The 55163-nt window shown below is 70.3% G+C and carries 57 protein-coding genes (2 of these 57 only partly in view); 26 read left to right on the top strand and 31 right to left on the bottom strand.

Going from position 1 to position 55163, the window contains the following annotated elements; all coding sequences use genetic code 11:
• Together BUE42_RS10870 and BUE42_RS10875 are read left to right on the top strand one after the other, a co-directional pair.
• Positions 1-1382 carry the 3' portion of an RNA polymerase factor sigma-54 gene (locus BUE42_RS10870; RefSeq protein ID WP_073465117.1) on the top strand. 148 nt of this gene lie to the left of the window's left edge, so 1382 of the gene's 1530 nt are visible here — the last part of the coding sequence; its start codon lies off the left edge, out of view; it ends in the stop codon at positions 1380-1382.
• Positions 1383-1394: 12 nt separating this feature from the next.
• Positions 1395-2639, top strand: a complete 1245-nt coding sequence (locus BUE42_RS10875) for a THUMP domain-containing class I SAM-dependent RNA methyltransferase (RefSeq protein WP_073465118.1) — start codon at positions 1395-1397, stop codon at positions 2637-2639.
• A 10-nt stretch (positions 2640-2649) separates the two neighbouring features.
• On the opposite strand, the gene BUE42_RS10880 is transcribed toward BUE42_RS10875, so the two are convergent.
• The 5 genes from BUE42_RS10880 to BUE42_RS10900 all read right to left on the bottom strand — a co-directional run bounded on the left by BUE42_RS10880 (position 2650) and on the right by BUE42_RS10900 (position 6743).
• Complete coding sequence (locus tag BUE42_RS10880; RefSeq protein WP_369822965.1) at positions 2650-3138, bottom strand: YidB family protein; 489 nt, start codon at positions 3136-3138, stop codon at positions 2650-2652.
• Positions 3139-3154: 16 nt separating this feature from the next.
• Positions 3155-3889, bottom strand: coding sequence for a 16S rRNA (uracil(1498)-N(3))-methyltransferase (locus BUE42_RS10885; protein ID WP_073465120.1), 735 nt, complete (start codon positions 3887-3889; stop codon positions 3155-3157).
• Between the two features lie 26 nt (positions 3890-3915).
• Entirely contained in the window at positions 3916-4449 is a 534-nt protein-coding gene (locus tag BUE42_RS10890; protein WP_235002255.1) for a hypothetical protein, read from the bottom strand.
• Between the two features lie 25 nt (positions 4450-4474).
• Positions 4475-4978 (bottom strand): hypothetical protein, encoded by a 504-nt coding sequence (locus tag BUE42_RS10895; protein ID WP_143171428.1) that lies wholly within the window; start codon positions 4976-4978, stop codon positions 4475-4477.
• A 91-nt stretch (positions 4979-5069) separates the two neighbouring features.
• Positions 5070-6743: a long-chain-fatty-acid--CoA ligase gene (locus BUE42_RS10900; protein WP_073465122.1), complete on the bottom strand. Its 1674-nt coding sequence runs from the start codon at positions 6741-6743 to the stop codon at positions 5070-5072.
• A 186-nt stretch (positions 6744-6929) separates the two neighbouring features.
• Between BUE42_RS10900 and BUE42_RS10905 the strand changes: the two genes are divergently transcribed.
• The 3 genes from BUE42_RS10905 to BUE42_RS10915 are packed head-to-tail and all read left to right on the top strand — an operon-like array spanning position 6930 to position 10111.
• Positions 6930-7697, top strand: coding sequence for an SDR family oxidoreductase (locus BUE42_RS10905; protein WP_073465123.1), 768 nt, complete (start codon positions 6930-6932; stop codon positions 7695-7697).
• Between the two features lie 22 nt (positions 7698-7719).
• Entirely contained in the window at positions 7720-8583 is an 864-nt protein-coding gene (locus tag BUE42_RS10910) for a fumarylacetoacetate hydrolase family protein (RefSeq protein WP_073465124.1), read from the top strand.
• A gap of 7 nt (positions 8584-8590) precedes the next feature.
• On the top strand, positions 8591-10111 hold the full coding sequence (locus BUE42_RS10915; RefSeq protein ID WP_073465125.1) for a UxaA family hydrolase: 1521 nt from the start codon (positions 8591-8593) through the stop codon (positions 10109-10111).
• Positions 10112-10124: 13 nt separating this feature from the next.
• Here BUE42_RS10915 and BUE42_RS10920 read toward each other — a convergent pair whose 3' ends face one another.
• The 3 genes from BUE42_RS10920 to BUE42_RS10930 are packed head-to-tail and all read right to left on the bottom strand — an operon-like array spanning position 10125 to position 13121.
• Positions 10125-11447 (bottom strand): TRAP transporter large permease, encoded by a 1323-nt coding sequence (locus BUE42_RS10920; protein ID WP_073465126.1) that lies wholly within the window; start codon positions 11445-11447, stop codon positions 10125-10127.
• Positions 11444-12088, bottom strand: a complete 645-nt coding sequence (locus BUE42_RS10925) for a TRAP transporter small permease (protein ID WP_073465127.1) — start codon at positions 12086-12088, stop codon at positions 11444-11446. Before BUE42_RS10925 ends, BUE42_RS10920 begins: the two co-directional genes overlap by 4 nt.
• Before the next feature lie 7 nt (positions 12089-12095).
• Positions 12096-13121 carry a TRAP transporter substrate-binding protein gene (locus tag BUE42_RS10930; RefSeq protein WP_073465128.1) on the bottom strand — a complete coding sequence of 342 codons (1026 nt, stop codon included), beginning with the start codon at positions 13119-13121 and terminating at the stop codon, positions 12096-12098.
• 141 nt (positions 13122-13262) lie between these two features.
• On the opposite strand from BUE42_RS10930, the gene BUE42_RS10935 reads away from it, so the two are divergent.
• On the top strand, positions 13263-15191 hold the full coding sequence (locus BUE42_RS10935; RefSeq protein WP_073465129.1) for a sensor histidine kinase: 1929 nt from the start codon (positions 13263-13265) through the stop codon (positions 15189-15191).
• The gene (locus BUE42_RS10940) at positions 15188-15814 is read left to right on the top strand and encodes a response regulator transcription factor (protein WP_073465130.1); all 627 of its coding nucleotides are present in this window, start codon (positions 15188-15190) and stop codon (positions 15812-15814) included. The genes BUE42_RS10935 and BUE42_RS10940 overlap by 4 nt, the downstream gene beginning before the upstream one ends.
• Positions 15815-15842: 28 nt before the next feature.
• Here BUE42_RS10940 and BUE42_RS10945 read toward each other — a convergent pair whose 3' ends face one another.
• Both BUE42_RS10945 and BUE42_RS32985 read right to left on the bottom strand, forming a co-directional pair.
• Positions 15843-16457 carry a Fic family protein gene (locus BUE42_RS10945; RefSeq protein ID WP_159445402.1) on the bottom strand — a complete coding sequence of 205 codons (615 nt, stop codon included), beginning with the start codon at positions 16455-16457 and terminating at the stop codon, positions 15843-15845.
• A gap of 2 nt (positions 16458-16459) precedes the next feature.
• A complete protein-coding gene (locus BUE42_RS32985; protein ID WP_073465132.1) occupies positions 16460-16663 on the bottom strand; it encodes a hypothetical protein in 204 nt (67 codons plus the stop codon).
• Between the two features lie 174 nt (positions 16664-16837).
• Here BUE42_RS32985 and BUE42_RS10955 point away from each other — a divergent pair, with 174 nt between their 5' ends.
• Both BUE42_RS10955 and BUE42_RS10960 read left to right on the top strand, forming a co-directional pair.
• Positions 16838-17035 (top strand): hypothetical protein, encoded by a 198-nt coding sequence (locus tag BUE42_RS10955; protein ID WP_073465133.1) that lies wholly within the window; start codon positions 16838-16840, stop codon positions 17033-17035.
• A complete protein-coding gene (locus tag BUE42_RS10960; RefSeq protein WP_073465134.1) occupies positions 17032-17781 on the top strand; it encodes a hypothetical protein in 750 nt (249 codons plus the stop codon). The genes BUE42_RS10955 and BUE42_RS10960 overlap by 4 nt, the downstream gene beginning before the upstream one ends.
• 272 nt (positions 17782-18053) lie before the next feature.
• On the opposite strand, the gene BUE42_RS10965 is transcribed toward BUE42_RS10960, so the two are convergent.
• The 4 genes from BUE42_RS10965 to BUE42_RS10980 are packed head-to-tail and all read right to left on the bottom strand — an operon-like array spanning position 18054 to position 21621.
• Positions 18054-19478, bottom strand: coding sequence for an NAD(P)(+) transhydrogenase (Re/Si-specific) subunit beta (locus BUE42_RS10965; RefSeq protein WP_073465135.1), 1425 nt, complete (start codon positions 19476-19478; stop codon positions 18054-18056).
• The gene (locus BUE42_RS10970; protein ID WP_073465136.1) at positions 19475-19804 is read right to left on the bottom strand and encodes an NAD(P) transhydrogenase subunit alpha part 2; all 330 of its coding nucleotides are present in this window, start codon (positions 19802-19804) and stop codon (positions 19475-19477) included. Before BUE42_RS10970 ends, BUE42_RS10965 begins: the two co-directional genes overlap by 4 nt.
• Before the next feature lie 10 nt (positions 19805-19814).
• Positions 19815-20513: a hypothetical protein gene (locus tag BUE42_RS10975; protein ID WP_143171429.1), complete on the bottom strand. Its 699-nt coding sequence runs from the start codon at positions 20511-20513 to the stop codon at positions 19815-19817.
• On the bottom strand, positions 20506-21621 hold the full coding sequence (locus BUE42_RS10980) for a Re/Si-specific NAD(P)(+) transhydrogenase subunit alpha (RefSeq protein WP_073465138.1): 1116 nt from the start codon (positions 21619-21621) through the stop codon (positions 20506-20508). Before BUE42_RS10980 ends, BUE42_RS10975 begins: the two co-directional genes overlap by 8 nt.
• 140 nt (positions 21622-21761) lie before the next feature.
• Between BUE42_RS10980 and BUE42_RS10985 the strand changes: the two genes are divergently transcribed.
• Positions 21762-22262 carry an NUDIX hydrolase gene (locus BUE42_RS10985; RefSeq protein WP_073465139.1) on the top strand — a complete coding sequence of 167 codons (501 nt, stop codon included), beginning with the start codon at positions 21762-21764 and terminating at the stop codon, positions 22260-22262.
• Entirely contained in the window at positions 22259-23362 is a 1104-nt protein-coding gene (gene mnmA / locus BUE42_RS10990) for a tRNA 2-thiouridine(34) synthase MnmA (protein ID WP_073465140.1), read from the top strand. The genes BUE42_RS10985 and mnmA overlap by 4 nt, the downstream gene beginning before the upstream one ends.
• 13 nt (positions 23363-23375) lie before the next feature.
• On the opposite strand, the gene BUE42_RS10995 is transcribed toward mnmA, so the two are convergent.
• Positions 23376-23909, bottom strand: a complete 534-nt coding sequence (locus BUE42_RS10995; protein ID WP_235002257.1) for a CAP domain-containing protein — start codon at positions 23907-23909, stop codon at positions 23376-23378.
• A gap of 298 nt (positions 23910-24207) precedes the next feature.
• Between BUE42_RS10995 and BUE42_RS11000 the strand changes: the two genes are divergently transcribed.
• Both BUE42_RS11000 and BUE42_RS11005 read left to right on the top strand, forming a co-directional pair.
• Entirely contained in the window at positions 24208-24837 is a 630-nt protein-coding gene (locus BUE42_RS11000) for a hypothetical protein (protein WP_073465142.1), read from the top strand.
• On the top strand, positions 24834-27326 hold the full coding sequence (locus BUE42_RS11005) for a putative bifunctional diguanylate cyclase/phosphodiesterase (protein WP_073465143.1): 2493 nt from the start codon (positions 24834-24836) through the stop codon (positions 27324-27326). Before BUE42_RS11000 ends, BUE42_RS11005 begins: the two co-directional genes overlap by 4 nt.
• Here BUE42_RS11005 and BUE42_RS11010 read toward each other — a convergent pair.
• Positions 27313-28764, bottom strand: a complete 1452-nt coding sequence (locus BUE42_RS11010) for a MocR-like pyridoxine biosynthesis transcription factor PdxR (protein ID WP_073465144.1) — start codon at positions 28762-28764, stop codon at positions 27313-27315. The two genes, BUE42_RS11005 and BUE42_RS11010, sit on opposite strands and share 14 nt — an antisense overlap.
• Before the next feature lie 76 nt (positions 28765-28840).
• Between BUE42_RS11010 and BUE42_RS32115 the strand changes: the two genes are divergently transcribed.
• Genes BUE42_RS32115 through BUE42_RS11035 form a run of 5 tightly spaced genes read left to right on the top strand, consistent with a single transcriptional unit; the run spans position 28841 to position 32809 of the window.
• Positions 28841-29629 (top strand): isocitrate lyase/PEP mutase family protein, encoded by a 789-nt coding sequence (locus BUE42_RS32115; protein ID WP_073465145.1) that lies wholly within the window; start codon positions 28841-28843, stop codon positions 29627-29629.
• Complete coding sequence (locus BUE42_RS32120; protein ID WP_073465146.1) at positions 29626-30105, top strand: OsmC family protein; 480 nt, start codon at positions 29626-29628, stop codon at positions 30103-30105. The genes BUE42_RS32115 and BUE42_RS32120 overlap by 4 nt, the downstream gene beginning before the upstream one ends.
• 18 nt (positions 30106-30123) lie before the next feature.
• A complete protein-coding gene (locus BUE42_RS11025) occupies positions 30124-30768 on the top strand; it encodes an FMN-binding negative transcriptional regulator (protein ID WP_073465147.1) in 645 nt (214 codons plus the stop codon).
• Positions 30769-30824: 56 nt separating this feature from the next.
• Positions 30825-31544, top strand: a complete 720-nt coding sequence (locus BUE42_RS11030) for a c-type cytochrome (RefSeq protein ID WP_073465148.1) — start codon at positions 30825-30827, stop codon at positions 31542-31544.
• Positions 31541-32809 carry a c-type cytochrome gene (locus BUE42_RS11035; protein ID WP_073465149.1) on the top strand — a complete coding sequence of 423 codons (1269 nt, stop codon included), beginning with the start codon at positions 31541-31543 and terminating at the stop codon, positions 32807-32809. The genes BUE42_RS11030 and BUE42_RS11035 overlap by 4 nt, the downstream gene beginning before the upstream one ends.
• Positions 32810-32824: 15 nt before the next feature.
• On the opposite strand, the gene BUE42_RS11040 is transcribed toward BUE42_RS11035, so the two are convergent.
• Positions 32825-33130 carry a hypothetical protein gene (locus BUE42_RS11040; RefSeq protein WP_073465150.1) on the bottom strand — a complete coding sequence of 102 codons (306 nt, stop codon included), beginning with the start codon at positions 33128-33130 and terminating at the stop codon, positions 32825-32827.
• Positions 33131-33428: 298 nt separating this feature from the next.
• Between BUE42_RS11040 and BUE42_RS11045 the strand changes: the two genes are divergently transcribed.
• Together BUE42_RS11045 and BUE42_RS11050 are read left to right on the top strand one after the other, a co-directional pair.
• The gene (locus tag BUE42_RS11045; protein WP_073465151.1) at positions 33429-33869 is read left to right on the top strand and encodes a hypothetical protein; all 441 of its coding nucleotides are present in this window, start codon (positions 33429-33431) and stop codon (positions 33867-33869) included.
• 8 nt (positions 33870-33877) lie between these two features.
• Complete coding sequence (locus BUE42_RS11050; RefSeq protein WP_073465152.1) at positions 33878-34480, top strand: hypothetical protein; 603 nt, start codon at positions 33878-33880, stop codon at positions 34478-34480.
• Between the two features lie 67 nt (positions 34481-34547).
• Here BUE42_RS11050 and BUE42_RS11055 read toward each other — a convergent pair whose 3' ends face one another.
• From BUE42_RS11055 to ssb, 3 genes are all read right to left on the bottom strand, one after another.
• Positions 34548-34988, bottom strand: a complete 441-nt coding sequence (locus tag BUE42_RS11055; RefSeq protein ID WP_200798940.1) for a hypothetical protein — start codon at positions 34986-34988, stop codon at positions 34548-34550.
• A 97-nt stretch (positions 34989-35085) separates the two neighbouring features.
• The gene (wrbA, locus tag BUE42_RS11060) at positions 35086-35685 is read right to left on the bottom strand and encodes an NAD(P)H:quinone oxidoreductase (protein ID WP_073465153.1); all 600 of its coding nucleotides are present in this window, start codon (positions 35683-35685) and stop codon (positions 35086-35088) included.
• Positions 35686-35850: 165 nt separating this feature from the next.
• Positions 35851-36381, bottom strand: coding sequence for a single-stranded DNA-binding protein (ssb, locus tag BUE42_RS11065; RefSeq protein ID WP_073465154.1), 531 nt, complete (start codon positions 36379-36381; stop codon positions 35851-35853).
• 230 nt (positions 36382-36611) lie between these two features.
• Between ssb and BUE42_RS11070 the strand changes: the two genes are divergently transcribed.
• Positions 36612-37202, top strand: a complete 591-nt coding sequence (locus BUE42_RS11070) for a hypothetical protein (protein ID WP_073465155.1) — start codon at positions 36612-36614, stop codon at positions 37200-37202.
• Here BUE42_RS11070 and BUE42_RS11075 read toward each other — a convergent pair whose 3' ends face one another.
• A complete protein-coding gene (locus tag BUE42_RS11075) occupies positions 37203-37721 on the bottom strand; it encodes a cupin domain-containing protein (protein WP_073465156.1) in 519 nt (172 codons plus the stop codon). It abuts the gene before it with no gap.
• 95 nt (positions 37722-37816) lie between these two features.
• Here BUE42_RS11075 and recQ point away from each other — a divergent pair, with 95 nt between their 5' ends.
• Complete coding sequence (gene recQ / locus BUE42_RS11080) at positions 37817-39691, top strand: DNA helicase RecQ (protein ID WP_073465157.1); 1875 nt, start codon at positions 37817-37819, stop codon at positions 39689-39691.
• Positions 39688-40479 (top strand): CPBP family intramembrane glutamic endopeptidase, encoded by a 792-nt coding sequence (locus tag BUE42_RS11085; RefSeq protein WP_073465158.1) that lies wholly within the window; start codon positions 39688-39690, stop codon positions 40477-40479. The genes recQ and BUE42_RS11085 overlap by 4 nt, the downstream gene beginning before the upstream one ends.
• On the opposite strand, the gene BUE42_RS11090 is transcribed toward BUE42_RS11085, so the two are convergent.
• Positions 40476-44114: an NACHT domain-containing protein gene (locus BUE42_RS11090; protein ID WP_073465159.1), complete on the bottom strand. Its 3639-nt coding sequence runs from the start codon at positions 44112-44114 to the stop codon at positions 40476-40478. The two genes, BUE42_RS11085 and BUE42_RS11090, sit on opposite strands and share 4 nt — an antisense overlap.
• A gap of 276 nt (positions 44115-44390) precedes the next feature.
• On the opposite strand from BUE42_RS11090, the gene BUE42_RS11095 reads away from it, so the two are divergent.
• Entirely contained in the window at positions 44391-44816 is a 426-nt protein-coding gene (locus BUE42_RS11095; protein ID WP_073465160.1) for a hypothetical protein, read from the top strand.
• On the opposite strand, the gene BUE42_RS11100 is transcribed toward BUE42_RS11095, so the two are convergent.
• The 5 genes from BUE42_RS11100 to BUE42_RS11120 are packed head-to-tail and all read right to left on the bottom strand — an operon-like array spanning position 44817 to position 49377.
• Positions 44817-45677, bottom strand: coding sequence for a MipA/OmpV family protein (locus BUE42_RS11100; protein WP_073465161.1), 861 nt, complete (start codon positions 45675-45677; stop codon positions 44817-44819).
• On the bottom strand, positions 45677-46069 hold the full coding sequence (locus BUE42_RS32125) for an Ig-like domain-containing protein (RefSeq protein ID WP_143171430.1): 393 nt from the start codon (positions 46067-46069) through the stop codon (positions 45677-45679). The genes BUE42_RS11100 and BUE42_RS32125 overlap by 1 nt, the downstream gene beginning before the upstream one ends.
• An 18-nt stretch (positions 46070-46087) precedes the next feature.
• The gene (locus BUE42_RS11110; protein ID WP_073465163.1) at positions 46088-47119 is read right to left on the bottom strand and encodes an MBL fold metallo-hydrolase; all 1032 of its coding nucleotides are present in this window, start codon (positions 47117-47119) and stop codon (positions 46088-46090) included.
• Between the two features lie 39 nt (positions 47120-47158).
• Positions 47159-47815 carry a TetR/AcrR family transcriptional regulator gene (locus BUE42_RS11115; protein WP_073465164.1) on the bottom strand — a complete coding sequence of 219 codons (657 nt, stop codon included), beginning with the start codon at positions 47813-47815 and terminating at the stop codon, positions 47159-47161.
• 26 nt (positions 47816-47841) lie between these two features.
• Positions 47842-49377: a vWA domain-containing protein gene (locus BUE42_RS11120; RefSeq protein ID WP_159445403.1), complete on the bottom strand. Its 1536-nt coding sequence runs from the start codon at positions 49375-49377 to the stop codon at positions 47842-47844.
• A 156-nt stretch (positions 49378-49533) separates the two neighbouring features.
• Between BUE42_RS11120 and BUE42_RS11125 the strand changes: the two genes are divergently transcribed.
• Positions 49534-50175, top strand: coding sequence for a sigma-70 family RNA polymerase sigma factor (locus BUE42_RS11125; RefSeq protein ID WP_073465166.1), 642 nt, complete (start codon positions 49534-49536; stop codon positions 50173-50175).
• Positions 50172-51326 carry a hypothetical protein gene (locus tag BUE42_RS11130; protein ID WP_073465167.1) on the top strand — a complete coding sequence of 385 codons (1155 nt, stop codon included), beginning with the start codon at positions 50172-50174 and terminating at the stop codon, positions 51324-51326. Before BUE42_RS11125 ends, BUE42_RS11130 begins: the two co-directional genes overlap by 4 nt.
• Before the next feature lie 168 nt (positions 51327-51494).
• Here BUE42_RS11130 and BUE42_RS11135 read toward each other — a convergent pair whose 3' ends face one another.
• The 4 genes in view from BUE42_RS11135 to BUE42_RS11150 are tightly spaced (at most 10 nt apart) and all read right to left on the bottom strand, a layout consistent with a single transcriptional unit that may run on beyond the window.
• Entirely contained in the window at positions 51495-52448 is a 954-nt protein-coding gene (locus BUE42_RS11135; RefSeq protein ID WP_073465168.1) for a D-2-hydroxyacid dehydrogenase family protein, read from the bottom strand.
• The gene (locus BUE42_RS11140; protein WP_073465169.1) at positions 52445-53815 is read right to left on the bottom strand and encodes an MmgE/PrpD family protein; all 1371 of its coding nucleotides are present in this window, start codon (positions 53813-53815) and stop codon (positions 52445-52447) included. Before BUE42_RS11140 ends, BUE42_RS11135 begins: the two co-directional genes overlap by 4 nt.
• A gap of 10 nt (positions 53816-53825) precedes the next feature.
• On the bottom strand, positions 53826-54794 hold the full coding sequence (locus BUE42_RS11145; RefSeq protein WP_073465170.1) for a Bug family tripartite tricarboxylate transporter substrate binding protein: 969 nt from the start codon (positions 54792-54794) through the stop codon (positions 53826-53828).
• On the bottom strand, positions 54791-55163 hold the 3' portion of the coding sequence (locus tag BUE42_RS11150; protein WP_073465171.1) for a GntR family transcriptional regulator. It continues 335 nt past the right edge of the window; 373 of the gene's 708 nt are visible here — the last part of the coding sequence; its start codon lies off the right edge, out of view — the gene reads right to left on this strand; its stop codon occupies positions 54791-54793. Before BUE42_RS11150 ends, BUE42_RS11145 begins: the two co-directional genes overlap by 4 nt.

Genomic DNA, 55163 nt, shown 5'->3' on the forward strand with positions numbered 1-55163 from the left:
AGCTGGAAGAAGCCAGCGCGGCCGAGCCGATGGTCGAACGACTGACCGTGTCGGAGCGCAATGCCGAGCGCGAGACCGAGAGCAGCAGTGCGAGCGAAAGCTCGGCCGACACCGCACCTGACGAGGCCGCCGGGATCGACAGTGCCGAGTACGGCGCGACCGAGCGCGAGGACTGGGAGAACGGCACCGAGCGCGACGATTTCGACGGCATCCGCGAGACGCCCAGCGCGCCCGGCAGCGGCAGCAGCAATGCCGACGATGACTTCGACGGCCAGGACCGCAACCCGCAGGCCCCGAGCCTGCAGGAGCACCTGCGCGAGCAGCTGCTCGGCATGCGCGTCAGCGCCGAGGACGCTGCCGCGATCACCGTGCTGATCGAATCGCTCGACGACGACGGCTACCTCGCCGATCCGCTGGAAGAGATCGCCGCCGAGCTGGCGAGCGACCCCGAGCAGCAGGAAGAGATCCTCGAGCGCCTGCAGTGCGCGATGAAGTGGCTGCAGAACATGGAGCCGCTGGGCGTCGGCGCCCGCAACCTCGGCGAATGCCTGACGCTGCAGTTGCGCGCGCAGGAGCGCTGCGAGGCGCAGATGATCGCGATCATCATCTGCAAGCAGCACCTGGACCTGCTGGCGCGGCGCGACATGAAGAAACTGATGGCGGCCACCGGTGCCGACGAAGAGCTGATCAAGCAGGCGCAGACGCTGATCGTCGCGCTCGAGCCGAAGCCGGGCCGCCCGTTCGCGCGCGCCGAAGCCAACATCATCGTGCCCGACGTGATCGTGCAGAAGTCCGGCCGCAACTGGAAGGTCGTGCTGAACCCCGACGTGATGCCCAAGCTGCGCATCAACGACCTCTACGCGCAGGCGATCCGCCAGGGCCGCGGGGCCGGCGGCGGCAGCGCGCTGAGCTCGCGGCTGCAGGAGGCGCGCTGGTTCATGAAGAACATCCAGCAGCGCTTCGACACCATCCAGCGCGTCTCGCAGGCCATCGTCGAGCGGCAGAAGAGCTTCTTCACGCACGGCGAGATCGCGATGAAGCCGCTGGTGCTGCGCGAGATCGCCGACGAACTGGGCCTGCACGAATCGACCATCTCGCGGGTGACGACGGCCAAGTACATGGCCACGATGTTCGGCACCTTCGAGCTGAAGTACTTCTTCGGTTCGTCGCTGAACACCGAGGCCGGCGGCAACGCGTCGAGCACCGCTGTGCGGGCGCTGATCAAGCAGCTGGTCCATGCCGAAGACCCGATCAAGCCGCTGTCGGACAGCCAGCTGAGCCACATGCTCGAAGAGCAGGGCATCCAGGTGGCGCGGCGCACGGTCGCGAAGTACCGCGAAGCCTTGAAGATCGCGCCGGCCAATCTTCGCAAATCCCTTTGAACTGAACTCCCGATGTGCGCCCTGCCCTTGTTCCTGCCCTGCGCCGCGGGCGTCGAAGCGTTTCTTGAAGAAGAGGTGCTGCGCATCCTGCCGACCGCGCAGGTGCATTCCGGTCGCGGCGGCGTCGCGCTCGACGGCGACCCGAGCGACGTGATGACGCTGAACCTCGAATGCCGCCTCGCGCAGCGCGTGCTGGCCGAGGTGGCCGAAGGGCCGTACCGCGACGAGCACGACCTGTACGAGCTGGCGCGCGGCGTCGACTGGCAACAATGGATCACGCCGGAGCAGACGCTGCGCGTCGACACCACCGCGCACCGCAGCCCGCTGCGCAGCCTGAACTTCGCCGCGCTGCGCATCAAGGACGCGGTGTGCGACCAGTTGCGCGAGGCCACCGGCACGCGCCCGAGCGTCGACACCCGCCACCCCGACCTGCCGCTGCTGCTGCACGTCGGCGAGGAGCGTGCGTCGCTGTACGTCGACACCTCGGGCGAGCCGCTGTTCAAGCGCGGCTGGCGCGAGGACAAGGGCGACGCGCCGCTGAAGGAGACGCTGGCCGCCGCGATGCTGGCCGCCGCCGGCTGGCGCGGCACGCCCGAGGCGGGCGGTGCGCTGCACGACCCGTGCTGCGGCTCCGGCACGATCGCGATCGAGGCCGCGCAGATCGCCTGCGGCATCGCGCCGGGCCTGAAGCGCCGCTTCGCGTTCGAGCACCTGCTGCCGTTTGCCGATGCCGAGATGCGCGCGCAGTGGCAGCGCCTGAAGAGCCATGCGCAGTCGCGCATCCATGCGAGCGCGGTGCCCATCCATGCGAGCGACGTGTCGTTCCGGATGGTCGATTTCGCGCGCCGCAATGCGCAGCGCGCAGGGGTCGAGCAGGCGATCCAGTTCAACGGCGGCGATGCGCTGGAGCGGCCGGCACCGGCGCTGCCGGCCGGGCTGCCCGGCACCTTGATGATCAACCCGCCGTACGGCGAGCGCATCGAGGTGGCCGGCAAGGCGCGCGCGGCGGCACCGGCGCGCGACGACCAGGATGGCGACAACAAGGCGCTGGTCGACGACTTCTTCCCGCGCCTGTCTGCTCACTGGAAGCGCGCGTACACGCAGCACGAAGGCGGCTGGACGGCCTATGTGCTGAGCCCGGACATGAAGCTGCCCGGCGCGATGCGCCTGAAGGAATCGAAGCGCACGCCGATGTGGAACGGGCCGATCGAGTGCCGGCTGTTCCGCTTCGACCTGGTGGCCGGCTCGGCGCGCTGAGCCCGGCGGCTCAGCGTCTGAGCAAGCTCCCGATCAAGCTGCCGATGTCGCCCATGCTGCCGGCGTCACCGCTCGCAGGCAGCTGCCCGTTCGGCGTCAGGTGATCGACCACCTGCGGCAGCACCTGCGACAACTGCGCGGCAGCCTCGCCATGCGACAGCCCGAGCTGCTCGGCGATCTGCCCGAGCTGGCCTGAGCCGAGCACGCTCTGCAACTGCTCGGCCGAGATCGGCAGGTTGTGCCCGGTCGACACCCACGAGCCGATCACCGAGCCGAGGCCGCCCTGCTCGAAGCGCGCGATCAGGTCATTGAGCCCGCCGCCCGAGCCGTTCGCGTTCAGCATCGACACCACCGCGGCGATCAACGCCGCCTGGTTGCCGCCGCCTTGACCCATCGGGTCGCTCTGGCCGGTCACCATGCCGACCACGGAATCCAGCAGTCCCATGAGGTGCTCCTTGGAGTGGGAGCGGCGATTGTGGGCGCCTCCCGTGTCGACCACAAGACCGCCCGGCGCCTCAGGCGCCCGATGACAGCCCGATGTCTGTGAGCCCAAGATGTGCCAGCACCGCGAGCGGCGCGGTGTCGGCCCGCAGCACGCGCGGGCCGAGGCTCGCCGGCACGAAGCCGCAGGCCGCGGCCGCCGCCTCTTCGGCCTCGCTGAGCCCGCCCTCCGGGCCGCTCAGGAAGGTCAGCGCGCCGCCGGGTTGCGCCTCGAGCGGCTCGGGCGTGCGCAGGCTCAGCACGAAGCGGCGGCCCGCGGCGGGCGGCAGGCCGCGCAGCCAGTCGGCAAGGCTGCGCACCGGCGCGATCACCGGCACGCGCGTGCGCCCGCACTGCTCGCTGGCCGCGGCCGCGACGCCCTGCCAATGCGCCTGCTTCTTGTCGGCCCGCTCGCCGCTCAGGCGCAGCACCGAGCGCTCGGTCATCAGCGGCTGGATGGCGGCGACGCCGAGCTCGGTCGCCTTCTCGACCAGCGCATCCATGCGCTCGTTGGCCGGCATGCCGAGCGCGAGCGTCACCTGGATCGCCAGCTCGCGGTCGATCTCGACATGAGCGTTCAGCCGCACGCCGACCTCGCTGCGGCCCATCCGGACGACCTCGGCCTGCCACTCGCCGCCCTCGCCGTTGAACAGCGTCAGCGGATCGCCGGGCTGCAGGCGCAGCACCTGCACGTGGCGCGCGGCGCCGGGAGGAAGGCTCAATTCAAGACCGGCCTGCATCGGCTCGGCCACATGGAAACGGGGAGGCATGGCCGAAGTGTGCCAGCCCTCGCGCCTCAGACGTCTCGCTCGTCGAGGCCACGCCAGTGCCGGCGCCACGCCCGCCAGCGCGTCTTCAGCCGGCGCGCGGCGCGCCACGCGGCCGAGCGGCGCAGCGCGTCCATCACGCGCTGCTTGGTCGCGCGCCACCAGCCGAGCGCGCGCGCGAACCACGCGAAGCGCATCAGCTGCGACTCGGTCAGGATGAACAGCCGCCCGACGATTGCGGTGCCGAGCAGCTTGGCGACGACGATCACCGTGATGCCGAGCAGCGCATGGCCGCGGTGGATGACCCATAGCGCGAGCAGCTTGATCGGGAACAGCGCGACCGCCGGCAGCAGGAACAGCAGCAGCGCGATGCGCGGCGGTGCCTCGCGCACCCGCGCTTCGAGTCGCGCGAGCGGCGGCCATTTGGCAAGCCGCGCGACGAAGGCCGTCAGCGGGCGCCAGCCCCACTCCTCGATGAACAGCACGGCGGCCGCCAGCACCAGCAGCACGCCGCGCAGCAGCCGCCACGGCAGCCGCAACAAGCTGCGCCACAACGGGCGCACCGGGGGAACCGGGGGTGGCGCCAGCTCAGCCGCCGTACAGCATGCGGCGCGCCTTGTGCGCCGCGGGCTCGCCCTTGCGCGAGCGGATCTGCTCGATCGTGCGGTCGGCCACGTCGCGCAGTTCCTCGATCGTGCTGGCCTTCTCGACCGCGAGCGTCAGCGTGAAGCCGCGCAAGCCGAGTTCGCTGGAGATCATCTGCGTCAGCGTGGAGGTGAACTTCGCGTAGTCGAGTTCGCCCGGGTCGACCGGGGTGCCGACACCGCCTGCCGCCGCGGCCGGCGCGGCAGCAGGAGCCGCTGCCGGCGGGGTGTTCAGCCGCGAACTGCCGCTGCCCGACACCTGGGCGATCAGGCCCATCGCCTCGAGCGCGCGGAAATCCTCGATCGTCACGCCGGTGACGTTGGCCAGCAGCATCTCCTCGGACTTCGCACCGTCGATCAGCAGCAGCAGGTTGCGCTGCGCTCTTTCCTTCACCCGCGTGCGGGCGGTCATCTCGATGCGTCCCGCGTCAGTTTTGGTCCAGATCACCAGAGCTCTCCCAGGGCGCGGCGCGGCCGGTCAGCCGCGGCCCGAATTTATCAGCATGGCGCCCTCGCCGGGGCGCTCATCCACTGCACCGTCAGGTCTTGTCCCTCAACTCGCGCCGCAGGATCTTGCCGACCGGGCTCTTCGGCAGCTCGGTGCGGAACTCCACCACCTTCGGCCGCTTGTAGCCGGTCATGTTGGCCTCGCAGTACGCGCGCACCTCGGCCTCGGTCAGCGCAGGATTCTTGCGCACGATCACGAGCTTCACCGCCTCGCCGGCCTTCGCGTCGGGCACGCCGATCGCGGCGCATTCGAGCACGCCGGGCATTTGCGTGACGACGTCCTCGACCTCGTTCGGGTAGACGTTGAAGCCGCTGACCAGGATCATGTCCTTCTTGCGGTCGACGATCTTGAAGTAGCCGTTGCCGTCGACGGTGCCGATGTCGCCGGTGCGGAAGAAGCCGTCGGCCGTCATCACCTTCGCGGTCTCGTCGGGGCGCTGCCAGTAGCCGGCCATCACCTGCGGGCCGCGGATCGCGATCTCGCCCGGCGTGCCCAGCGGCACCTCGCGGCCGTCGTCGTCGAGCAGCGCCAGCTCGGTCGACGGCAGCGGCAGCCCGATGGTGCCGGTGTAGGCGGTGCTGTCGGTCGGGTTGCAGGTGGCCGACGGCGAGGTCTCCGACAGGCCGTAGCCTTCGCAGATCGGACAGCCCGTCTTCTCGAGCCACAGCTTGGCCGTGGCCTGCTGCACCGCCATGCCGCCGCCCACCGAGATCTTCAGGTGACTCCAGTCGACGGTGTTGAACAGCGCGTGGTTGGCCATCGCGTTGAACAGCGTGTTGACCGCCGGCAGGCTGTGGAAGGGCTGCTTGGCCAGCTCCTTGAACACGCCCGGGATGTCGCGCGGGTTCGGGATCAGCAGGTTGCAGCCGCCGGTGCGCATCGACAGCATCATGTTCGAGGTGAAGCCGAAGATGTGGTACAGCGGCAGCGCGCACACCGACATGATCTGCGTGCCGGCCGGCACCTTGCGCATCGCCGGCTGGTACCAGGCCTCGGCCTGCAGCGTGTTGGCGACCAGGTTGCGGTGCAGCAGCACCGCGCCCTTGCTGACGCCGGTGGTGCCGCCGGTGTACTGCAGCACCGCGATGTCGTCGAGCTTGAGCGCCGGCGGCTTCAGGCTCGCGCGCTTGCCGGACGAGACCGCGTCATTGAACGGCACCGCCCCGGGCAGCTCGAAGGCCGGCACCAGCTTCTTCACGTTGCGCACGACGTAGTTGACGATCAGCCCCTTCGGGAAGCCGAGCATGTCGCCCATCGTCGCGAGGATGATCTTCTTGCTCGGCACCGCGGCCAGGCAGGCCTGCAGCGTCGCGGCGAAGTTCTCGATGATCAGGATCGCCTTCGAGCCGGAGTCCTTCAGCTGGTGCTCCAGCTCGCGCGGCGTGTACAGCGGGTTGACGTTGACCACCACCATGCCGGCGCGCAGGATGCCGGCGACCGCGATCGGGTACTGCGGCACGTTGGGCATCATGATCGCGACGCGGTCGCCCTTCTCGAGCCCGAGCGTCTGCAGGTAGGCCGCGAACGCGCGCGACGCGTCGTCGACCTGGCGGAACGTGAAGACCTTGCCCATGAACTTGTAGGCAGGCAGGTCGGCGTACTTCTTCAGGCTTTCGTCGATCAACGCGGTGAGCGACGTGTACTGCTCGACATCGATCTGCTCCGGCACCCCGCTGGGGTACTGCTTGAGCCAAGTCTTATCCATCTGGGGTCTCCGGAAACGAACGGGCGATTCTGTCCCATGGTCCCTCCCTGCCCCCTAAGGTGTTTCACCTGAAGGGCGGCAGGAGTTGGGGTGCAACACGATTGACGCTCCTGGAGGCTTCCCGTACGCTTTCGGCGAATTGGTCAGACCACCAGACCAATCATTGTGGCCCACGGGAAAACCTCCATGACCCCCTCGACGAACCCACGGCTGGCCGGCAAGGCCGCCCTCGTGACTGCCGCCGGCCAGGGCATCGGCCGCGCCACCGCGGAGGCCTTCGCGCGCGAGGGCGCGCGCGTGATTGCGACCGACATCAACGACGCGGCGCTGGCGGAGCTGTCGCGCATCCCCGGCATCACCGTGCACCACCTCGACGTGCGCGACGGCGCGGCGGTGCAGTCGCTGGTGGCGGGGCTCGGGCCGCTGCAGGTGCTCTTCAACGGGGCCGGCTTCGTGCATGCCGGCACCATCCTCGAGTGCGACGACGCGGCCTGGGATTTCTCGTTCGACCTCAACGTGCGCTCGATGTACCGCACGATCCGCGCGGCGCTGCCGGCGATGCTGGCAGCGGGCGGCGGCTCGATCATCAACATGGCCTCGGTGGCCGGCAGCATCAAGGGCGCGCCGAACCGCTTCGTCTACGGCACGACCAAGGCGGCGGTGATCGGGCTGACGAAGTCGGTCGCCGCGGACTTCGTCGCGAAGGGCATCCGCTGCAACGCGATCTGCCCCGGCACCATCGAATCGCCGTCGCTGCGCCAGCGCATCGAGGCGCAAGCGGCAGCGGGTGGCCAGACGATCGCGCAGGTCGAGGCCGCCTTCGTCGCGCGGCAGCCGATCGGCCGCATCGGCAGCACCGCCGAGATCGCCGCGCTCGCGGTGTATCTTGCGTCCGACGAGTCCGGATTCACCACCGGCACCGCCCAGGTCATCGACGGCGGCTGGTCCAACTGAAGCAGCACTGAAAGAGAAGTCCATGAAACTGATGCGCCATGGCCCGAAGGGCTCCGAGCAACCCGCACTGGTCGATGCCGACGGCAAGGTGCGCGACCTGTCGGGCGTGCTCGCCGACATCAACGCGTCGACCTTGTCGCCGCACGGGCTGAAGCGGCTGCACGAGCTGAACCCGTCGACGCTGCCACTGGTCGAGACGCCGGGCCGCATCGCGCCGCCGTGGGCCGGCCTCGGCAAGTTCATCTGCATCGGCCTGAACTACGCCGACCATGCGGCCGAATCGGGCCAGCCGGTGCCGGCCGAGCCGGTGATCTTCATGAAGGCGAGCAGCGCGCTGATCGGCTGCAACGATGCGGTGGTGCTGCCGAAGAATTCGCTGAAGAGCGACTGGGAGGTCGAGCTGGGGGTCGTGATCGGCAGCACGGCGCGCTACGTGTCGGAAGCCGACGCGCTGGACCATGTGGCCGGCTTCTGCGTCGTCAACGACCTGTCGGAGCGCGAGTACCAGTTGGAGCGCGGCGGCACCTGGGACAAGGGCAAGGGCTGCGACACCTTCGGCCCGGTCGGCCCGTGGCTGGTCACGAAGGACGAGGTGTCCGATCCGCAGAATTTGTCGATGTGGCTCGAGGTCAACGGCAAGCGCTTCCAGAACGGCAACACGAAGACGATGGTGTTCAACGTGGCGCACCTGGTCAGCTACGTGAGCCGCTTCATGACGCTGCACCCGGGCGACCTGATCAGCACCGGCACGCCGCCCGGCGTCGGCATGGGGCAGAAGCCGCAGCTGTACCTGAAGCCGGGCGATTCGATGAAACTGGGCATCCAGGGCCTGGGCGAGCAGCAGCAGAAGGTGCACGCCTGGAACCCGGAGCTGATCGACGGGTGAGTCCCTGATGGAAGCGAGTGCCCCCACCATCCGCATCCATGCGGCCGATGACGTCGTCATCGCGCGGCGCCAACTGGTGTCGGGCACGCGCATCGAATCCGAAGGCGTCACCGTCAGCGGCCTGATCCCGCCCGGCCACAAGCTCGCGGTGCGCGACATCGCGGCCGGTGCCCCGGTGCGGCGCTACAACCAGGTGATCGGCATCGCACGCCAGCCGATCGCGGCCGGCCAGCATGTGCACACGCACAACCTGGAGTTCTCGAGCTTCGAGCGCGACCCGGCCATCGGCGCCGATGCGCACCCGACGGACTTCGTCGCAACCCCGGCCACGTTCCAGGGCATCGTGCGCGCCGACGGCCGCGTCGCGACGCGCAACTACCTCGGCATCCTGACCTCGGTGAACTGCTCGGCGACCGTCGCGCGCGCGATCGCCGACCACTTCCGGCGCGACATCCACCCCGAGGCGCTGGCCGCGTTCCCGAACGTCGACGGCGTGGTCGCGCTGACGCACGGCGCCGGCTGCGCGACCGACAGCGAGGGCGAGCCGCTGCAGGTGCTGCGCCGCACGCTGGCCGGCTATGCGCGGCACCCGAACTTCGCCGCGCTGCTGATGGTGGGCCTCGGCTGCGAGACCAACCAGATCGCCGGCATCGGGCTGGCCGACGGCCCGCGGCTGCACAGCTACAACATTCAGGACGCCGGCGGCACCGCGAAGGCGGTGGCTCGCGGCATCGCATTGATCCACGAGATGCTGCCGGAGGCGAACCGCACCCGGCGCCAGCCGGTCAGCGCGAGCCACCTGTGCGTCGGGCTGCAATGCGGTGGCTCCGACGGCTACTCCGGCATCAGCGCGAACCCGGCGCTCGGCGCGGCGGTCGACCTGCTGGTGCGCCACGGCGGCACCGCGATCCTGTCGGAGACGCCCGAGATCTACGGCGGCGAGCACCTGCTGACGCGGCGCGCGGTGTCGCCCGCGGTCGCCGGCAAGCTGCTCGCGCGGCTGCGCTGGTGGGAAGACCACTGCGCCCGCAACCATGCCGAGATGGACAACAACCCGTCGGCCGGCAACAAGGCCGGCGGGCTGACGACCATCCTCGAGAAATCGCTGGGCGCGATCGCGAAGAGCGGCACCACCAACCTGGTCGACGTGTGCGAGTACGCCGAGCCGGTCACCGCGCACGGCCTCGTCTTCATGGACACGCCCGGCTACGACCCGGTCAGCGCGACCGGCCAGGTCGCCGGCGGCGCGAACCTGATCTGCTTCACGACCGGCCGCGGCTCGGCCTATGGCTGCGCACCCTCACCGTCGCTGAAGCTGTCGACCAACACCGCGCTGTGGCTGCGCCAGCAGGACGACATCGACATCAACTGCGGCAGCGTGGTCGACGGCAGCGCGACCATTGGTGAGTTGGGCGAGGCGATCTTCCAGCAGATGCTGGCGACCGCGTCGGGCGAGCTGACCAAGAGCGAGCGCCACGGCTACGGCCAGAACGAATTCGTGCCGTGGCAGTTCGGTGCGGTGATGTAGATCCGTGACGTGATCAGCGCGCCAGCAGGTGCGGCAGCGTCAGCGACAACGCCGGCCAGTACGTCACCAGGATCAGGAACCCGATCATCGTCAGCAGCCACGGCCACACCGCGATCGTCAGCTCGGTGATGCCCATCTTGCTGATGCCCGACGCGACGTACAGGTTCAGCCCGACCGGCGGGTGGCACATGCCGACCTCCATGTTGACCGCCATCAGGATGCCCAGGTGGATCGGGTTGACGCCCAGCTTGCAGGCCACCGGGTACAGGATCGGCGCCATGATCAGCACGATCGCCGACGGGTCCATGAAATTGCCGGCCACCAGCAGGATGATATTGACCAGCAGCAGGAACACCACCACGCCGAAGCCCTGCCCCGTCATCCACGCCGCCATCGACTGCGGGATCTGCTCGGAGGTCAGCAGGAACGAGAACAGCACCGCGTTCGTGATGATGTACAGCAGCATCGAACTCATCGCGGCCGCGTTGCGCAGCACCTTCGGCACGTCGCGCAGCTTCAGGTCCTTGTAGATGAAGACCGAGATCACGAAGGCATACACCGCCGCGATGGCCGCCGCCTCGGTCGGCGTGAAGATGCCGGAGTAGATGCCGCCGATCACGATCACGATCAGCGCGATGCCCCAGAACGCGTCGCGGAAGGCCTTCCAGCGTTCGCCCCAGCTGGCGCGCGGCAGCCGCGGGTAGTCGAACTTGCGCGCCCGGTACCAGGTGGTCACGCCCAGCAGCAGCGACAGCAGCAGCCCGGGCAGCACGCCGGCGATGAACAGATCGCCGACCGATGCGGTCGCCACCGGCTGGCCGTCCGGCCCGGTCGCGTTCATGCCGTTGGTGGCGATCGAGAAGATCACCAGGTTGATCGACGGCGGGAACAGGATGCCCAACGCGCCCGAGGTGGTGATCACGCCGGCCGAGAAGCGCTTCGGGTAGCCGGCCTTCTGCATCGCCGGCAGCAGGATGGTGCCGACCGCGACCACCGTGGCGACCGACGAGCCCGAGATCGCCGCGAACAGCGCACAGGCCAGCACGCCGGCGAGCCCCAGCCCGCCGTAGAAGTGCCCGACCATCGTCGACGCGAAGTGGATCATCCGCCGCGCCGCCCCCCCGTTGGTCAGGAAGTTGCCGGCCAGGATGAAGAACGGGATCGCCATGATCTCGAACTTCTCGAGCCCCGAGAACAGCTTGAGCCCGATCGACGCGATCGGCTCGTTGGTCATGCCGAAGAAGAAACCCAGCACCGTGAGGCCGAGCGCGATGGAGACCGGCATGCCGGTCAGCATCAGCAGCACCAGCAGGCCGAAGATGATCAAGGCGTTCATGCGGCCACTCCGGCTTCGTCGTCCAGGCCTTCCACGTGCGCGACCTCATGGTGCGGCAGCTCGCCGCGCCGCCAGAAGGCCCACATCACCTGCAGGAAGCGGAAACACATCAGGTACGACGCCAGCGGAATGCAGGCGTACGGGATCCAGGTCGGCACCTCCAGGTCGGGCGAGGTCGGGCCCTCGGGCACGTCGCCCACATCCCAGCCGAAGGTGGTGAACAGCGCGTGGTGGAAGCCGTTGTCCCAGACGAACACCGCGCCCATCGTGCCGACCACGCCGGTGAAGACCACGCCGCCGAGCAGCCCGACCAGCGTCAGCCAGCGTGCCTGCGCCGGCGGCAGCGCGCGCACCAGCGTGTCGACGCCGACGTGCGTGCCGTGGCGCACACCGTAGGCCGCGCCGAATTTCGCCATCCACACGAACATGTAGATGCACAGCTCCTGCGCCCAGCTGAGGTTCAGGCCGAGCAGGAAATCCTGCACCGGCTGCAACACGGGCGGGTAGTGCGCGGCGGCCGCATAGCGGTGCACCACGGCGACGAAGATCAGCAGCGTCGCCGCGCCCATCAGGGTGGCGATCAGCCATTCCTCGAGGTGGTCGAGGAAGCGGTTCACGGACCGCAGCACCGGCGCGACCATGGCGGGCCTACTTCGCCGGCACGAAGCCGGCCGCCTTGTAGACCGCGTCGATGGTCGACTGGCCCACGCGCGACGCCATTTCCTTGTGCACCGGCATCAGCGCCTTCTTCCACTCGTCGAGCTCAGCGGCCGTCGGCGTGTAGATGGTGGTCTTGCCGCTCGCGCGCATCTTCTCGAGGTCGTCGATGTTCTCCTTGGTCGCCATGTCGTTGGCGAACGCGGTCGCCTCTTTCAATGCGCCTTCGAGGATGGTGCGGATGTCGGCCGGCAGCCCGTCCCAGAACTTCTTGTTGACGATCACCGCATAGGCCAGGTGGCCGTGGTTCGAGATCGTCGTGTGCTTCTGCACCTCGTAGGTCTTCTGCGTGTAGAAGTTCGACGGCACGCCCTCGCAGCCGTCGACCACGCCGGACTGCAGCGCCTGGTACAGCTCGCTGAAGGCCATCACCTGCGGCACCGCGCCGAGCGCGCGCATCTCGGCATCGAGCACCTTCGAGCTCTGGATGCGCATCTTCAGGCCCCTGAAGTCGGCCACCTTGTGCAGCGGCTTGTTGGCACTCATGATGTGGAAGCCGTTGTCCCAGTACGCGAGGCCCTTGACGCCCTTGGGCTCCAACTTCCTGAACAGGTCGGCACCCACCTGGCCCTCGGTGACCGCGCGGAACGCCGCCTGGTCCTTGAAGATGAACGGCAGGTCGAAGACCTCGAATTCCTTGACGCCCAGCGGGCCGAACTTGGCGAGCGACGGCGCGAGCATCTGCACCGAGCCGAGCTGCAGCGCCTCCATCTCTTCCTTGTCCTTGTAGAGCTGGCTGTTCGGGTAGACATCCACCTTCACGCGGCCGCCGCTGCGCTGCTCGGCCAGTTCCTTGAAGCGCTGCGCGCCGTTGCCCTTGGGCGTGTCGGGGGCCACGACGTGGCTGAACTTGATGACGATGGGCGCCTGCGCGAAGGTGGTCGGGGCGGCCACGGCCAATGCGGCGGCGGCGAGCGCGCTGCGGCGCGTGATCGACCGCGTTGTGGAATGCGTCATGTCTTGTCTCCGGATGGTCTGTACTGCGGCGGGATTCTGGTCGGCGGCCCGGAGCGCGGGTAGTTGTGGAGTTCCACATTTCGGTGCCGCAGATCACCCGCGATCGGCCCGCCCGCCGCCTGCCAACCTAGACTTCGCGCCATGTCCGCACCGGCCGATCCGCCCCGCCACCCTGCGCTCGCGCTGCCGCCGCGTCCGCCGGCGCGGCGCGGGCTGTGGGCACTGCCGCTGCTGCTGTCGCTGGTCTTCGTGGCCGGCGTGCTGCTGTGGCTGCGCGCCACCGAGCAGGCCGACCTGGAGGAGCAGCGCACCGCGCTGGTCTCCGACGCGCTGTCGCTGGAGACACAGGCCAGCGCCCGCATCGAGCGCGAGTCGCTGCTGCTGAAGGATGTCGCGACGCGGCTCGACCACCGCAGCACCGGCCCGCAGGCGCTCGCGACCTTGCCCGAGGCGCAGCAGGGCCTGCACCGTTTCTGGATCAGCCTGACCTGGCTCGATGCCGCCAACCGGCTGGTCGCGCAGCTGCCCGACGGCCCGGACGGCGCGCGCAGCGGCCCCGGCCTGTCGGCCCACCTGTCGGCGCCGCTCGCGTCCGGCGGCACGCTGGTGGCCCGCTACTCGCCCGGCGAGATGCTGCGCCAGACGGTGCCGTGGTGGCTGGCGCGCAAGTACGACGTGCGCTTGCTGGACGGCTTCGATGCGGTGATCGCATCGACCACCGAAGACCGGCCGCTGGACGGACGGCAGAGCTGGCGCATCAGCATGGCGCCGGCGCTGGCCGACAGCTGGCTCGAGCTGACCGCGCGCGACGTGGTGCCGCCGTGGTACCACGGCCTGCCGGTCGCGATGGTGGCCGGCTTCGTCGCGCTGATCGCCGCGATCACCTGGATGCTGCGCCGGCAGATGCACGGCGTGTCGCGCGCCGAGGCGGCGTGGCGCACCGAGGCCGCATGGCGCCAGGCGATGGAGGATTCATTGACCGTCGGCCTGCGCGCCCGCGACCTCGAAGGCCGGCTCGTCTACGTGAACCGCACGCTCGCCGACATGGTGGGCTACGAGCCGCACGAGCTGGTCGGACTGCTGCCGCCGATGCCGTACTGGCCGGCCGACTCGCACGAGGAGATCATGCAGCGCCACCTGCGCAACATGGCCGGCCAGGCGCCGCGCGAAGGCTACGAGGCGCGCTGGCGGCAGCGCGACGGGCGGCTGTTCGACGTGATGGTGTTCGAGGCGCCGCTGGTCGACGCGCGCGGCGTGCACATCGGCTGGATGGGCTCGATCCTCGACATGACCGAACGGCGCCGGCTCGAGGAGCGCGAGCGCCGCCAAACCGAGACCATGGCCCACCATGCGCGGCTGACGATGCTGGGCGAGGTGGCGTCGACGCTGGCGCACGAGCTGAACCAGCCGCTGACGGCGATCGCGAGCTACAACGCCGGCGTGATGAACTCGATGCAGAAGCTGCCGTCGCCCGACCCGGTGGTGATGCGGGCGCTGAAGCGCTTGGGCGAACAGGCAGCCCATGCCGGCGCGATCGTGCAGCGCATCCGCGAATTCCTGACGCGGCGCGAGCCGCGGCTGGAGCCGTGCGCGCTGAACGCGGTGATCGAGGGCGGCGTCGCGCTGCTGCGGCGCGAGCTGCAGCGCCAGCAGGTGCAGGTGCTGCTGCAGCTCGATGCGGCGCTGCCGGTGATCGTGGCCGATGCGGTGCTGATCGAGCAGGTGGTGATCAACCTGGTGCGCAACGCCGGCGATGCGCTGGCCCACCAGGCGGGCGAGCGCCGCATCGTGGCCGGCAGCTCGCTGAGTGCCGACGGCCGCTTCGTGCGCATCGACGTGCGCGACAACGGCCCGGGGCTCGGCGGGCTCGGCATCGAGGCGCTGTGCGCGCCGTTCTTCTCGACCAAGGCAGAAGGCATGGGCATGGGCCTGGCGATCTGCCGCTCGATCATCGAGGCGCACCACGGCATGTTCGATGCGACCGATGCAGCGGGCGGCGGCGCGGTGTTCGCGCTGACGCTGCCGGTGGACCTGTCGGCTTCGGAACTCTCGGCGGAGGAAGGCACATGAACCCTGGCACGAGCGCTGGCGTGGTCTACCTGGTCGACGACGAGGCGGTGGTGCTGGATGCGCTCGGCTTCCTGCTGTCGTCGCACGGCCTCGACGTGCGGCCGCATGGCAGCGGCCCGGCGCTGCTCGCGACGCTGGACGCCGCGCCGAGGCCGCTGCCCGGCGTGTTCCTGCTCGACATCCGGATGGAGCCGATGTCGGGCCCGCGCTTGCACGACGAGCTGATCGCGCGCGGGCTGCGCAACCCGGTGCTGTTCCTGAGCGGGCATGGCGACATCCCGATGGCGGTCGAGGCGCTGAAGAAGGGTGCGTTCGATTTCCTCGAGAAGCCGTACGTCGACAACGCGCTGGCCGACCGCGTGACGCAGGCGCTGGCGGTCGATGCCGCGATGCAGCGCCAGGGCGCCCAGGTGGCCGAGCGGCAGGCGCGGCTGTCGAGCCTCACCGAGCGCGAGCACGAGGTGATGCTGCGCGTGGCGGCCGGCAAGCTGAACAAGGTGATCGCCGATGAACTGCACGTGTCGGTGCGGACGGTGGAGGTGCACCGGGCGCGGGTGTACGCGAAGCTGGGGGTGCGTTCGGCGGCGGAGGTGGCCACGGTGCTGGCAGCACCAGCGGGCTGACGACCAGCGTCCGACGCAAGACGCGGTGCTATGGCGTGGCTGACGATGCGCCGGCGATCTGCTCTTTCAGCAAGTCGACCAGGAGCTCATGCAACGGGGCCAAGTCAACGGCACCGGTGACCGTGGATTCGTCAGCATGCCGCAGGCCGAATTCGTAGCGCTGGCGCTCCCGGCTGATGAGCTCCGGAAGAATGGTGGCGCCGGACAACCACTGCTGCGCCTTGACGCACAGCACGAAATAGCACGCCGCTCTCGCGGTACGCCCGTTGCCGTTGATGAACGGGTGAACCCAATTCAATCGCCACAGGACGAAAGCGGCGAGACCGACGGGATCTGCCATCTCCCACTCCCGATTGACCGTGTTGACAAAGTCATCCATCAACGCTTGAACCCGATAGTGCGGTGGAGGCTCGTGTTCGCCGACGAGAACCTGGCAGGGCCTGTATTCGCCGGCGTAGGCATGCAGGCAGGCAATCGCCTGGAAATTCAGTGCCTTGAGCACCTGCGACGACAGGAATGGACGGCCAACCGCGAGGCTGGCCTCCACGACAGACTTCAAGAAGCTGTACTGACGATTGCCGTTCTCGACGGTCAGTGTCTTGTAGGTGGGGTGATCCTCGTCGTCCCCCACCAGGTCGAACAAGATCACGTCTTGTCCACGCGTCCGTCGTGTTCGAGGAGGATCTGGCGAACCCTCTCGCGCGTGATGCCACTGCCGGGCTTCAACGACCCGAAGACGAACGAAACCCGTTGTTCCAGGATTTCTGCCGCGGACGATTTGCGCCCCACGGTCTGCTTCAGCTTGCTCAACAATTCGGGGCTGGTCTTCAGCCCCAGAAAGACGTTCATGGCTGCTCTCCTCTGCTGGAGGTTTCGGGTGCACTCGCCAGCACCCCAAGAATGCGGGACATCCCGCCGTGAATCAATGGTTGGAGACCGCCTTGTGTAACGTCCACCGTGTGATGGTTCCACCGACACGGCGGTTTTTCGCGGCATCGCCCGTTTGACCGTACATTTCGGGGCATGCCCAGTGTCAACATCAATCCGGTGGTCCGGGCCTTGTTGAGCGACCCGCAGAAGCGCCAGGAGTACCGGCGCCAGCTGATCGCCAGCCGTCCGCAGAAGGACGAAGGCCGCAGGATCGAGCTTGAAGACGCGACCGGCAAGGTCGTGCACCTGCGGGTGCTTCCCGCGACGCCTCCGGCCGCCCAGAAATCTTGAACTTCGCGTTCCAGGCCTTCCTGCTGTTGCTGATCTACCTGCCGGGCGCGATCTTCGTGCTGGCGGTGACCGGCAAGATCCGCGACAACGGCGAGATCCCGGTGATCTCCGGCTCGATGACCGGCCATGCGATTGCCGCGGTGCTGGTGTCGGCGCTGCTGCACACCGGGTGGCTGCTGGCGATCCATGCGTGGGCGCTGCTCGGCGGCTGTGCCTGCCAGCCGGCGGCGCGCGACTTCTTTGCGCTGCTGACGCTGAACAACGCAACCGCGCCGTATCTCGCGGCCGAAGCGGCGATCGGCGGCGCGCTGTGGTTCAACGCGGTCTACTTCATCAGCATCTTCACGCTGCCGCTGGTGGCGGGCCTGGCCATCAACACGGCGATCGAGCGCCGCGGGCTGGACATCCGCCACCGCTTCCTGCGCTTCAAGCCGCCATGGCACTACATCCTGACCGGCGAGAACCGCTCGAACCGGGACGGGCGCACGGTGGTGGTCGACCTGCTGGTGCAGGTGGGTGAATCACCGGTGCTGTACAGCGGGATCCTGAGCTACTTCTCGTTCGACGAGAAGACCAAGGCGCCCGATGCGCTCGTGCTGGCCTCGGCGTTCCGCGGCGTCGTGCCCGACTTCGCCGGCACGGCCGAGCCGGAGTTCCTGACGCCGATCCCGGGCGACACGTTCGCGGTGAAGTTCAGCGAGATCAAGAACATCAACATCCAGTACGTGGACCTGGTCGACGCTTAGGGTCTCGGGGCGCCATTGGCGCGAGCGAAGGCGCGGGCGGGGGGTGCGGGGCCTGTTGGCAAGGAAACACCGTTCGCCCTGAGCTTGTCGAAGGGCCCGATCATCCTGAGCCTGCCGAAGGACCTGAGCTTGGCGAAGGCCCTGCGCGCGCCGGGCACAACCCTTCGACGGACGGGCCCTCGACAAGCTCGGTCCCTGCTCAGGGCGAACGGAGGCTTGTGTACGCACAGAGCCGTCGTATCGCAAAGGCGCGCCGACCAGCGACCCAGCCGCTACTCGACCGCCTTCACCATGTCCTCGACGACCTTCTTCGCATCCCCAAACACCATCATCGTCTTGTCCATGTAGAACAGCTCGTTGTCGAGCCCGGCATAGCCCGCCGCCATCGAGCGCTTGTTGACGATCACCGTCTTGGCCTTGTAGGCCTCGAGGATCGGCATCCCGTAGATCGGGCTGCCCTTGATGTGCGCCGCAGGGTTCACCACGTCGTTCGCGCCCAGGATGATCGCGACATCGGCCTGGCCGAACTCGCCGTTGATGTCCTCCATCTCGAACACCTGGTCGTACGGCACCTCGGCCTCGGCCAGCAGCACGTTCATGTGCCCCGGCATGCGCCCGGCCACCGGGTGGATCGCGTACTTCACCGTGATGCCCTTGGCCGTCAGCTTGGCCGCCAGTTCCTTCACCGCATGCTGCGCGCGCGCCACCGCCAGCCCGTAGCCCGGCACGATCACCACCGTCTCGGCATTGCCCAGCACGAAGGCCGCGTCGTCGGCGCTGCCGCTCTTCACGCTGCGCTGCGCCTGCGCGCCGGCGGCCACCGTGCCGGCCTCGCCGCCGAAGCCGCCCAGGATCACGTTGAAGAACGAGCGGTTCATCGCCTTGCACATGATGTAGCTCAGGATCGCGCCCGATGACCCCACCAGTGAGCCGGCAATGATCAGCATGCTGTTGTTCAGGCTGAAGCCGATGCCCGCCGCCGCCCAGCCGGAGTAGCTGTTCAGCATCGACACCACCACCGGCATGTCGGCCCCGCCGATCGGGATGATGATCAGCACGCCCATCACGAAGGCCAGTGCCAGCATGCCGAAGAAGGCCGGCCAGCTCTCGGTGAACACGAACACCAGGCCCAGGCCGACGGTCGCGAGGCCCAGCAGCAGGTTCAGCACGTGCTGCCCCGCGAACTGCACCGGCGCGCCCTGGAACAGCCGGAACTTGTACTTGCCCGACAGCTTGCCGAACGCGATCACCGAGCCGCTGAAGGTGACCGCCCCGATCGCCGCGCCGAGGAACAGCTCCAGCCGGTTGCCGGCCGGGATCGGCTCGCCCTTCGCGACGATGCCGAACGCATGCGGCTCGGCCACCGCGGCGACCGCGATGAACACCGCGGCCAGGCCGATCATGCTGTGCATGAAGGCGACCAGCTCCGGCATCTTGGTCATCTCGACCCGCTTGGCCATCACCGTGCCGGCCGTGCCGCCCACCAGCAGGCCGAGCAGCACCCAGCCGAGGCCGAGCGCGTTGCCATCGGCCAGCTTGACGATCAGCGCCGCCGTGGTCAGTGCCGCGATCGCCATGCCGGCCATGCCGAACAGGTTGCCGCGGATCGACGTGGTCGGGTGCGACAAGCCCTTCAAGGCCTGGATGAAGAAGACGCTGGCCACCAGGTACAGCAGCGTCACCAGGTTCATGCTCATTGCGAGCCCTCCTTCGGCACCACGGCGATCGCCTTCTTTTCCTTCTTGCGGAACATCTCCAGCATGCGCCGCGTCACGAGGAAGCCGCCGAACACGTTGACGGCCGCCAGCGCGACCGCCAGCACGCCCATCGTCTTGCCGAGCGTCGTCTCGGTGAGCGCCGCGGCGAGCATCGCGCCGACGATCACGATCGCCGAGATCGCGTTCGTCACCGCCATCAGCGGCGTGTGCAGCGCCGGCGTGACGGTCCACACCACGTGGTAGCCGACGTAGATCGCCAGCACGAAGATGATCAGGTTGGTCAGGGTATGGCTCACGGGATCCATGGTCTTCTCCTCACTCTTTCTCGTTGATCGGGGGCAGCTGCCAGTCGCCGCTGAACGACCGCACGCCGGCCTGCACCTCGCGGCCCAGGTTCAGCGCCCAGGCGACGACCTCGTCCGGCAGGCCGGAATCGTTGGCCGGCCGCTTGCCGCCGGGCACGGCGCCGGAGAACGGCTCGGGCACGAACACCAGGGCCGACAGCATCGAGCCGGTCTGCGCCGCGTACTGCGCACGCACGAGGTAGCCGACGGCCGCCTCGTCCAGCAGCGCCTGCGACGCCTTCAACTCCGGCACGACCTCCTGCAGCACGCCGGCGAGCTCGACCGGGCCGACGACGACGACGCATTCGTCGCGCATCGAGTGCACCGGGCTGTAGACGAACTGCAGCTCGTCCGACTTCAGGCGGCTGCACTTGAAGTCCCACTGGAACAGGCCCGCGGCGTCGACCGCCTGCAACAGCAGCACCAGCCTGCGTCCTGCGGGCGTCGTGATGCTCGTCAGCACGCGCTCGACATCCTTCACGCCGACGGAGCTGTTCCTGGCCTCCAGCCGTTCACCGGTGGCCGTGTAGCCCGCCGGCAGCAGCATCGAGCGCCGGCCGACGTTGACCCGCACCGACACGTCGTCGGCCGCGAGGCTCACGCCGCACACCGACAGTGCGAGCATCGCGCAGAGCAACGCACGGCCCGGCACGCGCATCGCGTCAGGCACGTTGCACCTTGCCGTCCTTCGAGACCAGGCAGGCCACGACGATGTCGTCGTCCATCGGCACGTGGAACGTGCCTTCCTTCGTCAGCACGAGCTTCAGGAAGTCGAGCACGTTGCGCGCATACAGCGCGCTCGCGTCGGCCGCCACCAGCGCCGGCAGGTTGGTCTCGCCGACCAGCGTGACGCTATGCTTGACCACGATCTTCCCGGCCTCGGTCAGCGGGCAGTTGCCGCCCTGCGCGGCAGCCAGGTCGACGATCACCGAGCCCGGCTTCATCGCCTTCACCATCTCCTCGGTGACCAGCACCGGCGCGGCCCGGCCCGGGATCAGCGCGGTGGTGACGACGATGTCGGCCGCGGCGACGCGCTTGGCCACCTCGACCTTCTGCCGATCGAGCCAGCTCTGCGGCATCGGCCGCGCATAGCCGCCGACGCCCTCGGCCGCTTCCTTCTCTTCGGCGGTCTCGTACGGCACGTCGATGAACTTCGCGCCCAGTGACTCGACCTGCTCCTTCACCGAAGGCCGCACGTCGCTCGCCTCGATCACCGCGCCCAGGCGCTTCGCGGTCGCGATCGCCTGCAGGCCGGCCACGCCGACGCCGAGGATCACGACGCGCGCCGCCTTCACGGTGCCGGCCGCCGTCATCAGCATCGGGAAGATGCGCTGGTAGCGGTCGGCCGCGATCATGATTGCCTTGTAGCCGGCCAGGTTGGCCTGCGACGACAGCACGTCCATGCTCTGCGCCCGTGTGGTGCGCGGCGCGGCCTCGAGCGCGAAGCTGGTGAGCCCGGCCTCGGCGAGGCGCTGCAGCCCGTCGCGGTCGAACGGGTTCAGCATGCCGACCAGCGCGGTGCCGGTCTTCAGCAGCGGCAGCTCGTCCACCGACGGTGCACGCACCTTCAGCACCAGCTCGGCACCGAAGGCCCCGGCCCGGTCGACGATCTCGGCGCCGGCTGTCGCATAGGCCTCGTCGGTGACGCTGGCGGCGATGCCCGCCCCCGACTGCACGCGCAGCACATGGCCCTGCGCCTTGAGCTTCTTGACCGTCTCCGGAGTCGCGGCAACGCGCGTTTCCCCAGCCGCTGTTTCCAGCGGGACCCCTATCAACATGGCGGACTCCTCGGGTATGTTGTTGTGCTGCAGGTTGTGCTGTAACTGGCGCGAGAGCTTACACAAAGCTTTCGCGCTCACAACCGGCACACGCCCTCACGCGATGCAGGGCCACAACACCCGCCCTTAAAATCCGCCGGATGTCCTCCCGTTGGAAACCCAGCGTCACCGTTGCCGCGATCGTCGAACACCTGGGCCGCTTCCTGCTGGTGGAGGAGCACACGTCCGACGGGCTGTGCCTGAACAACCCCGCCGGCCACGTCGACCCGGGCGAATCGCCGCTGCAAGGCGTGGTGCGCGAAGCGCTCGAGGAAACCGCCCGCGCGTTCGTGCCGACCGGCATCGTCGGCATCTACCTGTCGCGCTCGCAGCGCGCCGGCACCGAGCGCGAGGCCGGGCGCGACACCACCTACCTGCGCATCGCATTCCGCGGCACGGTCGGCGAGCCCGACCTGTCGCGCGCGCTCGACACCGGCATCGTGCGGGCGCTGTGGATGACGCCCGACGAGATCCGCGCGAGCGTGCACCGGCACCGCAGCCCGCTGCTGCTGCGCTGCGTCGACGACCACCTGGCGGGCGTGAACCTCCCGCTGTCCCTCATCACGACCGACGAGTCGGTCTTTGCGGTCCCATCGAAGTGAAGAAGCAACGCATCGTCGTCGGGCTGTCCGGCGGCGTCGATTCCGCCGTCAGTGCCCACCTGCTGAAGCAGCAGGGGCACGAGGTCATCGGCATCTTCATGAAGAACTGGGAGGACGATGACGACGACGAGTACTGCTCGACGCGCCAGGACTTCCTCGACGCCGCGAGCGTGGCCGACGTGCTGGGCATCGAGATCGAGCATGTGAACTTCGCGGCTGACTACAAGGACCGGGTGTTCGCCGAGTTCCTGCGCGAGTACCAGGCCGGCCGCACGCCGAACCCCGACGTGCTGTGCAATGCCGAGATCAAGTTCAAGGCCTTCCTCGACCATGCGATGCGGCTCGGCGCCGAGAAGATCGCGACCGGGCACTACGCCCGGGTGCGCGAGCGCGACGGCCGCTTCGAGCTGCTGAAGGGGCTGGACCCGCTGAAGGACCAGAGCTATTTCCTGCACCGGCTGAACCAGGCGCAGCTCAGCAAGACGCTGTTCCCGGTCGGCGAGCTGCCGAAGACCGAGGTGCGCCGCATCGCCGCCGAGATCGGGCTGCCGAATGCGGCCAAGAAGGATTCGACCGGCATCTGCTTCATCGGCGAGCGGCCGTTCCGCGAGTTCCTGAACCGCTACCTGTCGAACAAGCCCGGCCCGATCAAGGACGACCGCGGCCGCGTGATCGGCGAGCACGTCGGGCTGTCGTTCTACACGCTGGGGCAGCGCAAGGGCATCGGCATCGGCGGGCTGAAGGACAAGGGCGCCGCGAAGGGCGGCAGCGAGCACGCGCCGTGGTTCGTCGCCCGCAAGGACATGGCGGCCAACACGCTGTACATCGTGCAAGGGCATGAGCATCCGTGGCTGCAGTCGCATGCGCTGACGGCGGACGATGCGAGCTGGGTGGCCGGCGTGGCGCCGGCTCCGGGCGCGATGGCGGCCAAGACGCGCTACCGCCAGGCGGATGCCGGCTGTGCACTCGATGGCGGCAGCGCGGCGGGGTTCAACCTGAACTTCGGCAGCGCGCAGTGGGCCGTGACGCCCGGGCAGTCGGCCGTGCTGTACGACGGCGAGGTGTGCCTCGGTGGCGGCGTGATCGCGAGCGCCGCCTGAAACGCAGCCAGGCTCAGGGCTTGCCCAGGTCCATCGTCCAGTAGCGGCTGTAGGCGGCACCGGTCGCGCCCGGCACGCAGGCCACGCCGACCTGCGTGAAGTTCTTGCTCATCAGGTTCGCGCAATGCCCGGCACTGTTCTGCCAGGTGGTCATCACGCTGTCGATGCTGTTCTGGCCGGCCGCGATGTTCTCGCCCAGCTGGCTCCAGGTGTAGCCAACCGCGGCGACGCGGTCGGAGACGCTGCGGCCGTCCTGGCTGGTGTGCGAGAAGTAGTTCTTCGTCGCCATGTCCTGCGAATGGCCCGCGGCGGCCTGCGTCAGCTTGTCGTTCCAGGCCAGCGCGGGCGCGGCGGTGAAGTTGCCCGACGTGCCGCAGCTCTGTGCGCTGGCGCGGAAGGCGTTGATGCGCGCCAGCATCTGCGCGTTGAAATCGGGGATGTCGCAAGTGCCGGAGGCCGCGGGGGGCGGTGCCGGCGTGGCGGCGTCGGCCGTGCCGGAATCGCCGCTGCCGCCGCAGGCCGCAAGGAACATCAACCAGGGTGCCACCAGGCGGGCGCGTCGTGAGGAGGTCGACAAGATCCATATCCAAAGCCGGGGGGTTCACAGCGTAAACGCACCCGGACGACGCAACGCACCCCAAACGTAAGCGTTTGCTGACCCGGCGCCTGCGGCGGCCCGAAGCGTGAAGCAAAGCACGCGCAGGCCGGGCGTCGGATGCCGCAGTGCACGTTCGGCGGCGCCGCCGGGTTAGCGTCGGCTTCAGTCGGTCGACGGCCCGCCGATATCCGAAGACGATGCGGCTTTCGCTGCACCGGTTTCCATCGACCCCGAGTTCCCGCCCACCATGCGTTTGCGCCTTCCGTCCCTGACCCGACACAGCCTCTGCGCCACGGCGCTGTCGCTGGCCGCCGCCGCGCACGGCGCCGTCGTCAGCGTCGCGGTGGCCGATCCGGCGGGCCGCCCGCTGGCCGACGCGGTGGTGATGCTGGAGCCCGCCGGCGGCAAGCTGCCGGTCAAGCCGATGGCCGGCGTCGAGATCTCGCAGAGCAAGCGCCAGTTCCACCCGTCGCTGACCGTCGTCACCGTCGGCACGCCGGTCACCTTCCCGAACTTCGACACCGTGCGGCACCACGTCTACTCGTTCTCGCCGATCAAGACCTTCGAACTGAAGCTCTACGCCGGCGTGCCGAACGCGCCGGTGGTGTTCGACAAGCCCGGTGCCGCGGTGCTCGGCTGCAACATCCATGACCGGATGAGCGCCTGGGTCGTCGTCGTCGACACGCCGTACCACGCCCGCAGCGGCGCCGACGGCCGCGCGCGCCTCGACGGCATTCCGCCCGGCAGCTACCGGCTGCGCGGCTGGCATGCCGGCGTCGCGCCCGGCCAGGAGCCGGCGCCGCAGGCGCTCGCGATCGGCGCGGCCGACCTCAACGCCGTCATCCAGCTGCCGGTGGCCGCGGGGAGCGCGCCATGACGCCGACCCCGCTGCGCACCCTGCTGCACCCGACCCAGTGGCCGCGCTGGATCGGCAGCTCGCTGGGCACCCGCATCGTCGTGCTGTTCCTCGGGCTGCTGCTGCTGGTGCAGGCCGCGAGCTTCTTCGCGATCCGCGCCAGCATCGACCGCAATGCGCGGGCCTCGATCACCGAAGAGCTGCAGGTCGGCGAACGCGTGCTGACCCGCGTGCTCGACCAGAACGCGCAGAAGCTCGCCGAAGGCGCGAGCCTGCTGGCGGCCGACTACGGCTTCCGCGCCGCCGTCAGCAGCAACGATGCCGACACCATCGCGTCGGTGCTGGCCAACCACGGCGAGCGCATCGGCGCCACCGTCACCGCGCTGCTCGACACCGAATTCCACCTGCGCGCCGCGGCCCAGCCTGGCCTGCAGGAGCTGCTGCCGGTCACGCAGCGGCTGGCCGCGCGGGCCCTCGCCTCCAAGCGCGCCAGCGAGATCGTCGTGCTCGGCCAGCGCCCGTTCCAGCTGGTGATGGTGCCGATGCGCGCACCCGTCGTCGTCGGCTGGGTGCTGATGGGGTTCCCGATCGACCAGCGGCTGGTCGACGACATGCATGCGCTGTCGTCGCTGCAAGTCAGCCTGCAGGTGCGCGCCGACGCGTCGGCGAAATGGTCCACCGCCGTCTCGACGCTGCCGCTGGCCACCCGCGACCAGCTGGAGAAGCAGGCCGCGCTGTCGCTGGACCGCGTGAACGGCCGCACCGAAGCCGCCAGTTCGGCGGCGATGACGCTGAGCCTGCTCGACAACGAATACAGCGGCCGCACCGTGATGCTCGCCGAACACGACGGCGCCGCCGTCTCGGCACTGCTGCTGCGCTCGGTCGACGACGCGGTCGCGCCCTACCGCCAGCTGCAGTTGGGGCTGGCCGCGCTGACGCTGGTCAGCGTGCTGGTGTTCGGCATCGGCAGCGTGCTGACCGCGCGCCACGTGACCACGCCGCTGCGCCGCCTCGCGACCGCCGCCGAACGGCTCGGTGCCGGCGACTACTCGACGCCGCTGCGCGGCCTGGACCGCAGCGACGAACTGGGCGACGTGGCCCGCGCGTTCGAACGCATGCGCGAGAACATCGGCGAGCAGCAGGACGAGATCCTGAAGCTCGCCTACTGGGACCCGCTGACCGCGCTGCCGAACCGGCTGCAGTTCCGCAACGCGGTGCGCGACGCGATCGTCGCGGCCGGGAAGGCCGGCCGCACGGTGTCGGTGATCATGCTCGACCTCGACCGCTTCAAGCATGTCAACGACGTGCTCGGCTACCGCTTCGGCGACCTGCTGCTGCGCGGCGTGGCCGAGCGGCTGACGCAGCAGGCGGTGCGCGGCGGCGACCTGGTCGCGCGGCTGGGTGGCGACGAGTTCGCGGTGCTGCTGGCCGGGCTCGACCCCGCGACCGACCTGGCGCTGACCGGCACCGTGGCCAAGCGCATCCAGCAGGCCTTCGATGCCGCGCTGACGCTGGAAGACCAGACGGTCGACATCAGCGCGAGCCTGGGCCTCGCGAACTGGCCGCAGCACGCCGACGACGCCGACGTGCTGCTGAGCCGCGCCGAGGTCGCGATGTACATCGCGAAGCGCCACCACGACGGGCCGATGGTCTACGATCCGGCGCTCGACGCTGCGAGCTCGCAGACGCTGTCGCTGCTGAGCGAGCTGCGCCACGCGGTCGACCACGACGAGTTGCGGCTGTACCTGCAGCCCAAGCTGGCGCTCAACAATGCGCGCGTCGTCGGCGCCGAGGCGCTGGTGCGCTGGCAGCACCCGCGCCGCGGGCTGCTGCCGCCGATGGAGTTCATCCCGTTCGCCGAGCAGACCGGCTTCATCCGGGTGCTGACGCTGTGGATCTTCGAGCAGACCGCGCAGATGTGGAAGCGGCTGCACGACGGCGGGCAGACGCTGACGATCTCGGTCAACCTGTCGACGCGCGACCTGCTCGACCCGGAGCTGCCGCAGAAATTCGACGCGCTGCTGGTGCGTCATTCGGTGCCGGCCGAGGCCTTCTGCCTCGAGATCACCGAGAGCGCGATCATGGACGACCCGCAGCGCGCGCAGGCCACGCTCGACAAGCTGAGCGCGTTGGGCTTCCGGCTGTCGATCGACGATTTCGGCACCGGCTATTCGTCGCTCGCGTACCTGAAGCGGCTGCCGGTGGACGAGCTGAAGATCGACAAGTCCTTCGTGATCAACATGGAGAAGGACCTGGACGACGCGCGCATCGTGCGCTCGACGATCGACCTGGCGCACGGCCTCGGGCTCACGGTGGTGGCCGAGGGCGTCGAGAACGCGCAGGTCTGGGAGCTGCTGCGCGAACTGGCCTGCGACGAGGCCCAGGGCTTCCACATGGGCCGGCCGATGCCGGCCGCCGAGTTCGCGCGCTGGTCGACCGGCTGGAGCACGCGCCAGGCGATGACCATCTCGACGGGCAAGGGGCCGGACATTCCGATCACCTTGCATTGACGGGGCGCCTGAACAAGGCGCCCACCGTCCGCGCAGCGGCCCGCAGCGCCGCCTCGTCGTACCCCGCATACCCGAACAGCCACCCGCGCCGCGGCGCCTCGATCGCGTAGCGCGACAGCGTCGCGAGGTACACGCCGCCCTCCTGCGCCCGCGCCGACAGCGGCTCGTCCGCCCGGCCCGCCTCGTCCTCGTGCGCCAGGTGCATGCCCTGCGCGCTCGGCGTGAGCCGCAGCGCACCCCCGCTCGCCTTCGCCAGCGCCTCGATCACCAGCGCCTGCCGCTGCGCATACAGCTCGCGCATGCGCCGCAGGTGGCGCAGCAAATGGCCTTCGGTGATGAAGCGCGCCAGCACGTCCTGCGCGGCACCGGGGCTGTGCCGATCGGTCACCGCCTTGGCCCCGGCAAACGCCGGCGCCAGCGCGAGCGGCGTCACGATGAAGCCGAGCCGCAAGCCCGGGTGCAGCGTCTTCGAGAAGGTGCCGACGTACAGCACCCGCTCCGACTGCGGCAGGCTGCACAGCGCCGGCATGCGGTGCGCGCCGTACTGGAACTCGCCGTCGTAATCGTCCTCGACGATCCACGCACGCCGCGCGCGCGCCCACTCGAGCAGCGCGAGCCGGCGCGCCAGGCTCATGCGCACGCCCATCGGGAACTGGTGCGTCGGCGTCACGACGGCCATGCGCGCCTGCGGCCAGCGCGCCGCGCCCTGCGCGATGCACAGCCCGTCGGCATCCACCGGCACCGGGCGCACGACGGCGCCCTGCCCGAGCAGGTTGGCGCGGATGCCCGGGTAGCCGGGGTCCTCGACCATCACCTCGTCGCCCAGGTCGAGCAGCAGCCGGCCGATCAGGTCGATGGCCTGCTGCGAGCCGGACGTGACCAGCACCTGCGACGCATCGCAGCGGATGCCGCGCGACACCAGCAGCCACTGGGCGATGGCTTCGCGCAGCACCGGCTCGCCGGCCGGGTCGGTGTACTGCGACAAGGCCCGGCGGCGCGACGCCACGGTGTCGCGCGCGAGGCGGTCCCACAGCGCGAACGGGAACTCGGCGGTGGCCGGCGCACCGATGCGGAACGCGACCGGCGCCTGCGTCGGCGGCTGCCAGCGCAGCGCGATGTCGGCGATGGCCTGGCCGCGCTTCGACAGCGCCCCCGCCGGCGCGATGGCCGCCAGCTTGCGCCGGCCGCCGCGCAGTGCCGCGAGGCCGGGCGCCACGTAGCTGCCGTCGCCGACGCGCGCCACCACGTAGCCTTCGGCGCGCAGCCGCTCCAGCGCCCACAGAACCGTGTTGCGCCCGACGCCGAGCGCCAGCGCGTGCTCGCGCGACGGCGGCAGCCGCGCACCGGGCGCGAAGGTGCCCTGCTCGATCGCGCCGCGCAGTTGCAGGTAGACCTGCTGGCGCAGCGTCGCGGCGGCTGAATTGGTTCCTCCGGGCATGGTCGATTGGTTCCTCGATGAACCCCGCAAGTGTCTACGATGCAGAACCAATCCGGAACCGAACGGGAGCCTCTCCATGAGCGACAACACCAGCGACAAGATCGAGCGATTCATCGCCCTGCACCGCGGCCCGCGCGCCTTCGTGATCGCCAATGCCTTCGATGCCGGCTCGGCGCGCGCGCTGGCCGGCCTGGGCTTCACGGCGCTCGCGACCTCCAGCGGCGCGGCGGCCGCGGTGGCCGGCCGGCGCGACGGCCAGCTGACGCGCGACGAAGCCATCGCGCACGCGCAGGCCATCGTGCAGGCGGTCGATGTGCCGGTGTCGGCCGACCTCGAGAACGGCTTCGGCGCGACGCCGCAGGACGCGGCCGAGACGATCCGCCGCGCCGGCGCGATCGGCCTGGCCGGCGGCTCGATCGAGGACGCGAGCGGCGACGAGGCGAAGCCGCTGTACGACCTCGGCCACGCGACCGAGCGCATCGCCGCCGCGGTCGAAGCGGCGCGTGCCGTGCCGGGCGGCTTCGTGCTGACGGCGCGCTCCGAGAACTTCCTGCGCGGCAAGCCCGACCTCGACGACACGATCCGCCGCCTGCAGGCCTTCGAGCGCGCCGGCGCCGACGTGCTGTTCGCGCCCGGCCTGCCCGACCTTGCCGCGGTGCGCACCGTGTGCAGCGCTCTGACGAAGCCGTTGAACTTCATGGTCGGCATCAAGGGCAAGTCGTTCAGCGTCGCCGAGCTCGAAGAAGCCGGCGTGCGCCGCATCAGCCTCGCGACCTCGCTGTACCGCGCCGCGATGCGCGGGCTGCTCGATGCCGCGACCGAGGTGCGCGAACGCGGCACCTTCACGTACCTGGAGCGCCTGTGAGCACGCCGCACGACTACCACGCCGAGGTGCACTGGACGCGCGCCGGCCAGCCCTTCACCGACAACCGCTACAGCCGCCGCCACGACTGGCATTTCGACGGCGGCGCGACAGTGTCGGGCTCGTCGTCCCCGCATTCGGTGCGCGTGCCGATGTCGGACCCGTCGGCCGTTGATCCCGAAGAGGCCTTCGTCGCCTCGATCGCCAGCTGCCACATGCTGTGGTTCCTCGGCCTGGCCGCGAAGGCCGGCTGGCTGGTCGACGACTACCGCGATGCGGCGGTCGGCATCATGGAGCCGAACGCGCAAGGGCAGATCGCGGTCACCGTCGTCACGCTGCACCCGGCGGTGCGCTACGGCGGCGAGCGCCGGCCCGATGCCGCCGAACAGGCGCGGCTGCACCACGATGCGCATGCCAACTGCTTCATCGCGAACTCGGTGAAGTCCGAGGTGCGCTGCGAGCCGGTGGCAGTCGACTGAAGAATCCCAGGAGCCGCGATGTACATGCCCCGTCATTTCGAAGAGACCCGGCCCGAGGTGCTGCACGAGCTGGTGCGCAGCCATCCGCTCGGCATGCTCATCACCCAGGATGCCGACGCCATCCTGTCGGCCAACCCGGTGCCCTTCCTGCTGGAGCACGACGACGGCGGCCGCGCGGTGCTGCGCGCCCACGTCGCGCGCGCCAACCCGGTGTGGCAGGCGGCGCGCCGCGACGTCGATTCGCTGGTGGTGTTCCAGGGGCCGCAGGCCTATGTGTCGCCGGGCTGGTACGCGAGCAAGGCCGAGCACGGCAAGGTGGTGCCGACCTGGAACTACGTGATGGTGCAGGCGCGCGGCAGGCTGCAGGTGCACGAGGACGCACCGTGGCTGCTGTCGCTGGTGACGCGGCTGACGCAGCGGCACGAGGCCGCGCTGCCGCGGCCGTGGGCGGTGGCCGATGCGCCGGCCGACTTCATCGACGGCATGCTGCGCGCGATCGTCGGCATCGAGATCCCGCTGGACGCGCTGATCGGCAAGTGGAAGGTGAGCCAGAACCGCTCGACCGCCGACCGCGAAGGCGTCGCGGCGGGGCTGCGCGAACAGGGCGCGGCATCGGACGGGGCGTCGGTCAATATGTCCAAGCTGGTGCAGCCCGGCGGCTGAAGACGCGGGGGATACTCGCGCTGCGCCGTCGCCTCGTCTGCCACGCGCACCGCACGATGAAATTCCTTCTCGTCCTGATCCTGCTGGGCACCGTCTTCGGTGCCCGTGCCGCGCCCCCGGTGCCCGACACGATCGCGCAACGCCTGCAGGCCTGCACCGGCTGCCACGGCAAGGAAGGCCGCGCCGCACGCGACGGCTACCACCCGCGCATCGCCGGCAAACCGGCCGACTACCTCCACCACCAGCTGCAGGGCTTCCGCGACGGCCGCCGCCAGTACGCGCTGATGACCGGCCTGCTCGATCCGCTGAGCGATGCCTACCTGCGCGAGATCGCCGCGTACTTCTCGTCGCTCGACCTGCCGTACTCGCCGCCGGCACCGGGGCCCGCGCTGCCGGCCGAGCTCGCGCGGCGCGGCGAAGCCCTGACGCGTGACGGCGACCCCGCCCGCAAGCTGCCTGCGTGCGCGCAGTGCCACGGCAGCGCGCTGACCGGCGTCGCGCCGGCGATCCCCGGCCTGCTGGGCTTGCCGCGCGACTACCTGGTGGCACAGCTGGGCGCCTGGCGCACCGGCACGCGGCGTGCGCTCGCGCCCGACTGCATGGCCCAGGTGGCGCAGGCGCTGACGGCCGACGAGGTCGGCGCGATCGCGCAGTGGCTGGCAGTGCAACCGGTGCCCGAGCCGGCGCACCCGGCATCGACGCTGCCGGCGGCCTTGCCGATCGCCTGCGGCGGCGTGCCTGACGTGACGTCCAACGTGACGAAGGTCGCCCGATGAAGCGCGTGCTGATCGTCCTCGTGCTGCTGCTCGCGGCGGGTGTCGCGCTGGTGCTGGCACTGAACTTCCGCGACGAGCCGCCACTGCTCGCCGATACCGCGCCCTTCACCGCACAGCAGGTCGCGCGCGGCGAGTACCTGGCCCGCGCCGGCAACTGCGCCGGCTGCCACACCGAGCGCGGCGGTGTGCCGTATGCCGGCGGCCGCGGCATCGCGACGCCGTTCGGCACCGTCTTTGCTCCCAACCTGACGCCGCACCCGCAGCACGGCCTGGGCGGCTGGACCTCGGCGCTGTTCTGGCGCGCGATGCACAACGGCCGCTCGGCCGATGGCCGGCTGCTGTACCCGGTGTTCCCGTACACCGAATTGACCCGCATCACGCGCGAGGATTCGGACTCGCTGTTCGCCTACCTGCGCAGCCTGCCGGGCACCGACAAGCCGAACCGGCCGCACACGCTGAGTTTTCCGTACGACACGCAGGCGGCGCTCGCGGTGTGGCGCGCCGCGTTCTTCCGGCCCGGCGCGGTGGCGCATGACGACACGCGCCCGGCGGCCTGGAACCGCGGCGCCTACCTGGTCGAGGGGCTGGGCCATTGCAATGCCTGCCATTCGAGCCGCAACGCGCTCGGCGCCAGCTCGGGCATCGCGCTCGGCGGCGGGCTGATCCCGATCCAGAACTGGTATGCGCCGTCGCTCAACGATGCGCGCGAGGCCGGCGTGGCCGACTGGGAATTGTCGAAGATCGTCGCGCTGCTGCACGACGGTGTGGCCGACGCGTCGCGCGGCGGCAGCGTCACCGGACCGATGGTCGAGGTGGTGACCGGCAGCCTGCAGCACCTGAGCGCCGACGACCTGCTCGCGATGGCGACCTACCTGAAGGCGCTGCCGCCACACGACGTGAAGGACCCGCCGAAGCCCGCGCCGATCTCGGCCGCGGCGCTGGAGCAAGGCGGCAAGCTCTACGAGCAGCACTGCGTCGGTTGCCATGGCAAGCAGGGCGAAGGCGCGGCGCCGGCCTATCCGCCGCTGGCCGGCAACCGCGCGGTGACGATGGCGTCGGCCGCGAACCTGGTGCACATCGTGCTGGAAGGCGGCTTTGCGCCGTCGACGCCGGCGAACCCGCGGCCCTACGGCATGCCGCCGTTCGCGACCGTGCTCAGCGATGCCGAGCTGGCCAGCGTGCTGAGCCACGTGCGCGGCTCATGGGGGAATGCAGGAACGGAAGTGTCGCCGCTCGATGTCGCGCGGCTGCGCAGCGGCCGGTGATCTCGCGTCGGCGCGTCAGATCAGCGCGCTGACCTGAACGGCGGCCAGCAGGCCCAAGCCGAGCGCCAGCAGCCAGCCCTTGACCTCGCCGCGGCGCTGCGCCGGCGGCAGCCGGTGCGGCCGGCTCAGCATCGCAAGCACCACCGACGCGCCGCCCGACACGACGAACAGCACCGCCATCGCGAGGCTCAGCCCGCTGTCGGCACGCTGCTCGGCCATGCGCATCACGATGACGCCGATCAGCGCGCCGGCCCCCATCGACATCAGCGAATCGCGCGACGTGGCAACGGAGGAGGAGGACGGACCGGTCGACTGCGGCATGGGAGGCTCTCTGGAAGAAGCCGCCATTGTCCGCAGGCCGGTGCCGCGGCGGTCCGCGCAATACGTGGCGAATCCCACACCAGTCCCCGCCTTCACCCGCGCGATTGACGCGTCTGGCGGCCGCGGATAGGCTCCAGACCGCGAACGATTTCACGACATCAAGGGGGAGCCACCACATGCCTTGCCGCCGTTGCCGTCCGATCGCCACTGCCTTCGGGCCGCTGTTGCTGCTGACATCGCTGCTCGCCGCCACCGGTGCGCAAGCCGCCGCTCGGTCGACAGCGAGTTCGACTCCAAGGTGGCACGCGCGAGTGTCGGCTACTCGTTCTACAAGACCGACGAGGCCGAGGCCGGCGCGGTCGCCGGGCTGCACGTGACGCGCTTCAAGTTCGTCGTCGAGGGGCTGGGCCAGGTCGACGGCAGCATCGTGGCGGTCCGCCGCGAGGAGGCCGCGCACACCGTGCCGCTGCCGACCGTCGGCGTCTACGGCACCTGTGCGTTCGCGCCGAGCTGGCTGGCCTCGGGCCGCGCCGATGCGTTCGCGATCGACTACAAGGGCCACAAGGGCCGGCTGCTGAACTTCCAGGCCAACGTGCAGTACCGCTTCACCGGCAACTTCGCGCTCGGCGTGGGCTACCGCTACGACCAGTACAAGCTCACCGAGACGCGGCGCGACCCGCGTGGCGAGGTGCGCTACACCTTCCAGGGACCGCAGGTCTTCATCGACGCCGGGTTCTAGCGCGCGCCGTGGAGACGACCGCGGCGGCCGCCGCTCCCGATCCCGCCGTCTTCCTGCATGTGCGGATCGTGCTCAGCATGGTGGTGAGCCTGAGCATCGCGCGGCTGCTGTCCGGCCTGGCGGTGTTCGTGCAGCACCCGGGCCGGCAGAAGGCGTACTGGGTGCACCTGCTGTGGGCGGCGTCGACGCTGCTGCTGCTGGTGCACTTCTGGTGGTGGGAGTTCCGGCTCGCGCAGCTGGCGGTGTGGCGCTTCGAGGTCTACGCCTTCGTGCTGTTCTACGCCGGGCTGAACTACCTGCTGTGCGCGGTGCTGTTCCCGAACGACCTCGATGAATACGACGGCTGGCGCGACTACTTCCTGTCGCGCCGCCGCTGGTTCTTCGCGCTGCTGGCGCTGAGCTTCGTGGTCGACCTGGGCGACACCTGGATCAAGGGCAGTGCGCTGCTGCCGAAGCTCGGGCTGGAGTACCCCGTGCGGGCGGCTGTCTACGTGCTGCTGTGCGGGGCCGCCGCCGTCATCCGCCACCCGGTGTTCCATGGTGTGTTCGCGGTGGGCAACCTGCTGTACCAGGTGTCGTTCATCGGGCGGTTGTATGACGTGATCGAGTGACGCGACCACGGCGGGGCAGGCCGCCCGACCCGCGTGTCGAGTGCGAGGACGGCGAGCGCCCGCGCCGTCAGGGCTTCGAGGCTGCCGCTGGGGGAGTCGATGCAGCAGGCTGGGCGGGCACCGGCACGATCACGCCAGGTGCGAGCGAGATCTCGTCCTGCACGCGCACGCCGGTGACGTAGTAGCGGGTGTCGCCGAAGCAGCTGCCCGGCAGCCCGACCTTCTGCTCGTAGTGCAGCGCGACGCGCTTGCCCATCACCAGGTTGACCTTGTCGGCGGTGGCCTCGTCCCAGATCGTGAAGCGGAATTTCTCGGGCGTGCTGCCGGGCAGCGACACCAGGGCCAACTCGCCCTCCCAGGTCTTGCAGACCCAGCCCTTGCGGGACAGCTGCTGCACCCAGCCGGCGCGCTCGCCGTCGGAGTAGCTCCAGTTCACCGCGCCGAAGAAATACAGCACCGCCAGCCCCACCAGGACCAGGGGCACCAGCAACCATTTCATCGCGCGCATCGTGACGTTCCTCCGGGACGGGTCGGCCGCGCGTGATCGCGCGGCTCGTTCGTGTTGCGGCGGAAGTCTAACGCGTCATCCCTTCACGATTCCGGGCTCAGCGGGCCAGCTTGGCCGCGATCTCGGCGACGTGGCGGCCCTGGAAGCGGGCGCCTTCCAGCTCGTTGGCCGACGGCTGGCGCGAGCCGTCGCTGCCGGCGATCGTCGTCGCGCCGTACGGGCTGCCGCCGGTCACTTCGTCGAGCTTCATCTGGCCTTGCCATGCGTACGGCAGGCCGACGATCACCATGCCCTGGTGCAGCAGCACGGTGTGCGTGCTGAGGATGGTGCTCTCCTGGCCGCCGTGCTGCGTCGCCGTGCTGGCGAACACCGAGCCGACCTTGCCGACCAGCGCGCCGGTGAACCAGAGCGGGCCGGTCTGGTCGAGGAAGTTCTTCATCTGCGCGGCCATGTTGCCGAAGCGGGTCGGCACGCCGAGGATGATCGCGTCGTAGGTCGGCAGTTCTTCGACCGTCGCGATCGGCGCGGCCTGGTCGAGCTTGAAGTGCGAGGCCTTCGCGACGGCTTCGGGCACGATTTCCGGCACGCGCTTGATGTCGACGGTGGCGCCGGTGCCGCGCGCACCTTCGGCGACGGCCTGGGCCATCGTCTCGATGTGACCGTAACTGCTGTAGTAGAGGACGAGGACTTTTGCCATGACTTGCTCCTGGTTGATGGGCTGAGCGCATTCTGGGCGCCGGCGGCCGACGCGGATTGCACAGGAGCGTATGCAGGCTTCAAAACGGCTGAACGGTCGGCCCGCCGCACGGCATCGACGAAGGCAGCCAGCTTGTCGCCGGCCGCCTGCATGCCGACAACGCGATCAGAACGGAATGTCGTCGTCCATGTCGTCGAACCCAGTCGACGACTTCGCGGCCGGCTTGGTGGCTGCCGGGCGCGAGGCCGGTGCGGGGCGCTCGGCCCGCTCGGTGCGCTCCGGCCGATCGCCGCCACCACCGCCGCCACCCGAGGCGCCACGGCTGTAGCCGCCGCCACCGCCGCCTTCGTCACCGCCGCCGTCACGCCCGCCCAGCAGCTGCATGTTGTCGGCAATGATCTCGGTGGTGTACTTCTCGGCGCCGTCCTTGTCCTGCCACTTGCGGGTCTTCAGGCGGCCTTCGACATAGCACGAGCGGCCCTTCTTCAGGTACTCGCCGGCGATCTCGGCCAGGCGGTCGTAGAACACCACGCGGTGCCATTCGGTTTCTTCCATCTTCTCGCCGGAGGTCTTGTCCTTCCAGTTGCGCGAGGTGGCGATGGTCACGTTGCAGATCGCGGCGCCGTTGGCAGAGTAGCGCACTTCGGGGTCACGGCCCAGGTTGCCGATGAGGATGACTTTGTTGATCGAGGCCATGGAAAGCGGCTCCTGAAAAGTAGAACGGGGAAATTGCGGGGGGATGCCGGATTATGAGGCTGCGGACCCGACCACCCGGCCGGCCGGCCACCCACCCGGGGGATGCATCTCGTCACGCCCGGGCAACGAAACTTCACACGGCCCGGGGTCAACGACGGCTGCCGGCTCCCGTTGTCGTCTGCAGGGTCGCGCCACTCTCGAATTCAGATCAACCCGAACCGGAGTCCACCATGAAGTTCACCCTCCTGATCAGCTCGATGATGCTGGCCGCCAGCGCCGGCGCCTTCGCCCAATCCACCACCGCCGGCAGCGTCCAGCGCGACGTGAACCAGCAGGAACGCATCCAGCAAGGCCTGCAGAGCGGCCAGCTCAGCACCAAGGAGGCCGGCAAGCTCGAACGCGAGGAAAGCAAGGTCGACCACCTGCAGGCGCAGGCGCTGAAGGACGGCAAGCTCTCCACCGACGAGAAGCTGCGCCTGAACGCCGCGCAGAACAAGGTCAGCGGCGACATCGCCGCGGCCAAGAGCAACAACGTGAAGGGCAACCCGACCTCGGCCTCGTCAGAGCGCATGCAGGCCGACGTGCAGCGCAACATCAACCAGCAGAAGCGCGTCGAGGCCGGCGTGCAGAACGGCTCGCTGACGAACCACGAGGTGTCGAAGCTCGAACGCGGCCAGGCGCACGTCGACCGCAAGGAAGCCTCCGCCGCCCGTGACGGCCACGTCGGTGCCGCCGAGGAGCGCGGCATCCAGCGCAGCGAGAACCGCCAGAGCCGCAAGATCCACCGCCAGAAGACCGACGCGCAGGAGCGCAAGGGCTGATCAGGGCTCGCCGTCCCAGTACTCCAGATCCGTCTCGGCCCGGTGCATCCGCGCGAAGCCGAACGGATCGCCCTCCTTCGTCGCCGACGCCAGGTACTTGCCCGAATCGGGGTACTCCACCACCTCCGGGCTGTCCTTGGTGCTGATCGACAGGTACTTCAGCGGCGCCTCCGAGGTGTTGATGATCTGGTGCGGGTACGCCGGCCCCGGCGGGATGAAGACCACGTCGCCGGCCGCGATCGCCAGGTGCTCGCCGGCCACGCGCAACGTGCCCTCGCCCTCGAGCACGATGAACATCTCCTCTTGCGCATAGTGGAAGTGGTACGGGCAGCCGCGCTTGCCCGGCGGCAGCACGTCGACGCTCGCGCCCAGCTTGAGCGCGGCCGTGCCGCGGGCCAGGCGCGCGCCGGTCGAGTCGTACAGCGGCTCGCGCGTTTCGCGCACCCGCGGCGCGGTCTCGAAGTTGCGAATCAACAGCTGCCGCAGCTGCTCGGCGCGCGGCGTGTGGAGGTCGGTCATCGGCAGTCTCCTGGTGAAGCCGCAAGGTTGCCAGAAACCCGTGAAGAGCGCCCCGAGTAACATCGCGGCCTCGCCCCCGCCCTCCCTCCCCGCCTGTGACCCCCGAAGCCTCCACCGCACCGCTGCAGATCCTGCAGGAGGTGTTCGGCTACACCGCGTTCCGCGGCGCCCAGGAATCCATCGTCGACCACGTCAACGGCGACGGCGATGCGCTGGTGCTGATGCCCACCGGCGGCGGCAAGAGCCTGTGCTACCAGGTGCCGGCGATCGCGCGGCACCGCGCCGGCCGCGGCGTCGCCCTGGTCGTGAGCCCGCTGATCGCGCTGATGCACGACCAGGTCGGCGCGCTCGAAGAGGCTGGCGTGCACGCCTCGTTCCTCAACTCCACGCTGACGCTGGACGAAACCCAGAAGATCGAGCGCGAGATGATGAGCGGCCGGCTGGTGATGCTGTACGCCGCCCCCGAGCGCATCACGACGCCGCGCTTCCTCGCGCAGCTCGATTCGCTGCACGAGCGCGGGCTGCTGAGCCTGTTCGCGATCGACGAGGCGCATTGCGTGAGCCAGTGGGGCCACGACTTCCGCGAGGACTACCTCTCGCTGAACGTGCTGCACGAGCGCTACCCGGGCGTGCCGCGCATCGCGCTGACCGCCACCGCCGACGACCTGACCCGCGCCGACATCATCGAGCGGCTGCAGCTGCAGCAGGCGCGCGTCTTCATCAGCAGCTTCGACCGACCGAACATCCGCTACGGCATCGTCGAGAAGGACAACGCCCGCGCCCAGCTGCTGCGCTTCGTCACCGACGAGCACGAGGGCGATGCCGGCGTCGTCTACTGCCAGTCCCGCAAGAAGGTCGACGAGACCGCCGACTGGCTGAAGACCGAGGGCATCAACGCGCTGCCGTACCACGCCGGCATGGACGCCGACGTGCGCAAGCGCCACCAGGACCGCTTCCTGCGCGAGGACGGCGTCGTGATGGTCGCGACCGTCGCGTTCGGCATGGGCATCGACAAGCCCGACGTGCGCTTCGTCGCCCACCTCGACCTGCCGAAGAACATCGAGGGCTACTACCAGGAGACCGGCCGCGCCGGCCGCGACGGGCTGCCGGCCGATGCCTGGATGGCCTATGGCCTGGCCGACGTGGTGAACCAGCGCCGAATGATCGACGAGAGCCCGGCCGGCGAGGAGTTCAAGCGCGGCCAGCGCGCCAAGCTCGATGCGCTGCTGGCGCTCGCCGAGGCGCACGACTGCCGCCGCGTGCGGCTGCTCGCCTACTTCGGCGAGGCGAGCGAGCCCTGCGGCAACTGCGACAACTGCCTGCACCCGCCGGCCACCTGGGACGCGACCGAGCCGTCGCGCAAGGCGCTCAGCTGCATCTACCGCTTCCACCAGAACAACGGCCAGCGCTTCGGCGCCGGCCACCTGATCGACGTGCTGCGCGGCAAGACCACCGACAAGGTGACGCAGTACCGCCACCAGTCGCTGTCGACCTTCGGGATCGGATCGGACCTGAGCGAGGTGCAATGGCGCACGGTGCTGCGCCAGCTGATCGCGCTCGGCCACCTGCGCACCGAAGGCGAATACAACACGCTGGAGCTGACGCCGAGCGCGCGCGAGGTGCTGCGCGGCGAGGTGACGCTGCTGCTGCGCGAGGCCAGCGAGACACCGAAGGCGCGGCGCGGCAGCACCAAGGGCAAGACCGGCAAGGCGGCGGGCGGGCGCGACAAGCCGCCGCCGGTGCCGCTGGACGACGATGGCCTGCTGCGCTTCGCCGCGCTGAAGGCCTGGCGCGCCGAAGTGGCGCGCGAGCACGGGCTGCCGGCCTACGTGATTTTCCACGACGCGACGCTCGCCGAGATGGCGCGCGCCCAGCCGTCGTCGCTGGACGCGCTCGGCCACATCAGCGGCGTCGGCGCGAAGAAGCTGGAGGCGTACGGCAGCGAGATCCTGCGGGTGCTCGGCGAATGAGCCAGCGCAGTCCCGAGACCCTGCCCTACGGGCTGGGCGCGGCGATCCTGACCGTGCTCGCCTTCGTGCTGGTCGAGATGCTGATCGGCGGCGTGCTGGCGGACCTGCAGGACACGCTGGCCCTCAGCGACGTGCAGCTCGGCGAGCTGGCGCGCGTGCTGGCGACCGGCGTCGTCGTGTCGACGCTGCTCGTGTGGCGCGGGCTGACCCATGCGCAGCTGCTGCACGACGCGCCCTCGCCGCCGCTGCGCACGCTGGTCTTCACCGCCGCGCCGCTGCTCGCGCTGCTGCCGCTGCTGTGGTCGGTGAACGGCTGGATGGACTGGCTGCTGCAGGCGCTGCTGCCGCTGTCGGCCTGGGAGGCGGAGTGGTTCGCGCATGCGGTCGACGGCACGTTCGCGGCCACGCTGTCGGCCTGCGTGCTGGCGCCGGTGCTCGAGGAGATGCTGTTCCGCGGCCTGCTGCTGCGCGGGCTGCTGCTGCGCTACCCGCCGGCCACCGCGATCGTGCATTCGGCCGCGCTGTTCGGCCTCGCGCACTTCAACGTCTACCAGTTCTTCGTCGGCTTCAGCACCGGCCTGGTGCTCGGCCTCGCGTACCAGCGCACGCGTTCGCTGTGGCCCTGCGTGCTGCTGCATGCGGCGTTCAACGGCGGGGTGCTGTGGATGGCGAGCAGCGACGGCCAAGGGCTGTCCGAGGTGATCGGGCACCCGCTGGGGCTGCCGCTGTCGGCGGCGCTGTTCGTGTGGGGCCTGCGCCGCCTGCTGCGCCTGCCTTCGAAACCCTAAGGCTCTGCCGACTGCCCCGCCACCAGCACCGGCGGCAGCCACAGCTCGATCACGCCGGGGCGCGGCACCGCCGAACGCCGCCGCTCGCGGATCCACACGCCGTCGATGCGCGTCGGCGTGACCCACGGCTCGCCGATGAAGCGCGACAGCGCGAGCGCGCATTCCCGCCCGGCCGGGTCGTGCAACACGAAGGTCGGCACCGGCCACGGCACCGGACGGCGCTGCTGGCGCAGCTCGGCGTTGCGCGCCGCGTTGTCGATCGGCGCCACCTGCACCAGCACGTCGGCCTGCTGCTGGATCGCCTGGCGCAGCGCACTTGCGGCTTCGCGCGAGGCCTCGTCGTAGATCTCGATGTACAGCGTGCTGCGCTCGTCGCCCTGCCGGCAGGCGCCCAGGTTCGCCTTCTCGGGCGAGTTCAGCGGCGACTCCACCGGCGCCGCCGCGACCGGCGGCATCGGGGCCGGCAGCTCGACGTGCGCCGCGCTCGCGAGCTGCGACGCGCGCCCCGTCAGCCCGAGCCAGACGCGCCGTGCCGCCACCGCCTGCTCGTCAGGCGAGGTGCCGGGGTGCCAGTAGCTGAACGCGGTGTTCTCGGTCGGTGGCTTCTGCACCACCGCGCACAGGTCGTTGCGCAGGCGCTGGCTGGCGGCCACGCAGTCGGCGCTCGGGTCGGCATCCTTGCGGCATTCGTCGGCGATGCGGCCGGCCAGCCGCTCGACGCCGGCGCGCTCCAGCGGGCGCATCGCCGGGCTGCCTCGCAGGTCGAACAGCAGCGAGGCCTGCGTCACCACATGCTCGGCCACCTTCGGGCAGCGGCCGTTGAAATCCTGCAGCGCCTTCGACACCTCGGTGAACAGCACGCGCGCCTCGGTCTGCTGGTCGGTGCGGTTGCGCTGCAACTGCTCCTGCACCTGCCACATCGACAGCAGCAAGGTGCCGGAAGCGCCGACCCCGAGCGTCGTCGTCAGCGCGGTGGCCTTCGCGGTGCGCCGCCACAGCGGCTCGGTCTTCGAACCGACGGCCACCTCGTCGTCGGCGCTGCGCAGGCGCGCGGCCACGCGCAGCCCGTGCCGCGCCGGGCTGCGCCAGCCGGGCAGCTGCGCGAGCCAGGTGTCGTGCAGCGCGCGGCCGAAGTCCTCGCCGAGCCGGTGGTAGCTCTCCCATTGCGCCTCGTCGAACGACTGGTCGCCGGTCGACTCGTGCGGAAAGCCCTCGTGCTGGCGCGCATAGGCCAGCAGGTCGACGTCGAGCGCGTCGTGCAGGTTCGGCTTGACCACCAGCAGCGTCGCCTCGGGGCGCCACGGCCCGCGCGGACCGGCGCGCTCGCGGTAGCGCACGCGCGCAAGCAGCACGCCGCGGGACGAATGGTTGTCGGCCATGTGCTCCGGCGACAGCACCGTCAGGTCGCTGCCGGCCAGGCTGAACAGGTGCTGGGCCTCTTCGCGGGTGTAGAAATCGATCTCGGCGCCGAAGTCGATGCGCGCCTTGCGCACCAGGTTCTCGATGTCGCCGAAGCAGTAGTCGCCGTCGCAGCTGCCGTCGGCGAGCACCATGAAGTCGGTCTCGCGCTTCAGCAGCGGGTAGATGCCGCTGTTCTCGAAGTGCCCGCCGTCCGACAGGTACCACCACGGCCGCTCGACCCCGTAGAAGGTGGCCGAGGCCTCGCTCGCGAGCATCAGCGGCTTCGGCGCGAAGCGCCACGCGAGGCGGCTGAGCCAGCGCAGCTGCGCCGAGTCGCGCGGCGCGCGCACCCAGTGGCCGAGCCGCACGCCGAGGAAGTACACCAGCAGCGCGAGCCCGCGCGAGGTGTACGAGCCGGCGCCCGGCGATGCCGCCGCGCCCGACACCGCGATCCAGCGGCCCAGCGTGCCGGTGTCGTCGCCCGGCTGCAGCGCAACGAACTCGTCCGGCCCGATCTCCAGCCCGCGCCAGGTGGCCGTCACCGCGGTGCCCTTGCGGTCGGCGTTGTAGAGGCCGCTCTGGTCGTCGCGCGTCTGGTTCAGGCAGGTGTTGACCAGGTGGATCGGGCCGCCGCGGCTTTCGGGGCGGTAGCTGTCGAGCGCGGTGTCGTCGCCGTCGACCACGCTGGTGACGTCGCCGCGCGCGACCGGGCCACCCTCGGTGCCAGCCACCAGGCCGCGGCGCGGGTTGCCGACCGCGAGGTAGGCCCGCGTCAGCCGCGCGCGGTAGAAGCTGTGCAGCGACGAGGTGTTCGCCATCTGCGCATTGCCGGCGGTCAGCACGATCCAACCGAGCCACAGCCCGCCGATCAACAGCGCGCGCATCCACGCCGGCACCTCGCGCAGCGCGCTGAAGGTGTCGGGCGCGAACACGAACCACTGCAGCATGACGAGCCAGGCCGTCACCAGCGCGAGCAGGCCGACCAGCGAGCCGACGTCCATCAGCCGCGGCAGCCAGCCGCGCGCGCGGGCGCCGGCCTCGGCCGCCATCTGCTGCAGCGGCTGCGCGAGCCGGCGCAGCACCAGCACCACCAGGCCGCCGAAGCCGACACCGCCCCACAGCCACTGGTTGCCCGATTGCAGCTCTTCCAGCACCCACCAGCTCGCACGGTCGAGCGCGCCGAGCCCGCCGATCGCGACGACGACCAGCGTGGCCGCCTTCAGCCAGCGCGTCAGCTGGTTGCGCAGCCGCGCGACGGCCAGCGCATGCGGCTCGCGGCCGAGCGCGAGCCGCGCCTGCACGAACAGCTGGCCGACGACGATCGACAGCAGCGCGAGCAAGGCCGCGGTAGCCCAGTCGAGCGCGTCCTGCACCGGGTTCACCGTGCTGCCGCTGCGCAGCTCGCGCAGCAGCAGCCACGCGGCGAAGGCCATCGCGGTGACGAACACCACGTCGCGCCAGCCCGGGCCGACGGCGCGTGCATCGGGATCGTGCGTGTCGCGCGCGGCCCAGTAGCCGGCGACGAGCCCCGGCGCGGTCGCGGCCCACAGCGCCAGCGCGACCGGCCACCACGGCGTGAACCACCGCTCCCAGCCCTGCGGGTCGAGCTGCTGCGTGCTGTGCTGCCACAGGTGCGGCGCGATCACCAGCAGGCCGAGCAGCATGCAGGCGAACATGAATTCGGTGTGGATCGCGAGCCAGGCGCGCAGGTAGGTGACGACCGCGATGCCGATGTCGCGCGAACCGGCCGGCGACAGGTAGCGGCCGTTGCGGCGCAGCCATTGCAGCACCGGTGAATCGCTGCGCGCGAGCAGCGCCTGCGCCTGCTGCAGCCCGAAGGCATTGACGAGCCGGCCGAACATCGCGCCGGTGTAGCCGCCGCCCGAGACGGTGGACAGGTAGTCGACGCGACCCAGCATGCCGTCGGCCACCAGCGAGCGGTCGGCCGGGTCGGCGCGCTCGCTGTTCGGCTGGCCGTGGTTCTGTGCCAGGCCGCGCAGCAGGCCGAGCGCGAAGGTCGCGCTGCGCACGCCGCCGCCGGACAGCGCGAGGCCGACGCTGGGCAGCTTCAGCGCCGGATGCGTCTCGTCGTCGGCCAGGCCGAGCGCACGGCGGCGCCGCGCCTGCAGCGCGAGTTGTTCGGCCTCGCGCAGCGCCTGCCAGTCGTCGGGCAGCGTCGGCGCGGACGAAGTGGCGTGTGAAGTGTCGGATGTCGATGCGTCGTCGGGCTTCATGGGCCGTGTCCCCTTGGGGCCGTTCGTGTGGCGGCCTCGGCGCGACTGTAGGACCGGGCGAGACGCTTGTCAGCCGCTGCCTGACCGGCGACCTAGGGGGACGCCTGACAGCCTGTGTCAGCCCGATGAAACCCAGCTGTAACCACCGGTGCGGGCGCCAACAAATGCCGTGTTCTTGTGCGCAGACAGGCGTCAGGGTCCGAAACGACGGCTTCGTGCGACCGCCGGGGCGTCGAAAAGAAGGAGCACAGACAGACCTGTTCGAAAGCCTGCCCCATGTTCCTGCCCCGCACCTTCCTCGCTGCCTGCCTCGCCACCGTGGCCGGGCTGTCGCTCGCCGCCTTCGCACCGGCGGCATCGGCCGAGACCTGGGGCCTGCACATCGCGAGCAAGCACATCCCGGCCAAGCGCTACAACAACTCGAACCCCGGCGCGTACTACCGCAGCGACGAGAACTGGACGGTTGGCGCGTATCACAACTCGCTGCGCCGCAACAGCGTCTACGCCGGCTACACGCTGGAGCACGGTCGCTTCGGCGTAACGATGGGCGGCGTGACTGGCTACGACCACGCGGTGCAGCCGCTGTTCGTGCCGACGATGTCACTGTTCACGGTGCAAGGGGTGACGGCGCGCATCGCGTTCATCCCGCGCGTTGAAAAACGCATCGGCTCGCACGTGATCCACCTGATGCTGGAGTTCTGATCAGGGCACGCGCTCGGCGCTGTGCCACGGCGTCCAGATCAGCGCCGCCGCGAAGCTGACCGTGTTGCTGCGCTCGAACAGCGGGCTCGCGCGGTTGGCCGCGCCGCGATGGCTGTTGAACGAGCTGCCGAGGCTCAGCACCGTGTCGGTCGCGATGCGCCGTGACCACCAGGCGCGCAGCCCGCTGCCGAAGTAGCCGGACGTCGCGTCATAGGCCGACCGTTGCGCGGTCGCGTAGCGCGGATCCACCTGGTAGAAGTAGTCGTGCAGCGATTCGCTGGCCCAGGTGCTGACGACGCTCAACTGCACCTGGCTTTCGCTGTCGGGCCAGCCGCGGCGCTGCCAGCGCAGCTCGGGCTCGACGACGCTGCCATGGCGGTCGATGCCGCGCCCGTCGGTCGAGAACACCGCGCGTGCCTTCAGATGGGCGCTGATCTGTTGCCCGTCTTGCAGCGGCAGGCGCCAGCGCAGCTGCGGGCCGAGCTCGAACAGGTAGTCGAGGCCCGGCATGCCCTGCCGCGCATCGTTGTCGCGCGCATTGAACGCGACGGCGCCCGACAGGTCGAGCTCGAGGCGCCCGCCGGCGAACAGCCGGCTGCGCACGCCGTCTTCGTCGACGCGCAGGCGCTCGCCGCGGTAGACGAAGATCGGCACCGGTGCGATGCGCGAATGGCGCGTGCCGGCAGCGGGGTAGTCGGGGCCGTTGACGGCGACGCCGCCGACGCCGATCTCCCACAGCGGCTTGCCGCTCGGCGTGGCCTCGACCTTGGCGGGCGGGGCGTCGGCCTGCTGCGCATGGACGAGCGAGGTGGCGAAGAGCAGCGGAAGGACGAACGTGAGGACCCGCGGCAGCCGGCGCATCAGGGCGTCACGTCCAGGACCAGCGTGCTGCTGTCGGCGGCATGCCCGTCGTTGTCGATCGCCCGGGCATACACGCGCACCGTGCTGCGGCCGTCGGTCGGGCCGGTCAGCGTCCATTCATAGGGCGGGAAACTGTCGCCGCCGAGCAGCACCGAACTGAGGCCGTCGAGGCGGTAGAAGCGCACCTCGTCGATGCCGCTCCGGTCGCTGGCCGCCGCGGACAGCCGCACCGAGCCGCCGGCCTGCACCGACGACGCCGACGCGACCAGCTGCACGCTCGGCGGGCCGTCGTCATCGAAGCCGTTGCTCCATTCGACGTAGAAGCCGCCACCGCAGGCGGTGAGCAGCGCCGCACCGGCGAGCACGGCGGAAAGGTGGGCAGGTCGTCGCATCAGCGGATGCTACCCCGCTCACACGCTGGTCCACCACCGTTTCCCGGGCTGTGGCGCATCCAGCGCGAGGCGCTCGCCCATTTCAGGCGTGGCCAGCCGCACGCCATGCGTCGCGGCCAGGTCGAGGATGCGGTCGAAGGGCTCGTGCCACGGGTGCATCGCGAGGTCGAAGGTGCCGTTGTGAACCGGCATCAGCCAGCGCCCGCGCAGGTCGAGGTGGGCCTGCAGCGTCTCCTCGGGCTGCATGTGGACCTCGGGCCACTGCTTGTCATAGGCGCCGGTCTCGAGCAGCGTCACGTCGAACGGGCCCAGGCGGTCGCCGATGGTCTTGAAGTCGGCGTGGTAGCCGGTGTCGCCGCTGAAGAACAGCCGCAGGTCGCCGGCGACGATCACCCACGAGGCCCACAGCGTGCTGTCGCCGTCGCGCAGGCTGCGGCCCGAGAAATGCTGCGCCGGCGTGGCCACCAACTGCACACCGTGCACGCTGGTCTGCTGCCACCAGTCGAGCTGGCGCACCTTCGAGGCGTCAATGCCCCAGGCGATCAGGCGGTCGCCGACGCCCAGCGGCGTGACGAACACCTCCACCTTCGGCGCGAGCTGCAGGATGGCGTCATGGTCGAGGTGGTCGAAGTGGTCGTGCGACAGGATCACGCCCTTGATCGGCGGCAGCGCGTCGATGTCGATCGGCGGTGCATGGAAGCGCTTCGGGCCGGCCCACTGCACCGGCGACGCGCGCTCGGAGAACACCGGGTCGGTGAGCCAGAACTCGCCGGCCAGCTTCAGCAGCAGCGTCGAATGGCCGAGCCGGAACAGACTCGCGTCGGGCGCCTCGGCGAGTGCCGCCGCGCTGAGCGCCTGCACCGGGATCGGTGCGCGCGGCACCGTGGTGTCGGGCTTGCTCGTCAGCACGCGCCACGCGATGCCGAGCGTCTTCAGGAAGCCGGGCGATTGCCGGGGCACGACGTTGCGGAACTTGCCGTCGCGGTGCTGCGGCGATGCGGTGTGGTCGGCCGGCGTGGTGCGGCGGGGGCAGAGGGTGGCGGAACTCATGGCGGGATCACTCCGGTGACGCAGAAAAAGGGCGGGCGCTCAGCGGCGCGCTGGCGAAGGAACGGGCGCGCGGCACACCAGCCGGATCGCGACGCGCATGCGCTCGCGGTAGTCGGCGGTGCTGCGGGCGTGGTGCTTGATGCCGTGCGACGCGGCCGACAGGTGCAGCGCCAGGTCCTTGGCGCTGACGCCGGCGTCTTTCCAGGCGGCGGCGACGCCACTCGACGTCAGCGCGCGCGACAGGTCGGCGACCATCGCCTGCTCCAGCTCGTCGAGCACCGGGCCGACCAGTTGCGTGGCCGTCGCGAACAGCTCGGCCAGGTGCTCCTGCGGCAGCTCGGTGCCATCGGCCTGCGACTTCAGCGCCATGAAGGCGACCAGCAGGCGCTCTTCGATCGGCAGCTCGTCGCGCGCCAGCGCCGCGCGCATCGTGGCGCGGCTCTGGCCGATCAGCTGCACGACCACGTCCTTGAACAGCGCCTCCTTGTTGGCGAAGTGCAGGTAGAGGCCCTGGCGCGACAGGTCGGCCGCACGCGCCAGGTCGTCCATCGAGGTCTTGCGGTAGCCGTAGCGCAGGAAGACGCCGGCCGCGGCCTGCAGGATGGCGTCGCGGCGGGCGGTGGTCGGCTCGACGGTGTCGGGTGGCATGGTGCAGGGCTCGAAGCCGGGCGGCTCCAAGCGGTTGATCAGTTGCATCAACTTTACACCATGTGCACATGGTGTCAAGTACGCTTCAGCTTCGCCAGCTCGTCCGCCACCAGCTTCACCACCAGCCGGTCCAGCGTCTGCACCGAGTACTGCTTCACGTCGTGCGTCGTCTGCGTGCCGGGTCCGCTGGCCGGGTCGGCGGCATCGCGGTAGGTCAGGAATACGAAGCGGCCGGCGGTGTACTGCGCCATCTGCCGGTAGATGTACTCGCCGACGGGGTCGAGCCCGCTCGCGCCGACCGCGAACAGCTTGATGCCCTTCGCGAGCGCGGCCTGCATGTCGGTGTCGTACTGCGGGCCGCCGTAGTCCAGGTGCGGCGGCGCATCGGCCACCAGCACCACCATGCGGGCCGCATCGCGCCGCCAGCTCAGGCCGTGCACCACCTCGTGCAGCGCCTCGTTCAGCGCCTCGGGCGTGTCGCCGCCGCCGTTCGCCCGCAACTGGCCGAGCACCTGCTGGAAGCCGCGCAGGTCGTCGGTGAAGTCCTGCGTGCGGGTCAGGAACGCATCGCCGCGGTCGCGGTAGGCCACCAGCCCCCAGCAGAGGTCAGGCTGCACCGGCAGCTGCGCGATCTGCTGCGCCATCGCCAGCATCGAGGTCTTCAGCTTCGCGATCTCGTCGCCCATCGAGCCGGTCGCGTCGACCATGAAGACGAGGTCGAGCCGCGGACGCTGCGCGACCACGGCCTGGCCGAGCCGCACCTGCACCGCGCTCGCCTGGCCGCGCTGCAGCAGCGCCCGGCCCTGCACGCCGTTCTTGCGCACCGCGATGCCGAGCGTCCGGTCCCCCTGCGCGCCTTGCGGCAGGAAGGCGCGCGGGTGCAGCCAGACCCGGCCGGCGGTGTCGGTCCGCGCCCACATCACCGGCTGCGCGAGGCCCGGGCGCTGGATCGCGACCTCGGCGTCGTGCACCGGATCGCCCTGCGCATCGGTCACCTCCAGCAGGTAGCGCTCGGCGATGTCGCGCTCGCGCACCGGCAGGCCGGCGTTGCGCTGCCGGTACGCGAGGTACTCGCCGAAGTCGGCGTTGTCGTCGACCATGCCGGCGGTGACGGTCTCGCGCACCGGGCGGGGCTTCGTCGGCTGCGGTGCAGGCGGTGCCGGCCAGGGCTCGGGTGCGAACGACGCGCTCGGCTCGGGCGCGGGTTTCGCGGCCGGTGCCGCCGGCGCCACGGCGCGCTCGCGCACCGAATCGGCCGCCGAGCCCGCGGCCATCGCCGGCTCGTCGCGGCGCTCGGGTGCGGCCTTCGATTCGGCCTTCAGCGACTCCCGCTCGATGCGGTCGGCGCGGCCCAGGCGCCGGTTGGCCTGCTGGCCCGCGCCGCCGGGCACCTCGCGCATCGCCGGCAGGCGGTGGCAGCTGGTCGCAGACGGCGGGCTGAACGCGGGCGGTGCATCGTCGAGCTGCGGCGGCGCGTCCTGCCAGACCGGCGGCCAGGGTTCGGCGGCCTGGGCGAGGTTGCCGTCCAGGCTGCCGGCGCAAGCGGCCAGCAGCAGCGAGGCGATCAGCACCGAAGTGAGCGTGCGGCGCGGGGTCTTCATTGTGTCCATGCGGGTCTCCAGGGTTGTCGGAACGTGACCCTGGCTGACACGCGGCAGCCGGCGCGATGGGGTGAAACCTTCGCGAATCTTTTTCGAGGCCCGTCGTTTCACCCCGTTGCGCACCGTCGCGCGTATCACCCGCTGTATCAGGCAGACTGCCATGCCATGCAACCCGGCCTCCCCACTGACACCGACACCAGCGACGACCACCTGATGAGTGCCTATGCGCGCGGCGATGCGGCCGCCTTCGAAGCCCTGTACACCCGCCACCAGGCCGGGCTGTACCGCTTCGTGCGCCGGCTGCTCGGCAGCGCGCTGTCGGCGCAGGCCGACGAGGTGTTCCAGGACACCTGGCTGCGCGTGGTCAACGCCCGCGCCAGCTGGCAGCCGCAGGGCGCGAGCTTCCGCACCTGGCTGTTCACGCTGGCGCACCACCGGGTGATCGACGTGTGGCGGCGCAGCGGCCGCGAGGTGTCGATCACGACCGACGACGACGAGGCGCCGTGGGAGCCCGACGCGGCGAACGGCGTGCCGTGGCAGCAGTGGCCGGCGCCGCAGGGCGAGGACATCGCGTTCTGGCGCCGCGCCGGCGAGCGCCTGCTGGCCTGCCTGGAGGAACTGCCGCTGCCGCAGCGCAGCGCCTTCCTGCTGCACCATGACGACGAGCTGCCGCTGGCCGAGGTGGCGCGTGCGCTCGAGGTCGGCTTCGAGACCGCGAAGACCCGGCTGCGCTATGCGATGAGCAAGCTGCGCAGTTGCATGGGGGCCTACCTCGCGCCGCTGAACGGCACGGAGGCTTCGCGATGAGCGACAAGGCCGACATCGAGCGCGATATCGAACGCGACAGCCACCTGCGGCAGGCGCTGCGCCATGCGCCGGACGCCGATGCGGCGGCGCCGGCGGCGTTGCGCGCGCTGATCCTGCACGAGGCGCAGGCCAAGGCGCGCGAGGGTCGTGCGGCCATTCCTGCCGCGGCACCGTCGCTGCCGTCGCGGCTGTGGCACTGGATCGGCAGCCCGCGCTTCGCCGGCGCGCTGGCCGGCGTGGTGGTGATCGGCTTCGCCGGCCTGCTGTGGCGCGAGCGCCCGCCGGAAGAAGCGCTGCCGCCGCGTGCCGCGGTGCAGGCGCCGACGGCGCCCGCTGCCGAGCCGGCATCCGATCCGTTGGAAAAGAAGAAAGAAGCTGCGGCATCGATGGCGGGCGCGGCCGTGCCCGCACCGGCCGCCGAGCCTGCGCCCCCGCCAGCACCGGCCCCGTCGGTGCGCAGCGAGAAGCCCAAGCCGCCGCCCACACCGCGGCAGGCTGAAGAGGCGCCGCGACGCGATGCCGTTGCCGATTCGCCCGGCATCGTGGCCGAGGAATCGACGTTGCAGATGCCACGACCGATGCCCGCGGCGCCGCCACCTGCGGCCGCGCCCGCCCCCGCGCCGCAGTCGCAGGGCGCGGCGGCCGGTGCGTTGAGCCAGCGCCGCCTGAACGAAAGCCGCGAGCGCAGCAGCGACACGGCTGACCCGAGCTCGCGGTTCGCGGCCGCGAAGGCCGTCTCGCCCAGCCAGGCTTCCGCGGCCGCGGAAGCGGCTGCGCCTGCGAGCCTGCAGGCCCATTTCGCGGCCAGCCCGGCCATCGCGCAACTGCGTCAGCAGATCGCCGGCGAAGCGACGCACTGGTACTGGCAACGCCCCGGCGGCCCGCAGCATCCGTTCGACAACACCATCAGCCAATGGCTCGGCCGCCTGGAGGCCGCGTCACGCGGGCGTTGGCAAAGCCTCGGCAACCTGCGCCCCGCGCCGGGCACCGAGCTGCAGCTGCTGCGCGATGGCGAGGTCACGCAGCGCCTGCAGCTGACCGACGACGCGTTGCTGTGGGAGCGCCGCGATGTGGGCGAGACGCTGCGTGCGCCGCTCGACGCGGCGACCCTCGCGGCACTGCGCCAGGCACTGGAGGCGGCGACGCCCTGACCATTTCCCGTTCGCCCTGAGCTTGTCGAAGGGTCGGGCTGAGCCTGTCGATGCCTTTGCTCGATGCGTGCAGACCCTTCGACAGGCTCAGGGCGAACGGGTGGGTGTGATGCGCAGGCTTCGACAGGCTCAGCCCGAACGGGTTTCCCTCAGCCCGAACGTGCCTCTTCAGCCCTGCGCGAGCCAGGCCGCCAGGCCTGCCGTGACACCATCCGCGAAGCGCTGGAACACCGGCTCGACAACGAAGCCCAGGTGCGGCGTCAGCAGCAGGTTCGGCGCGTCGCGCAGCGGATGGTCGGTCGCCAGCGGTTCGGCGTCGAACACGTCCAGCGCCGCGGCCCCCGGCCGGCCCTGCTTCAGCGCCGCCACCAGCGCATCGGTGTCGACCAGCGACGCACGCGAGGTGTTCACCAGCACGCTGTCCGACCGCATCGTCGCGAGCCGCTCGGCGTTGATCAGGTGCCGCGTCTCGGCCGTCGGCACCAGGTGCAGGCTGACCACCGCCGAGGTGGCCAGCAACTCTTCCAGCGGCAGCGAGCTCGCGCCATGCTGCAGCGCGCGCTGCTCGGTCATGTGCGGGCTCCAGGTGACGACGTCCATGCCGAAGGCCCGGCCGACGGCGGCCACGCGGCCGCCGATCTCGCCGAGGCCGATCAGCCCCAGCCGCTGGCCGTGCAGCACCGGCGCGAGCGGCTCGGCCACCTCGCTGCGCCAGCCGCCGGCGCGCAGCCGCGCGCTCGAGACCGCCACCTGCTTCACCGCACCGAGGATCAGCGCCCAGGTCAGCTCGCAGGTCGCGCTCTTCGACGGGCCCCATTCGGTGTGGTGCACCGGGATGCCGCGCGCCTGCAGCGCCTGCTGGTCGAGCGCGTTGTTGCGAGTGCCGGTGTAGGCCAGGAAGCGCAGCTTCGGCAACTGCGCCAGCAGCTCGGTGCCGAACGGCGTGCGGTCGCGCATCAGCACGATCGCGTCGGCGTCGCGCAATGCATCGAGCAACGCATCGCCGCGCAACGGCGCATGGTGGATCGTCACATCGGCGGCCGCGTCGATCGCGCGCCAGTCGCCGAGCCGACGGAAACTCCGTTCCCAGTCGTCGAGCGCGACGATGCGCGGCCTCGTCATGGCCGCGCCAGCGCCGCCAGCGCCTTCAGGTCGGCCGCGCCGCCGACCTGCCAGCAGGCGCGGATCAGCTCGCTCGTCTTCGCCGCGCCGAGCACCGCATCGGACAAGCCGTGGAACTTGGCCTCGAGCGCCGCATCGCTCATCGGCCGCTGCAGCGAGCCGATCGCGTGCTCGACGAACACGTGCACGCGGCGCCCGTCGCGCAGCACCGCGGTCACGTCGGCGCTGGCCTCGTCGATGCGGTCATCGACCGTGGCAACCACCTTGCGGCGCAGCGCCACCATGTCGGGACGCGTGACCACCGCATCCGAGAACTCCTCCTCCGCCGCATGCCCGAACACCAGGCCGGCCGCGCAGCCGTGGTACACGCTGAACTTGCCCTGCAGCCCGTCGGCCGGCTCCTTCTTGCCGGTCAGTTCGAGCACCAGCGAATGCACCTTCAGCTCGATGCGCTCGACGTCTTCCGCGCGCACGCCCTGCTCGCGCAGCTGCACGCAGGCGTCGATGCTCGGGTGGATCACGATGCCGCAGGCGAACGGCTTGTAGCTGTTGAACGAGATCTCGAAGCGCTCGCCCAGCTCGTCGGTCACCTCGTTCCAGGCGCACTTGGTCGACACCACCTGCGCGAAACCGCGCGGTGCCTCGATCGCCTTCGGGCTGCTGGTGAAGCCGTGGCGCGCGAGCAGCGCCGACATCAGCCCGGCACGCGCCGCCGCGCCCGGGTGGAACGGCTTGGTCATCGTGCCGAACTGCTCGCGCAGCCCGACCGGCTGCGACGCCGCGATGCCGAGCGCCATCGCCGTCTGCTGCACGTCCAGCCCGAGCAGCCGCGCGCAACCGGCGGCCGCGCCCAGCATGCCGGTGGTGCCGGTGATGTGCCAGCCGCGGTCGTAGTGCTCCGGATAGACGGTGTTGCCGAGGCGGCAGGCCACGTCGATGCCGATCACCAGCGCGTCGATCAGCGCGCGGCCGCTGGCCCCCTGGTGCTCGGCCAGCGCGAGCAACGCCGAGGCCACCGGCCCGGCCGGGTGGATGATGGTCTTCAGGTGCGTGTCGTCGAAGTCGAAGGTGTGCGAGGTGATGCCGTTGACCAGCGCGGCGCTCGCCATGTCGACGCGCTCGCCGCGGCCGAGCACGGTGGCCTGCGGGGCAGGCTGCAGCATGCTGACCGCCGCCAGCGCGGCGTCGGCCGCCTCGTGGCGGGCCGCGCCGACGGCGCAGCCGAGCCAGTTCAGGAAGGTGCGGTGCGCCTCGTGGTCGACCGCATCGCTCCAGCCGCGCGACGGGTGTTCGGCGACGAAGCGGGCGAGGATCTGCGTGATGGGCGGGGCGTTGTGGTCGGCGGCGACCTGGGTGTTGCGGGCCATGGCGGTCTCTTCAGTTGTCGAGTTGGATGTTGCGCGCCTTGGCCAGCTTGGCCCAGCGCGCGATGTCGTTGCGCATGTAGTCGCCAAACTGCGCCGGCGTCATCGGCGTCGGCTCGACCGCCTCGACGGCCAGCTTCTCGCGCAGGTCCGGCGCCTTCAGCACGGTCGCCAGCGTCTCGTTGAGCTGGCGCACGATAGTTTCCGGCATGCCGGCCGGGCCGACCACGCCGTACCACTGCATCGCATCGAAGCCCTTGAAGCCGGATTCCTCGAGCGTCGGCACGTCCTTGGCCTGCGGGTGGCGCTTGGTGCCGGTGACGGCCAGCGCGCGCACGCTGCCGCTGCGCAGGTGCGGCATCGCGGCGGCCAGGCCGGGGAACATCGCCTGCGTCTGCCCGCCGATCAGGTCGGTGAAGGCCGGTGCGATGCCGCGGTACGGCACGTGCACCATGAACGAATCCACCTGCTGCTTGAAGAGCTCCATCGTCAGGTGCGTCAGCGAACCCGGGCCAGCCGAGCCGTAGGCGACCTTGCCGGGGTTCTTCTTCAGGTAGTCGATGAACTCCTTCAGCGTCTTCACCGGCAGCTGGGCGTTGACCACCAGCACGTTGGGCGTGGCGCCGATCATGCCGATCGGCGTGAAGTCCTTGACCGCGTCGTACGGCAGCTTGCGCGTGGCCGGGCTGGTGCCGTGCGTGCCGACATAGCCCTGCATCAGCGTGTAGCCGTCGGGTGCCGCATGGGCAGTGGTTTGTCCGGCGATCACGCCGCCGCCGCCGCCCTGGTTGTCGACCACGATGGTCTGGCCGAGCAGCACGCCCCAGCGTTCGGTGACGGTGCGGCCGATCATGTCGCTGCCGCCGCCGGCGGCCACCGGCACGATGTAGCGCAGCGGCTTGTTCGGGAACCTGGACTGGGCCTGCGCGAAGGCGGGCAGCGCCGAAAGGGCTGCGGCGTGCAGCAGCGAACGTCGTTTCATCGTGTGTCTCCGGTCTGTTGTGGGGGGATCAGGCGCGCATGCGCGTCGGTGACGTGGGCACGGGCCAGTTGCTCGCAGGCGGCGGCATCGCCCTGGCGCAGCGCCTTCGCGATCTGCAGGTGCTCGGCGATCGAGATGCGCCGGCCGGCGTCGCCCGACAGGTTGCTCAGGCGCGCCACGTGCAGGCGCTGGATCACGCCGCGGTAGGCATCCAGCAACTGCCGGTTGCCGACCGCCTCGACGATGGCCCAGTGGAACTTCAGGTTCTCGGCGTAATAGGCCTGCGCGTCGCCGCTGTCGACCGAGGCGTTCATCACGCCGATCGCGGCCTCCAGCCGGCGCGCGAGCGGCTGGCGCCGCGCGGCCGGC

The sequence above is a fragment of the Rhizobacter sp. OV335 genome (assembly GCF_900142965.1).
Taxonomy (GTDB): Bacteria; Pseudomonadota; Gammaproteobacteria; order Burkholderiales; family Burkholderiaceae_C; genus Rhizobacter.

Coding starts and splice junctions, on each gene's coding strand:
- BUE42_RS11090 (WP_073465159.1), bottom strand. CDS start 44,114: ATGAAGCCCGACGACGCATCGACATCCGACACTTCACACGCCACTTCG.
- BUE42_RS10970 (WP_073465136.1), bottom strand. CDS start 19,804: ATGGATCCCGTGAGCCATACCCTGACCAACCTGATCATCTTCGTGCTG.
- BUE42_RS10900 (WP_073465122.1), bottom strand. CDS start 6,743: ATGGATAAGACTTGGCTCAAGCAGTACCCCAGCGGGGTGCCGGAGCAG.
- BUE42_RS32115 (WP_073465145.1), top strand. CDS start 28,841: ATGAGCGACAACACCAGCGACAAGATCGAGCGATTCATCGCCCTGCAC.
- BUE42_RS11000 (WP_073465142.1), top strand. CDS start 24,208: ATGCGTTTGCGCCTTCCGTCCCTGACCCGACACAGCCTCTGCGCCACG.
- BUE42_RS11070 (WP_073465155.1), top strand. CDS start 36,612: ATGAAGTTCACCCTCCTGATCAGCTCGATGATGCTGGCCGCCAGCGCC.
- BUE42_RS11005 (WP_073465143.1), top strand. CDS start 24,834: ATGACGCCGACCCCGCTGCGCACCCTGCTGCACCCGACCCAGTGGCCG.
- BUE42_RS11010 (WP_073465144.1), bottom strand. CDS start 28,764: ATGCCCGGAGGAACCAATTCAGCCGCCGCGACGCTGCGCCAGCAGGTC.
- BUE42_RS11115 (WP_073465164.1), bottom strand. CDS start 47,815: ATGCAACTGATCAACCGCTTGGAGCCGCCCGGCTTCGAGCCCTGCACC.
- BUE42_RS10925 (WP_073465127.1), bottom strand. CDS start 12,088: ATGGTCGCGCCGGTGCTGCGGTCCGTGAACCGCTTCCTCGACCACCTC.
- BUE42_RS11030 (WP_073465148.1), top strand. CDS start 30,825: ATGAAATTCCTTCTCGTCCTGATCCTGCTGGGCACCGTCTTCGGTGCC.
- BUE42_RS11075 (WP_073465156.1), bottom strand. CDS start 37,721: ATGACCGACCTCCACACGCCGCGCGCCGAGCAGCTGCGGCAGCTGTTG.
- BUE42_RS10985 (WP_073465139.1), top strand. CDS start 21,762: ATGTCCTCCCGTTGGAAACCCAGCGTCACCGTTGCCGCGATCGTCGAA.
- BUE42_RS11095 (WP_073465160.1), top strand. CDS start 44,391: ATGTTCCTGCCCCGCACCTTCCTCGCTGCCTGCCTCGCCACCGTGGCC.
- BUE42_RS10965 (WP_073465135.1), bottom strand. CDS start 19,478: ATGAGCATGAACCTGGTGACGCTGCTGTACCTGGTGGCCAGCGTCTTC.
- wrbA (WP_073465153.1), bottom strand. CDS start 35,685: ATGGCAAAAGTCCTCGTCCTCTACTACAGCAGTTACGGTCACATCGAG.
- BUE42_RS10955 (WP_073465133.1), top strand. CDS start 16,838: ATGCCCAGTGTCAACATCAATCCGGTGGTCCGGGCCTTGTTGAGCGAC.
- BUE42_RS10940 (WP_073465130.1), top strand. CDS start 15,188: ATGAACCCTGGCACGAGCGCTGGCGTGGTCTACCTGGTCGACGACGAG.
- BUE42_RS10875 (WP_073465118.1), top strand. CDS start 1,395: ATGTGCGCCCTGCCCTTGTTCCTGCCCTGCGCCGCGGGCGTCGAAGCG.
- BUE42_RS11130 (WP_073465167.1), top strand. CDS start 50,172: ATGAGCGACAAGGCCGACATCGAGCGCGATATCGAACGCGACAGCCAC.
- BUE42_RS11055 (WP_200798940.1), bottom strand. CDS start 34,988: ATGCGCGCGATGAAATGGTTGCTGGTGCCCCTGGTCCTGGTGGGGCTG.
- BUE42_RS11035 (WP_073465149.1), top strand. CDS start 31,541: ATGAAGCGCGTGCTGATCGTCCTCGTGCTGCTGCTCGCGGCGGGTGTC.
- BUE42_RS11025 (WP_073465147.1), top strand. CDS start 30,124: ATGTACATGCCCCGTCATTTCGAAGAGACCCGGCCCGAGGTGCTGCAC.
- BUE42_RS11120 (WP_159445403.1), bottom strand. CDS start 49,377: ATGGACACAATGAAGACCCCGCGCCGCACGCTCACTTCGGTGCTGATC.
- BUE42_RS11125 (WP_073465166.1), top strand. CDS start 49,534: ATGCAACCCGGCCTCCCCACTGACACCGACACCAGCGACGACCACCTG.
- BUE42_RS10885 (WP_073465120.1), bottom strand. CDS start 3,889: ATGCCTCCCCGTTTCCATGTGGCCGAGCCGATGCAGGCCGGTCTTGAA.
- BUE42_RS10910 (WP_073465124.1), top strand. CDS start 7,720: ATGAAACTGATGCGCCATGGCCCGAAGGGCTCCGAGCAACCCGCACTG.
- BUE42_RS11145 (WP_073465170.1), bottom strand. CDS start 54,794: ATGAAACGACGTTCGCTGCTGCACGCCGCAGCCCTTTCGGCGCTGCCC.
- BUE42_RS10980 (WP_073465138.1), bottom strand. CDS start 21,621: ATGTTGATAGGGGTCCCGCTGGAAACAGCGGCTGGGGAAACGCGCGTT.
- BUE42_RS32985 (WP_073465132.1), bottom strand. CDS start 16,663: ATGAACGTCTTTCTGGGGCTGAAGACCAGCCCCGAATTGTTGAGCAAG.
- BUE42_RS11100 (WP_073465161.1), bottom strand. CDS start 45,677: ATGCGCCGGCTGCCGCGGGTCCTCACGTTCGTCCTTCCGCTGCTCTTC.
- ssb (WP_073465154.1), bottom strand. CDS start 36,381: ATGGCCTCGATCAACAAAGTCATCCTCATCGGCAACCTGGGCCGTGAC.
- BUE42_RS11110 (WP_073465163.1), bottom strand. CDS start 47,119: ATGAGTTCCGCCACCCTCTGCCCCCGCCGCACCACGCCGGCCGACCAC.
- BUE42_RS10935 (WP_073465129.1), top strand. CDS start 13,263: ATGTCCGCACCGGCCGATCCGCCCCGCCACCCTGCGCTCGCGCTGCCG.
- BUE42_RS10915 (WP_073465125.1), top strand. CDS start 8,591: ATGGAAGCGAGTGCCCCCACCATCCGCATCCATGCGGCCGATGACGTC.
- BUE42_RS11140 (WP_073465169.1), bottom strand. CDS start 53,815: ATGGCCCGCAACACCCAGGTCGCCGCCGACCACAACGCCCCGCCCATC.
- BUE42_RS11085 (WP_073465158.1), top strand. CDS start 39,688: ATGAGCCAGCGCAGTCCCGAGACCCTGCCCTACGGGCTGGGCGCGGCG.
- BUE42_RS11040 (WP_073465150.1), bottom strand. CDS start 33,130: ATGCCGCAGTCGACCGGTCCGTCCTCCTCCTCCGTTGCCACGTCGCGC.
- BUE42_RS32125 (WP_143171430.1), bottom strand. CDS start 46,069: ATGCGACGACCTGCCCACCTTTCCGCCGTGCTCGCCGGTGCGGCGCTG.
- BUE42_RS10920 (WP_073465126.1), bottom strand. CDS start 11,447: ATGAACGCCTTGATCATCTTCGGCCTGCTGGTGCTGCTGATGCTGACC.
- BUE42_RS10930 (WP_073465128.1), bottom strand. CDS start 13,121: ATGACGCATTCCACAACGCGGTCGATCACGCGCCGCAGCGCGCTCGCC.
- BUE42_RS11135 (WP_073465168.1), bottom strand. CDS start 52,448: ATGACGAGGCCGCGCATCGTCGCGCTCGACGACTGGGAACGGAGTTTC.
- BUE42_RS10905 (WP_073465123.1), top strand. CDS start 6,930: ATGACCCCCTCGACGAACCCACGGCTGGCCGGCAAGGCCGCCCTCGTG.